Origin of the sequence: Pseudoflavonifractor sp. 524-17 (assembly GCF_009935845.1) — a bacterium.
Taxonomy (GTDB): domain Bacteria; phylum Bacillota; class Clostridia; order Oscillospirales; family Oscillospiraceae; genus Pseudoflavonifractor_A.
Map to the genome: position 1 here is coordinate 1 of NZ_QWEK01000032.1, position 48,080 is coordinate 48,080.

General features: G+C 57.0%; 42 protein-coding genes and 3 pseudogenes. 22 read left to right on the forward strand and 23 right to left on the reverse strand.

Annotated features, from left to right (window positions below; translation table 11 throughout):
* Positions 1-100: 100 nt before the first annotated feature.
* On the reverse strand, positions 101-496 hold the full coding sequence (locus tag D1159_RS12160) for a plasmid mobilization relaxosome protein MobC (RefSeq protein WP_161845935.1): 396 nt from the start codon (positions 494-496) through the stop codon (positions 101-103).
* On the opposite strand from D1159_RS12160, the gene D1159_RS12165 reads away from it, so the two are divergent.
* On the forward strand, positions 483-845 hold the full coding sequence (locus D1159_RS12165; protein ID WP_161845936.1) for a hypothetical protein: 363 nt from the start codon (positions 483-485) through the stop codon (positions 843-845). The two genes, D1159_RS12160 and D1159_RS12165, sit on opposite strands and share 14 nt — an antisense overlap.
* A 255-nt stretch (positions 846-1,100) precedes the next feature.
* Here D1159_RS12165 and D1159_RS12170 read toward each other — a convergent pair whose 3' ends face one another.
* Positions 1,101-1,724, reverse strand: a complete 624-nt coding sequence (locus D1159_RS12170) for a DUF3267 domain-containing protein (RefSeq protein WP_161845937.1) — start codon at positions 1,722-1,724, stop codon at positions 1,101-1,103.
* Between the two features lie 309 nt (positions 1,725-2,033).
* Between D1159_RS12170 and feoB the strand changes: the two genes are divergently transcribed.
* From feoB to D1159_RS12190, 4 genes are all read left to right on the forward strand, one after another.
* A complete protein-coding gene (gene feoB, locus D1159_RS12175; protein ID WP_161845938.1) occupies positions 2,034-4,484 on the forward strand; it encodes a ferrous iron transport protein B in 2,451 nt (816 codons plus the stop codon).
* Positions 4,485-4,512: 28 nt separating this feature from the next.
* Complete coding sequence (locus tag D1159_RS12180; RefSeq protein WP_161845939.1) at positions 4,513-4,698, forward strand: hypothetical protein; 186 nt, start codon at positions 4,513-4,515, stop codon at positions 4,696-4,698.
* 129 nt (positions 4,699-4,827) lie between these two features.
* On the forward strand, positions 4,828-5,220 hold the full coding sequence (locus tag D1159_RS12185; protein ID WP_161845940.1) for a cytidine deaminase: 393 nt from the start codon (positions 4,828-4,830) through the stop codon (positions 5,218-5,220).
* Positions 5,221-5,309: 89 nt separating this feature from the next.
* A complete protein-coding gene (locus D1159_RS12190) occupies positions 5,310-6,038 on the forward strand; it encodes an NAD-dependent protein deacylase (protein ID WP_161845941.1) in 729 nt (242 codons plus the stop codon).
* A gap of 60 nt (positions 6,039-6,098) precedes the next feature.
* Here the strand turns inward: D1159_RS12190 and D1159_RS12195 are convergent, their stop codons facing one another.
* Genes D1159_RS12195 through D1159_RS12215 form a run of 5 tightly spaced genes read right to left on the reverse strand, consistent with a single transcriptional unit; the run spans position 6,099 to position 11,397 of the window.
* On the reverse strand, positions 6,099-6,917 hold the full coding sequence (locus D1159_RS12195; RefSeq protein WP_161845942.1) for a hypothetical protein: 819 nt from the start codon (positions 6,915-6,917) through the stop codon (positions 6,099-6,101).
* Positions 6,918-6,942: 25 nt separating this feature from the next.
* On the reverse strand, positions 6,943-8,304 hold the full coding sequence (locus D1159_RS12200) for a hypothetical protein (RefSeq protein ID WP_161845943.1): 1,362 nt from the start codon (positions 8,302-8,304) through the stop codon (positions 6,943-6,945).
* Entirely contained in the window at positions 8,294-10,075 is a 1,782-nt protein-coding gene (locus D1159_RS12205) for an ATP-binding protein (RefSeq protein WP_161845944.1), read from the reverse strand. The genes D1159_RS12200 and D1159_RS12205 overlap by 11 nt, the downstream gene beginning before the upstream one ends.
* A gap of 22 nt (positions 10,076-10,097) precedes the next feature.
* Positions 10,098-10,811: a response regulator gene (locus D1159_RS12210; RefSeq protein ID WP_161845945.1), complete on the reverse strand. Its 714-nt coding sequence runs from the start codon at positions 10,809-10,811 to the stop codon at positions 10,098-10,100.
* A 49-nt stretch (positions 10,812-10,860) separates the two neighbouring features.
* A complete protein-coding gene (locus tag D1159_RS12215; RefSeq protein WP_161845946.1) occupies positions 10,861-11,397 on the reverse strand; it encodes an NUDIX hydrolase in 537 nt (178 codons plus the stop codon).
* Positions 11,398-11,605: 208 nt separating this feature from the next.
* On the opposite strand from D1159_RS12215, the gene D1159_RS12220 reads away from it, so the two are divergent.
* The 7 genes and pseudogenes from D1159_RS12220 (at position 11,606) to D1159_RS12260 (ending at position 16,352) form a co-directional block, all read left to right on the forward strand.
* Positions 11,606-12,163 carry an adaptor protein MecA gene (locus D1159_RS12220; protein ID WP_202621068.1) on the forward strand — a complete coding sequence of 186 codons (558 nt, stop codon included), beginning with the start codon at positions 11,606-11,608 and terminating at the stop codon, positions 12,161-12,163.
* A gap of 266 nt (positions 12,164-12,429) precedes the next feature.
* Entirely contained in the window at positions 12,430-13,251 is an 822-nt protein-coding gene (locus D1159_RS12225; protein ID WP_243152267.1) for a DDE-type integrase/transposase/recombinase, read from the forward strand.
* 329 nt (positions 13,252-13,580) lie between these two features.
* Positions 13,581-13,703 carry an ORF6N domain-containing protein gene (locus D1159_RS20055; protein WP_161845947.1) on the forward strand — a complete coding sequence of 41 codons (123 nt, stop codon included), beginning with the start codon at positions 13,581-13,583 and terminating at the stop codon, positions 13,701-13,703.
* A gap of 130 nt (positions 13,704-13,833) precedes the next feature.
* Positions 13,834-14,031: a hypothetical protein gene (locus D1159_RS12235; RefSeq protein WP_161845948.1), complete on the forward strand. Its 198-nt coding sequence runs from the start codon at positions 13,834-13,836 to the stop codon at positions 14,029-14,031.
* A 59-nt stretch (positions 14,032-14,090) separates the two neighbouring features.
* Positions 14,091-14,570, forward strand: a complete 480-nt coding sequence (locus tag D1159_RS12240; RefSeq protein ID WP_161845949.1) for a CHC2 zinc finger domain-containing protein — start codon at positions 14,091-14,093, stop codon at positions 14,568-14,570.
* 154 nt (positions 14,571-14,724) lie between these two features.
* Positions 14,725-15,862: pseudogene (locus D1159_RS19695) on the forward strand (YfjI family protein).
* Between the two features lie 58 nt (positions 15,863-15,920).
* Positions 15,921-16,352, forward strand: a complete 432-nt coding sequence (locus tag D1159_RS12260) for an HET domain-containing protein (protein WP_161845953.1) — start codon at positions 15,921-15,923, stop codon at positions 16,350-16,352.
* Positions 16,353-16,486: 134 nt separating this feature from the next.
* On the opposite strand, the gene D1159_RS12265 is transcribed toward D1159_RS12260, so the two are convergent.
* The 4 genes and pseudogenes from D1159_RS12265 to D1159_RS19705 form a co-directional block, all read right to left on the reverse strand.
* The gene (locus D1159_RS12265) at positions 16,487-17,323 is read right to left on the reverse strand and encodes a MerR family transcriptional regulator (protein WP_161845954.1); all 837 of its coding nucleotides are present in this window, start codon (positions 17,321-17,323) and stop codon (positions 16,487-16,489) included.
* A 233-nt stretch (positions 17,324-17,556) separates the two neighbouring features.
* A complete protein-coding gene (locus D1159_RS20225) occupies positions 17,557-17,721 on the reverse strand; it encodes a hypothetical protein (protein WP_347563686.1) in 165 nt (54 codons plus the stop codon).
* Between the two features lie 24 nt (positions 17,722-17,745).
* A pseudogene (locus D1159_RS20230) lies at positions 17,746-17,979 on the reverse strand (IS110 family transposase); the annotation flags it as partial.
* Positions 17,980-18,365: 386 nt separating this feature from the next.
* A pseudogene (locus D1159_RS19705) lies at positions 18,366-18,650 on the reverse strand (transposase); the annotation flags it as partial.
* On the opposite strand from D1159_RS19705, the gene D1159_RS12275 reads away from it, so the two are divergent.
* From D1159_RS12275 to D1159_RS12320, 10 genes are all read left to right on the forward strand, one after another.
* Positions 18,636-19,970 (forward strand): MATE family efflux transporter, encoded by a 1,335-nt coding sequence (locus D1159_RS12275; protein ID WP_347563687.1) that lies wholly within the window; start codon positions 18,636-18,638, stop codon positions 19,968-19,970. The pseudogene D1159_RS19705 and the gene D1159_RS12275 sit on opposite strands and share 15 nt — an antisense overlap.
* A 153-nt stretch (positions 19,971-20,123) precedes the next feature.
* A complete protein-coding gene (locus tag D1159_RS12280; protein ID WP_161845955.1) occupies positions 20,124-21,365 on the forward strand; it encodes a WYL domain-containing protein in 1,242 nt (413 codons plus the stop codon).
* A complete protein-coding gene (locus D1159_RS12285) occupies positions 21,362-21,799 on the forward strand; it encodes a DUF3788 domain-containing protein (RefSeq protein ID WP_161845956.1) in 438 nt (145 codons plus the stop codon). Before D1159_RS12280 ends, D1159_RS12285 begins: the two co-directional genes overlap by 4 nt.
* 82 nt (positions 21,800-21,881) lie before the next feature.
* Entirely contained in the window at positions 21,882-22,415 is a 534-nt protein-coding gene (locus tag D1159_RS12290) for a nitroreductase (protein WP_161845957.1), read from the forward strand.
* Positions 22,416-22,555: 140 nt separating this feature from the next.
* On the forward strand, positions 22,556-23,410 hold the full coding sequence (rsmA, locus tag D1159_RS12295; RefSeq protein WP_161845958.1) for a 16S rRNA (adenine(1518)-N(6)/adenine(1519)-N(6))-dimethyltransferase RsmA: 855 nt from the start codon (positions 22,556-22,558) through the stop codon (positions 23,408-23,410).
* 206 nt (positions 23,411-23,616) lie between these two features.
* Complete coding sequence (locus tag D1159_RS12300) at positions 23,617-24,096, forward strand: NAD(P)H-dependent oxidoreductase subunit E (protein ID WP_161845959.1); 480 nt, start codon at positions 23,617-23,619, stop codon at positions 24,094-24,096.
* On the forward strand, positions 24,093-25,967 hold the full coding sequence (locus D1159_RS12305) for an NADH-ubiquinone oxidoreductase-F iron-sulfur binding region domain-containing protein (protein WP_161845960.1): 1,875 nt from the start codon (positions 24,093-24,095) through the stop codon (positions 25,965-25,967). Before D1159_RS12300 ends, D1159_RS12305 begins: the two co-directional genes overlap by 4 nt.
* 21 nt (positions 25,968-25,988) lie before the next feature.
* On the forward strand, positions 25,989-28,688 hold the full coding sequence (gene fdhF, locus D1159_RS12310; protein WP_243152268.1) for a formate dehydrogenase subunit alpha: 2,700 nt from the start codon (positions 25,989-25,991) through the stop codon (positions 28,686-28,688).
* Positions 28,689-28,757: 69 nt separating this feature from the next.
* Positions 28,758-29,477, forward strand: coding sequence for a formate dehydrogenase accessory sulfurtransferase FdhD (locus tag D1159_RS12315; protein WP_161845962.1), 720 nt, complete (start codon positions 28,758-28,760; stop codon positions 29,475-29,477).
* A 56-nt stretch (positions 29,478-29,533) separates the two neighbouring features.
* Positions 29,534-30,274, forward strand: coding sequence for an N-acetylmuramoyl-L-alanine amidase (locus D1159_RS12320; RefSeq protein WP_161845963.1), 741 nt, complete (start codon positions 29,534-29,536; stop codon positions 30,272-30,274).
* 161 nt (positions 30,275-30,435) lie between these two features.
* On the opposite strand, the gene D1159_RS12325 is transcribed toward D1159_RS12320, so the two are convergent.
* From D1159_RS12325 to D1159_RS12380, 12 genes are all read right to left on the reverse strand, one after another.
* Complete coding sequence (locus D1159_RS12325; RefSeq protein WP_161845964.1) at positions 30,436-32,130, reverse strand: ABC transporter ATP-binding protein; 1,695 nt, start codon at positions 32,128-32,130, stop codon at positions 30,436-30,438.
* A 25-nt stretch (positions 32,131-32,155) separates the two neighbouring features.
* A complete protein-coding gene (locus tag D1159_RS12330; RefSeq protein WP_202621069.1) occupies positions 32,156-33,748 on the reverse strand; it encodes a lipopolysaccharide biosynthesis protein in 1,593 nt (530 codons plus the stop codon).
* A 15-nt stretch (positions 33,749-33,763) separates the two neighbouring features.
* The gene (locus D1159_RS12335; protein ID WP_161845965.1) at positions 33,764-35,074 is read right to left on the reverse strand and encodes a DUF4832 domain-containing protein; all 1,311 of its coding nucleotides are present in this window, start codon (positions 35,072-35,074) and stop codon (positions 33,764-33,766) included.
* Positions 35,075-35,142: 68 nt separating this feature from the next.
* Positions 35,143-37,449: a hypothetical protein gene (locus tag D1159_RS12340; protein WP_161845966.1), complete on the reverse strand. Its 2,307-nt coding sequence runs from the start codon at positions 37,447-37,449 to the stop codon at positions 35,143-35,145.
* A 25-nt stretch (positions 37,450-37,474) separates the two neighbouring features.
* Positions 37,475-38,239: a glycosyltransferase family 2 protein gene (locus tag D1159_RS12345; protein WP_161845967.1), complete on the reverse strand. Its 765-nt coding sequence runs from the start codon at positions 38,237-38,239 to the stop codon at positions 37,475-37,477.
* 20 nt (positions 38,240-38,259) lie between these two features.
* On the reverse strand, positions 38,260-39,456 hold the full coding sequence (locus D1159_RS12350; protein WP_161845968.1) for a glycosyltransferase: 1,197 nt from the start codon (positions 39,454-39,456) through the stop codon (positions 38,260-38,262).
* Positions 39,431-39,829, reverse strand: a complete 399-nt coding sequence (locus D1159_RS12355) for a hypothetical protein (protein WP_161845969.1) — start codon at positions 39,827-39,829, stop codon at positions 39,431-39,433. Before D1159_RS12355 ends, D1159_RS12350 begins: the two co-directional genes overlap by 26 nt.
* Positions 39,830-39,831: 2 nt before the next feature.
* Positions 39,832-41,295: an exopolysaccharide Pel transporter PelG gene (gene pelG, locus D1159_RS12360; protein ID WP_161845970.1), complete on the reverse strand. Its 1,464-nt coding sequence runs from the start codon at positions 41,293-41,295 to the stop codon at positions 39,832-39,834.
* Positions 41,296-41,399: 104 nt separating this feature from the next.
* Complete coding sequence (gene pelF / locus D1159_RS12365) at positions 41,400-42,842, reverse strand: GT4 family glycosyltransferase PelF (protein ID WP_161845971.1); 1,443 nt, start codon at positions 42,840-42,842, stop codon at positions 41,400-41,402.
* 40 nt (positions 42,843-42,882) lie between these two features.
* The gene (locus D1159_RS12370; RefSeq protein ID WP_161845972.1) at positions 42,883-44,694 is read right to left on the reverse strand and encodes a DUF2194 domain-containing protein; all 1,812 of its coding nucleotides are present in this window, start codon (positions 44,692-44,694) and stop codon (positions 42,883-42,885) included.
* A gap of 13 nt (positions 44,695-44,707) precedes the next feature.
* Positions 44,708-45,760, reverse strand: coding sequence for a hypothetical protein (locus D1159_RS12375; RefSeq protein WP_347563688.1), 1,053 nt, complete (start codon positions 45,758-45,760; stop codon positions 44,708-44,710).
* A complete protein-coding gene (locus tag D1159_RS12380; RefSeq protein ID WP_347563689.1) occupies positions 45,757-47,952 on the reverse strand; it encodes an NAD(P)-dependent oxidoreductase in 2,196 nt (731 codons plus the stop codon). The genes D1159_RS12375 and D1159_RS12380 overlap by 4 nt, the downstream gene beginning before the upstream one ends.
* Between the last annotated feature and the right edge of the window lie 128 nt (positions 47,953-48,080).

Genomic DNA, 48,080 nt, shown 5'->3' on the forward strand with positions numbered 1-48,080 from the left:
TTGTCCACTCCTTATTCTCTTGATTATATACCCAATCCTTGAGAATGGGGTGTCAACTTTTTTTATACCACATCATTCAGCCGCCCCATAGTCGGCATTTTTAGAGCTGATATGTTTGAATGTTGCCAACGGCTTCACCTACTTTCTGCAAGACTTCAAACTTCAAGGCGGCAAGCCCGGACAGGGCGGCTCGTACCTCTTGGGAAAGGGCGTTATAGGGTGTGCCGTACTCGTTCAGACAGCGGGCAATCTGATTCAAGTTGCCGCCGATTTTCCCGTACTCGGCGGTTAGCCTCCCAACGGCAGAGAGCAGTTCATCATTGACCGGGGAAACGGTGATAACCGAGCGTATGCTTGACTTGATTAAGGCTTGCCGGATAAACTCGGCTTGGCTCATTTTGCAGAGGGTGACACGCTCGGAAAACTCGGCGTATTCTTCCTCGGTCAAGCGTGTTTTGATTACCCGGTGGCGGTGGGGCGTGTTGTATTTTCTCATGGGCTTCAACTCCTTTCTTTTTATGCTTTGCCCTCTCACCAATAGGAGAAAAACAGGGGGCAAAACGGAAGTGTTTTTTGAAAAATCCGAAAATATTTTTTCGGAGATTTTTCAAGCGGCGCAAGCCGCAAAAAGGCGGGCTTGGGGTGGCAACCCCAACAAGATTCCCGCAGGACAAAATGAGCGATTAGCGAAATTTGGTACTGTGGTAGAATCTTGCTCTAAGAAAGTGGCGGCTTCCGCTGTGTGGGCTTCCCTCAATACCTTTAGTGCCGCAAGCGGGGATTTTGCCAAAGTAACAGCGATATTCTCCCCTTACTACCTACAACACCACGCAAAGCGAAAATGATGGTGATTTACGGAAATTTCCCTCTATTCCTTACAAAACCGCACAAGCCCGAATAGGCGGAAATTTTCAGAAATTTCTTTCTATCCCCTTTGCACGGCATAATACTGGCGATTTTTGAAAATGCCAAAAATGGGCGCAAAAAAACAGGAAACCTTTTCTTGATTTCCTGTCTTGGTGTGCCGTTCTGTATGTACGGTGGTTATTCAAATTTCTTTTGGCTTCTATCCTACAAGCAGAAATTTGTAGTATTCGTTCCTATTTCTCAAAAACTACAAAAGCACATTCGTAAGGATGGGCGCAATACAGACTTTCTCGCTTATCAGCTAATATACTTCTCAGTATAAGTTGAAAATCTCCGCCACCTGATAAAATCATGTATTCTGCCGCAAAAAATAGTAGTAACTGATTTGTCATCACCGCAGCCACTGCACCCCCACCTCCTAAAACCAATGTAGGCATAGCAGTTCCTAACAGATATTGCCACTTTTTCAACGGTTCGAAGCAAGTGCAATATGGAGATAAAGTACTCCAAACGATTCCGAAATCAATCGCATGAAAATGATTTTTTGCAAAAATCCCCCAGGTAATTCCATGTATCAGCTCATGCACGATGATCAGGCATAAAATAAGCAAAGGCAACGCCACAGCATATCCCCAGGAAATACCATCTAAATTAAAACCATTCACATTATTGTAGAGCCAAAATGTTAAAGCCATAAACGGAAACATGACTAAAAGAGCTAAATACTTTGCTTTTTGTGTATTGATAACCACATTCTTCATTTTATATCCTTTTTGTTGCATTTCAGAGCTTATTTTTTCAAAGCAATCTTTATGTTTCAATTCTTTTTCTGTTAATTTTCTTTTGTCCTTATCCATACTTAATTCCTCCAAATCCCGATTTTTCGTTCTGCTCTATTTGTTGCTCTATACAGCTCCTTAATAAATCTGAATTTGTAGATGAGTTCATCATAAAGCAGCACCCGCCGAAAAGCAATTTCTTTCCGGCGGGCGTCCGCTTCCTTATGGAAGTTGTCCCAACTTACGGGCCTCTTTTTCCGCCCAGCGGGAACTTTTCGGAACCCGTTTCCACTCCCTTGACAGTGCAGGGCGGGGAAGCGTATAATTGTTTCATACAGAAACAAATTTAAGTGAAATTTATCCAGTTTGGAGACAGGACGGCGGGAAATGAAGACAGACACCACACAGCGCAAGGGCACGCTGGAGGCCCTCTCTCCCGGCGAGAGCGGCGTCATTCTCCGGGTGGGGAATGAGCGCGGGCCGGTCAAGCGGCGGCTGGTGGACATGGGCCTCACCCCGGGGACCCAGATCACCGTGCGCAAAATCGCCCCCTTCGGCGACCCCATTGAGGTCAATATCCGGGGGTATGAGCTCTCCCTCCGGCGGGAGGACGCCCGGCAGATCACTCTGGCCACCGGGGAGGAGGCCCAGGCTGCCAGACTCATCCGCCAGAAGCGCTCCAGCATGGTTCAGCACATCCCCGACGAGGAGACCCTCCGCCGGATGAGCGCCGACCACGCCCACGAGGCGGCGGAGCACGGCGGTCCACCGGATTTCGCCAGCCACGACACCCGCACCATGAAGCTGGCCCTGGCCGGCAACCCCAACTGCGGCAAAACCACCCTGTTCAATTCCCTCACCGGCTCCAACCAGTATGTAGGCAACTGGCCCGGGGTCACCGTGGAGAAAAAGGAGGGCGCCGCCCAGGTGGACGGCCGGCCGGTGACCATTGTGGACCTGCCGGGCATCTACTCCCTGTCCCCCTACTCCATGGAGGAGATTGTGGCCCGCGACTTCATTGTGGGCCAGCGGCCCGACGCCATTATCAACATTGTAGACGCCACCAATCTGGAGCGCAACCTCTACCTCACCGCCCAGCTTCTGGAGCTGGAGCGGCCCATGGTGGTAGCCCTCAACTTTATGGACGAGGTGGAGAAGCACGGGGACCGCATTGACATACAGGCCCTCTCCCAGGCCCTGGGGGTACCGGTGATTCCCATCACCGCCCGCACCGGAAAGAATATCCAGTCCCTCCTTCAGGCCGCCCACCGGCAGATACACACCGGCGTCACCGTGGAGCCCGACGATCTCTACGACAGCTACACCCACCAGATCCACCACAAGATGGGGGAGCTGATTCACGACCGGGCCTACGCCGCCCACATCCCCGCCCACTGGGCGTCCATCAAGCTCATCGAGGGGGACCGGCTGGTGGAAGAGAGTCTGGCCCTGAGCGAGGAGGAGCGCCGGGGTGTGGAGGCCGTCTGCGCCCAGTACGAGGGGGCCTACGTCCTGGGGGACCGGGAGACCTTAATTGCGGACAGCCGGTACCAGTTTATCCAGAACGTGGTGGCCCTGGCCGTGCGCAGGGGACAGGACCGGGGGGCTTTGACCCCCTCGGACAAGATCGACGCTTTTGTCACCCACCGGGTTCTGGCCATCCCCCTCTTTCTGCTGATGATGCTGGCCATGTTTGCCCTCACCTTCGGCCCCGGCCAGGCCCTGTCCGATCTGGTGGAGGAGATCATTACCGGGCCGGTCACGGAGGGGATCCGGGCCGGCCTGGCCGCCGCCCAGGTGGCCCCCTGGGCGGAATCCCTCCTGCTGGACGGCATTGTCTCCGGCGTGGGCGGGGTGTTGGTCTTCCTGCCCCAGATCGCCCTGCTCTTCTTCTTCCTGTCCTTTCTGGAGGACTCCGGCTACATGGCCCGGGCCGCCTTTATCATGGATCGGCTGCTGCGGCGCTTCGGCCTGAGCGGCAAGGCTTTCATCCCCATGCTGATGGGATTTGGCTGCACCGTCCCCGCCGTTATGGGCGCCCGCACCATGGAGCACGAGAAGGACCGGCGTATGACCATTATGCTGGTGCCCTTTATGTCCTGCTCCGCCCGCCTGCCGGTATACGGACTGCTGGCCGGCGCCTTCTTCCCCCGGCACAGCGGATTGGTGGTCTTCTCCCTCTACGTCACCGGGCTGTGCTTCGCTATTCTGTCCGGCCTTGTGCTGAAAAAGACCCTTTTCAAGGGGGAGCCCGCCGCCTTCGTGCTGGAGCTGCCCCCCTACCGCCTGCCCACTCTGAAGAATATCGCCCTCCACGTGTGGGAAAAGGTACGGGGCTTCCTGGTCAAGGCAGGCACCCTGATTCTGGCCATGAGCGTGGTGCTCTGGTTCTTCCAGTCCTTTGGCTGGGACGGGGGATTCGTCATGGTGGACAACGCCGCCAATTCCTTCCTGGGGGCGGTGGGCAGCGCCATCGCCCCGGTGCTGCGCCCCCTGGGCTTCGGCACCTGGCAGGCTGCGGTCTCTCTCCTCACCGGTCTGGTCGCCAAGGAAGCGGTGGTCTCCTCCATGAGCCTCTTCTGCGGTTTCTCCGCCGGGGCAGGGGGCGCGGCGGTGGCCGCCGCCCTCAGCGGCACCTTTGCCTCCCCGGTGGCGGTCTACGCCTTCCTGGTCTTCGTGCTTCTCTATGTCCCCTGTGTGGCGGCGGTGTCCACCATCTATCGGGAGATGAACAGCCTGAGCTGGACCGTCCGCTCCATCCTATGGCAGATCGCCGCGGCCTATCTGGGCGCCTTTTTGGTCTATCAGATTGGCTCTCTGCTCTTCCCGCTGGCCTGAGTTTCGTTGCGAGGAGGTTTTATTTTATATGGTAAAATACATGATCTATCTGGCCCTGGCTCTTTTGATTTGCTGGTCCTTCTGGTCTGTGGGCCGGGCCATTGTCCGGCAGCTTCGGGGCGGCTGCGGCCGGGACAGCCACTGCGCCGCCTGCGGCGGCTGTTCCAACCGGGGCAGCGCCCATAAAACGCGCAGCCATACCTGTAGACACTGATTTCAGAACAGAACCGTGTCCCTTGGCGGCTCATATCGGGCAACCAGGTACCGGCGCTGAGGGCTCGGCCCTATGACCCGCGCTCAGCGCGATAAATCGTTGTCTTCCGGTAAGAAGGGGGAACGTCATATGGAACAGATCTGGAGGGAACTGTTTCAGGCTGCGAGAGCCGTACAACACGCAAGGAAACTGTCTGATTATGTAGACGCAGGAGGCGTGGCTGCCGCAATACTGTCGTCTTCAGGAAACATCTACACAGGCGTCTGCGTGGATACCTGCTCCACATTGGGAATCTGTGCGGAAAGAAGCGCGATTTTTAATATGATAACAAACGGCGAACAGGAGATCAAAAAGGTGCTCGCAATCATGCCGAGTGGAAAATCAGGCGCGCCATGCGGCGCCTGCCGGGAACTGATGGCGCAGCTTATGCCGGATAGTTACGGGGAAATTGAAGTGCTGATTGATTTTGATAACGAGGAGGTCGTTACGCTTGGTGAACTGACTCCCAGGTGGTGGATATAGGACAGCCATCAATCAAAGCGCGCCAAGCGCGGCCTTAACTCATCCCCCAATTATGGGAAGAGATGCAGCGATGCGAAGGAGGAACTGCCATGGAAGAATCGGTCAAACAGCTTCAGAAGTGGATTGACGAAAGCCAAAACATCGTCTTTTTCGGCGGCGCGGGGGTGTCCACCGAGAGCGGCATCCCCGACTTCCGCAGCGTAGACGGGCTCTATCACCAGAGCTACCGCTATCCGCCGGAGACCATCATCAGCCGCAGCTTTTTCGATCGGGATCCGGAGGAATTTTTCCGTTTCTACCGGGAGAAAATGCTCTGGCCTGACGCCAAGCCCAACCCCGCCCACCGGAAGCTGGCGGAGCTGGAGAGAACAGGGAAGCTCCGGGCTGTGGTCACCCAAAACATTGACGGCCTGCACCAGGCCGCGGGAAGCGTCCAGGTCTACGAGCTCCACGGCTCCGTCCACCGCAATTACTGCATGAACTGCCGCCAATCCTATGATCTGGACTTTATGATCCACAGCCAGGGGGTTCCCCGCTGCTCTGTCTGCGGCGGTGTGGTAAAGCCAGATGTGGTTCTTTATGAGGAGGCGTTGGACCAGAGTGTGATGAACAGCGCCCTTCGGGCCATTCAGGACGCCGGCCTGCTCATCATCGGCGGCACTTCCCTGGCGGTCTACCCCGCCGCGGGCCTCATCCAGTATTTCCGGGGGAATCGGCTGGCTTTGATCAACAAGACCCCCACCCCCTACGACCAGGCCGCCGGTCTGGTCGTCGCCGCCCCCATCGGCGCCCTCTTTGACCAGCTTCATATCTGCTGACCAGCTCAAAAACTTGCGGCGCGGAATTTTATTCCGCGCCGCAAGTTTTTTTCCCGTTATTTATGACAACAGACTGCCGTCCCTGCCGCTCAGCGTGTAGGAGCCTGTATCGGTCTCCACATACCACACCGGCTCCAGCATGAAAACCCGGCTGCCGGACAGGCGGTAGCCCGCTGTAATGGCGTTGATGCGGCTGAACATCCGACCGCTCTCGTTGCGCTGGCTGAGGAAGCGGATCAGCAGCGTGGGCACCGTGATCATCTCGCCCCGGCTGGTACTTCCTGTCCCCTGTACCCGCTGGCCCTCTATCCGGCGCAGCTCGTCCCCCTGGTAGATGAGGGCGGCCTGGCAGTTAAAGATAGTAATATCCCCCTGCCACAGCTGGCAGTAGACCAAAATCTGCTCTTCCCCCTCTTCCCGGCGCTCTATCAGCCGCCCCGCAAAGCCCAGCTTTTCCAGCACCTCTCTGCCGTGCTCCTCCAGACTCTCCCCCTGGACCGGCATGGCCCCGGGGGAAAGCTCCGCGGTAAAGCGCCCGCTGCCAAAGGAGTCCAGCTGGCCCTGGCCGCTGGAGTAGGTCACCCGGACGCCGCCGCTCTCGTCCTCCCGCTGGCAACGGCCCAGCAGCGCCTCCGCCTGGTCCGCTCCGGTGTGCATGTTCTCCTGGTCCAGCCGGACCGCCGGCAGGTCCATATCCGGAGGCAGATCCTCCCCCGCCAGGGTGACGCCGCTGCTGGCCAGGGTAATCTGCACCTCCCGCCGGGCAATCGCCTGGTAGGATCGATAGCGAACCTCCTGGGATACCACCATAATGAGCAAAATCCCGTTCAGCGACAGCAGGATCAGCAGGATGATGTTTTTGATTTTTGACCACTCCACCTTACATCAAGCCCCCTCTCCGCCGTCACCCGGCCACCCAGCCGGCCTTAACCTCGTTCCCCTCCTCCTCGTAGCACAGGGACAGCTCCATTCTGCCGTTGGGATTCAGGGCCCGCAGCGCTGCGGCGGCCTGGAGCTCCCGCAGGACCAAGGTGGTCTCTCCGGTCTCCTCATAGCACCGGAGTACCAGCTCATAGGCGGCGATCTGGCCCTCCTTCACCACGAAGCGGGCGGCATACCCCTTTTGCAGACGAACCGGGATGCCGTCGATACTGTACTGAAACAGGATCTCCCAGCCGGTCTCCTCCTCCAGGGGAAGAACCTGGTCCAGATAGAGCCGGCCGGCGCTCTCCACCGAGCCGCACCAGACGTCCACCCCTCTGGCGGCCAGCCGGCGGGCGGTCTCAATGGACTGGGTCAGGCTGGGCACTCCCTCCGGCGACTCGATGGGATAGCGGGCGGTTTTCCCGTTCTCCTCCGCCTCAAAGGTTACAGTTCCGTCTTGAGACAGCCGCAGGGTGTCCTCCTCCCGCACGACCCACTCTCCCGGCACCTGATAGTCGGTCCCCCGAAAGGACAGGGCCTTTTCCAGCGCCGCCCGGCTGCTGCTGTCCGCCATATTCAGCGGCGCGGTCCGCTGGCACCCCTTGGGCCGGACAGCCTCCTGGCCCACCATTACCTCGCCGTCCAGCGCCCTGTAATACTCCTCTTCCAGCTCATAGGCAAAGCGGACGCCGTTGTCCGCGTACTGGGCCAGGGCGCGGGCGAAATACCCCTCATAGGCCACCGAGGTGGCGCAGGCATAGTACAAACCGTCTTCCTCATTCTTATAGTAGAGGTCCGCGGCGGCGCCGTCCCCGCTGCGCACCAGCGCCAGGCAGCGGACCTGCCCGCTCAGATTGGGGTTGCCCTCTCCCTCCCCCATCCACTGGCACAGGGCGGACATGGGCACCTTCCCCAGCAGGTCCAGGTATATCCCAGGCCGCTGGAGAGCCTTGCGCCACTGGAGGTCACTCACCGCCTTGGGGGGCTGGGCGGTGGCCAGGGCCTCCTGGAAGAAGTCCCGGAAGGCGTTGAAATCCTGCTGCGTCTGAGCCGCGTCGTACTGCGCGCCGTAGCGTTTGACAGGCTCCCCCTCCAGGCAGACCGACAGCCGGGCCGGCTGCACCGCCTCCGCCACATCCACCCGGAGAATCCGATCCGCCTCGCCGCTGTCCTCCGGGCCGAACAGCTGGGCCAGCCAGCCGCTCTGGCTCAGGCCGGTGTAGAACTGGCTGCGCACGGTCAGATACACCGCCGAGCAGGCCAGCAGTACGATCAAAATATCCTTGAGCCACTCAACGGCCCGCCGCCGCCTGGTCTGCTTCTGCGGGTTCTCACTTGTCATGGTCCGGTCCCTCCACCAAAAACTCCATCCGCACGGTCAGACCGGGGCCGGGGCGGTCCACCAGGCGGATAACCCCCTTGTGCCGGTCCACGATCTCCTTTGCGATGGACAGTCCCAGCCCTGTGCCGCCGGACTCCCGGGAGCGGGCCTTGTCCACCCGGTAGAAGCGTTCAAAAATCCGGGGGCGGTCCTCCTGGGGGATGCCGATGCCGTTGTCTGACACCTCCATCCACACCCAGTCCTCCCTCCGTCCCCCCCGGATGAGGATCTTTCCGTTATCCGGGGTATACTTGATGGAGTTGGATACCACATTCATCATTACCTGAACCATCCGCTCCCGGTCGCCCACGATGTCAGGCAGATTTTCTTCCAGCAGAATGCGCATGTCATGGCCATGGCGCTGGGCCTCCAGCAGATTGGCGTGGTAGACCTCCTGCACCGCCCTGCCGAAGGGGAAGGGGGCCAGATTCAGCTCGCTGTACCCCGAGTCGAACCGGGACAGGGTGAGCAGATCCTGGACAATGTGGGTCATCCGGTCGCTCTCTCCCAAAATTACCTCCAGAAAGCTCTTCTCTTTGGCGGGGGGCAGCGCCCCCGCGCTGTCTACCAGCGTCTCGGCATAGCTGCGGATATTGGTCAGGGGGGTGCGCAGCTCGTGGGACACATTGGCCACAAACTCCCGGCGCATCTCCTCCGTTTTGTGCTGCTCCGTGACGTCGTGGATGACCACCAGTACGCCGCCCTGCCCCTCCCGGTAGAAGGGGGCCAGCAGCAGCTCCAGACTGCGGCCGTTCACCCACCGGGTCCCCTCCAGATAGCCCGGCTGCTCCACCGCCAGCACATCCTCCAGGGGGGCAATGTCCCCAAACAGGCTGGCGTAGCTACACGGACCGTCCACAGGAATGGCCTGGCCCAGCATGTCCGCCGCCGCCGGGTTGGCGTGAATTACCTCCCCCCGACGGGAGAAGGCCACCACCCCGTCGGTCATGTGGAGAAAGAGGGTGTTGAGCTTGTTTCGCTCGTTCTCCACCTCCGCCAGGGTCTCCTGAAGCTGCTGGGCCATGACGTTGAAGGTATTGGTCAGCACGCCAATCTCATCCCGGGAGGCCACCTCCAGCTTGTAGGAAAAATCTCCCTCGGCCACCCGCTCCGCCCCCTCGGTCAGGCGCTCGATGGGGATAATCATGGTCTTGGACAGAAGGAAGGACAGCAGTGTGGAAATCACCACGCCGAAGAACAGGGATTTTACAATCAGCTCAATCAGCTCCCCGTTCAGGGTGGAAATGGTCTCCCGGTTGTCCAGAATATAGATGATATACCGGCTGTCCCCCCGGGTGATGGGGAAAGCCACATCCATATAAGGGGCGGAGATGTCGCTCTCATACCCCTCCCGGCCATTGATGGCGGTATTCAGATTGGGGGTGTTCTCCAGTATCAGGTCTCCCCGGCTGTCCGAGGTCTCCAGGCAGGCCGCCCCCCGACCGTCCAGAATATAATAGTTGCGGCTGCGTCCGTCCACGCCCAGTACGCCGTTATAGGTCTCCAAAATCTGGGCCATCATCTCCGCGCCGTTCTCCTCCCCAGGGGCGGCATTGCTCAGGTCGCTGACAAAGGCGGCATCCTGGCTGAAGACCCGGTGCATCCGGTCGTAAAAATCGTGGATGTAGAAGCTCACCACCGAGTTGATGAGAAAGGCGCCCACCACCGCCATCAGTGACACAATCAGCAGTGTCATAATGAGCACCAGCTTCATATGAAGGCTGCGAAACATGGACTCCCCTCCTCACAGGCGCTTATGGCTCCCCGTGGAACAGATAGCCCAGCCCCCGCCGGGTGAGAATGAACTGGGGGGAAGCGGCGTCGTCCTCCACCTTCTCACGCAGGCGGCGGATGGCCACGTCCACCGCCCGCACGTCTCCCACATAGCCCTCGTAGTTCCACACGTGCTCCATCAGCGCCTCCCGGGAGAAGACCTTCCCCGGCTGGGCCGCCAGAAACTTCAGCAGCTCATACTCCCGCTGGGTCAGATCCAGGGGACGGCGGTCCTTGTAGGCCACCATCTGCTCTGCATTGATAGAGATGCGGCCGCCGGCAATCTGGGTGCCCTGCGCCGGCTCCTCCTCCACAGCGGCGCTGAGCACCTCGGTGCGGCGGATGTTCGCCTTCACCCGGGCCAGCAGCTCCCGCATGGAGAAGGGCTTTGTAATGTAGTCGTCCGCCCCCAGCTCCAGGCCCAGGACCTTGTCGGTCTCCTCCTCCCGGGCGGTGAGCATCAAAATGGGGATGGATCGGTTCTGCTTCCGGACGGCGGTACACACGTCAAAGCCGTTCATTTTGGGCAGCATCAGATCCAGCAGAATCAGGTCCGGGCTCTGCTCCAGCGCCAGCTGGAGCCCTGCCGCGCCGTCGTAGGCCTCCAGCGTCTCATAGCCCTCTTTGGCCAGATTGAAGCTCAGAATATCCACGATGTTCTTCTCGTCCTCTACAATCAGAACCCGTTTTTTCATGGTGTCCTCCTTTTTCGCCCTATCTCCCCGCCCCGCGTTCCGGGCGGCGCTACAGCCCCAGCAGTACTTTTGTCTTCAGCACGGCGGCCACAGTTTTTCCGTCCACAATCTCCCCGCTCATCACCTGCTCCACCAGCTGGTCAAAGGGGACCCGCCCGCCCTCTAAAAATTCGTCCTCATCCGGGTGGACCGCCCCTTGCTTCAGATCTCTGGCCAGGTACATATGCAGTACCTCGGTACAAAAGCCCGGGGAGACATAAATTTTACCCAGGTAGATCAGCTCGCCGGGGGTCTCTCCCACCTCTTCGTCCAGCTCCCGCAGGGCGGCCAGGCGGTGGTCCTCCCCGTACTCCAGCTTGCCTGCCGGCAGCTCGGTGACAATTTCCCCAAAGGGATAGCGGAACTGGCGCACCACGCTCACCGTCTGATCATCGTGCAGCGCCAGAATCGCCACGCCGCCGGGGTGTTCCACCACCTCCCGGGCAGCAACGTGTCCATTGGGCAGCTCCGCCTGGTCCAGGCGCACCGTTATAATCCGTCCCTTGAACTTTATCTGCGTTGAGACCATTTTTTCCGTCAGTTCCACGGCCCGATTCTCCTTCCCGGCCCCCGGGGGAGCCGTTCCTTTTTTCGCATACAGATATAGTCTATCACAAATCTCCCCAGGTTTCCACACCCTGGCCCCCTCTTTTCAGAAAAGGCAGCCGTCCCGGCCAAACATTACCGCTATCCCCCTTCCCATTCAGGCGGTATAATGGATTCATTCATATCTATCGGTAAACAGGAGGTATCCAATGACCATTCAGCCCATTGGTACGACCAGTATCGCCCTCTACCTAACTCCCGCCGATCTGCGGCAGCACGGCCTGTCCCCCGAAGATCTGCCGCTGGATCGGGCCTTGGAGCTCACCCGCTCAGCCTGCGGCGAGGCCGGTATCGAACTGGACGGCGTTCTGGAGATTGACGCCTACCCCGGCAGCTGCGGCGTACTGGTCTTCGCCCGGGTCCGCCCCCCCAGCCGGCGCTGGTTCTCCTTTTGCTCCTTTGAGGATCTGCTTGCCGCTGCCCACGCCCGGCCTGGCCCGCCGGAGGAGTCCGCCCTCTTCTGGTGGGAGGACGGCTGGTGGCTCTCCCTCTCCAGTGAGGCAGAGCAGTGGATCGGATTGCTGGGAGAATTTGGTTCTCCCGCACCCTCCGCTCCCTATCTGGACGCCAGAATCACCGAGTACGGCGCAGCCGTCCTCCCCAAAGACGCCCTCGCTCAGCTGGCCCGGCACTTCCCAGCCCAAACCCCGCCCCCGCCCAATCGGGACGCGTCTGTCTTCAGTCAGGCGGTTCTAGGGCCTGTTTGAAAATTGTCAACACGCCCAAACGGCGGCTCTTTTTCCGCCATACTTTGCCGATTTTCCTTGAAATACATCCAGTATTCCTGCGTCAAATCGGCTTTATCTGACGAAAAAATATCCCGCCGCTGAGCATATTGCCATTTTTCAAACAAGGCCTAATGTAGGAGTACAATAGATATCGGACAGCAGAAGAAAACAGCAGAAGGATGAGGCCGCATCGGTTAAAGTTGAGTTACCACACTTAATCCAACCGGGAGGAGGCCACATCCTTCATGAGCAAGAGTATAACACAGGACATGGCATACAGGCAATCCCTAATGAAATACGCGGAGAAATACGGCGTAAGCCGTGCCAGCCGGAAGTACAACAAGAGCTGGTCGTATATCTACTTTTGGCGGGCTCGCTGGGACGGAAGTATACAGTCTCTGGCCTGCCAGTCCCGGCGTCCTCACGGCCACCCCAAGCAGCATACCAAAGCGGAGTTGAAGCTGATCCGGGATATGCGCCACCGTAATCCGCAGCTCGGCCTGGTGGAGCTGTGGTACCGTCTGAAACAGCGCGGCTATACCCGTCGGCCTGAGAGCCTGTTTCGAGTTATGCGAAAACTGGGGATGTTCCCACAGGAGAAGAAGAAAAAGGCTTACACGCCAAAGTCTTACCAGCAGATGGCCCATCCAGGCGAGCGGATCCAGGTGGATGTGAAGACCGTCCCTCGCCGCTGCATCACTGACCCGGAACTGCGCCTGTTCCAATATACCGCCATAGATGAGTTCTCCAGGCTCCGCTTTCTCGCCGCCTATCCGGAGCAGTCCACCTATTCTTCTGCGGACTTCTTAGAGCGGTTGGTGAAGTGGTATGCCAGAAAGGGCATCCAGGTCGAATGTGTCCAAACCGACAACGGTTTCGAGTTTACCAACCGTTTTTCCAACAGCAAGCGGGATATCCTGACTCTTTTCGAAAAAACTGCTGCTGAACTGGGTATCCAGCACAAACTCATCCGTCCTTACATCCCCAGACACAATGGCAAGGTGGAACGCAGCCACAGGGAGGATTCAGAAACGTTTTTACTCTGTCCGCTCTTTCTTCTCCCTTGACGACTTTGAAAAACAGCTCTCTGCCCATAATCGCCGTTCCAACAACTTGCCGATGAGGCCGCTTTCCTGGCTTTCTCCTGTCGAGTTCATTGTCCAATATCTTTGACAAACTTACAGTTTTTCACCATGACAATTACAGAATCTGCGCTTTCATATTGTGCGTTTATAATCTTATACGACCAATGTACTCCGGATCGCAAACATTATCTGTGCATGAAAGAGGAAGATGAGAGCGTTGTGTCCTGTTGTACCCAATACTGGAGCAACTACCTATGGGGCCTCACGATGGGCACCATTGAGCTGCCCCGCATGGAAAGGAGAACCATAACATGAGCGAAATCGCCATCTACACCCAAGCCCAGTCGTTGGCGGTGAAGGAGTACCAGGGGGAGCGGGTTATTACCTTCAAGGATGTGGACATTCTCCACCAGCGCGTTGTCGTGAGCCATTGAGCCGGTTTTGCCAGTCGATGGCTTGCGCAACCACGCCGGTAAACGGTCCGGCGGAAGGGCAAAAAGGTGCCATTGTCAGGCGATAGTCTGACGGTGGTGCCTTTATTTTTTTGTAAAGGAGATTGTTAAAATGGCGAGGATCAGAACACTTCCCAAAGCAGCAGAGGAAATCAAGGCGAACGACACCAATACAGTTATTACCTATCAGCGGTTGCGCCGGTGGGTGCTGGATGGGAAAATCAAGCGCTTTGACGGCGGCAAATGCAGGTTGGTTGACCTGGACGAAGTGGAACGGATGGTGTCGGGTGCTGCCTATGCGGATCGCTGACCTCAAAAAGGCCCGCTCCGGTGTTGCAGCACCGGAACAGGCCGAGATGGGAGCGGGGCTTGACTGATGTTTTCCGGGCAGTCCGGGAGAGGGTTTCCGCCAAGGATGCGGCCCGCCATTATGGGCTGACCTTTGACCGCAAGGGCTGGGCCCTATGTCCCTTCCATCCGGACAAGCACCCGTCTATGTCCTTCCGGGCTGGCCGGTTCCGCTGCTGGGCGTGTAATGCGTCCGGGGATAGTATCGATTTCACCGGGCGGCTGCTGGGGTTGGAGCCTATGGCGGCGGTGGAACGGCTGAACGCTGACTTTGCCCTTGCCCTCCCCTTCCACCGGCAGCCAACGACGGCAGAGGTGCAAGCGGCAAAGCGCCGGATGGAGGTTGCCAAAGTGCACAAAGCGTTTGAGGAATGGCAGGAAGCCTTTATTCCCAAGCTGTGCGTAGCCTATCGCGTGGCGCACATCGCCTTACAGGGGATAGATACTCCGGATGATTTTGACCGGCTGACCGAGCGGGAGGCGCTGGCAACCTTGCTTTGAGCATTGGGCGGACACCCTGGCCGATGGGACACCAGAGGAACAAGCGCAAATTTACAAAGAGAGGGGGCAGATAGCCAGGTGGATAGAGAAAGTTTTGAACAGCTGATGGAGGCCGGGGATTTTGGCAATCCTGTCCATTCTGTCCCTGGGAATTTTGGCAACGGCGTTTCAATCCAAGTATGAGGTAGAGATTAACCCGGACTGGAGAGAGCCGCTTTGTCTGTACCCCGTGGCTGTGGCCCCGCCCGGAGAACGAAAGAGCGCGGTTATATCGGCCCTGTCAGGCCCGGTCTATGAGTATGAGGCGGAGCAGCGGGAATTTGAAGCTGCCGAGATCGCCTAAAATCAGACGGAGCGGGTGCTGCTGGAAAAGGCGCTCCAAGCCGCCCAAAACAGCGCGGCAAAGGGGAAAGGGAACTTTGAGGCTAAGCGGCAAGAGGCCCTTGACCTGTCGGCCCGGCTTGCCAACTTCAAGGAATTGCACCCCTTCCGCCTTATGGCAGACGATACCACCCCGGAGAAGCTGGTGGACATGATGGAGATGCAGGGCGGCAGCATCACCGTGGCAAGTGCGGAGGGCGGCGTATTTGACAGCATAGCGGGACGGTATGACCGGGCGGCGAACTTTGACATTTACCTAAAGGGACACGCCGGGGACACCATATCCGTTGACCGTATCGGAAGGAAATCGAATTACATAGCCAAGCCCCGCCTGACCATGATACTGGCCATTCAGCCCTCCGTCCTTCATGGCCTGATAGATAACGCCACTTTCCGGGGGCGGGGACTGTGCGGGCGGTTCCTCTATGCTATGTGCAAGTCGTATGTCCGGCAGCACAAGGGCGGAATACCGGCAGTTTGTCCGGCGCATTTTGGCAGATCAGGGGGGTGGTGTTGTCCACCTCTCCCCGGAGGCTAACACTATTCGGGAGGACTACCAGGCGTATATCGAAAAGAAGCTGGGCGGAGAATGGGAGCATATGCGGGACTGGGGCGGCAAGCTGGTGGGCGCTATGGTGAGGATCGCCGCCCTCCTTCATCTGTCCAGCTTTCCGGCCAATGAGCCGATCAGCGCGGAGACGATTGCGGCCAGTGGCGAGGCGGGGATCAGCAAGCGTGACCTGTTCCGGCTTGTTCGAGGGAAATTCAAAAAGGCGGAAGGCATAGAGGCCCCGCTACGCGTCCTGGCGGAGTACAGTTATATCCGTATCGAGGACGTGGAGCGGGATGGAGCCGGGAGAAAGGCCAGCCCAAAAATAAAAGTAAACCCGTTGACCTGTGGACACAATTAGTCCCGCTCGCGGTATTCTGTCCATTTAGTCCATTCTGTCCACACGAAAGGAGTCTTGCATGGACGATATTTTTTCAGACGCCGAGCGGGCTATGGCCGCGCTATGTGAGCCGCTGGGGGACTATGCGCCCCGGCGCAGGCGGCGGATTGCTGACTATAAAGACAGCGCGGGGCGTGACCTCCACCAAGACCTTGTTACATGGCATGACCGGCAGGCAGCGGATGAAGCCCTGGTACGATCCATCCGGGAGGCCCTGGCCGGGAACGGGTGCAGGCTGACCGCCCTGGCGGAGTGCATGGAGGACGGAACAGGGAGGGCGCTGTATTTGGCCCCCGGCTACCTGGAAGAATTTGCGGCGGAAATGGGGTTGACCATGCCGGAGAACATAGCCGCCGCATTGGCCGCCGCCGGGGTTCATCCTGTGAACTGGGAGGAATTAACGTATGGGGCTAAATCACAACGCAAGGGCAGAGCCGCCGAGAAGCAGTAACTACGGGGGATAGTTTATGTATTGTGTAGTGTGATACTGGTTTGATACGATTCATTTCAAACCAGTATCACAAGAATGATTGCAACAGGCAAGCAAACCGCCCTGCTGAACGACAAATTCAGCAGGGCGGTTTTTTATTGCCGCGGCAAAACAATTGATGTTACCGGTATTTCAATCTGTACGAGCGCATCTTCAGTCCGGTCAATTACATTTTCATTGATAATGACTTCATAAGAAAACCCAGATAACGCAAGACCGCGCGCTTGAACGTAATCAAATATCTTTTGGTAGCACGGCGCAGAACTTTCCGCCGCGTCTCTATAAAATGCCCGCACATAATCCCCGGCGGGCTGTATGTACAGCCCATCTTTTTTTATAGGAAACGGTATTTCAATAAAAAGTTTGGAATACTCCTCGAAATTTCCGCTTTGCAGGCTTTCTACGGCAATCATTGCCCCATAAGAGGCGTCATGCAGACGGCGAAGCTGATATTTTTTCGTTTCAGCGGTGATCATCTCTACCTGCTTATCAAACGTAGTGTCCTGACTGATGTTTACGGTCACTAAGCTGCGCTCCTTTTTCCGCACAATGCTGATTTCCGATAAGTCCATCGTCAATAATGTCTGCATATTCTGGCGATGGTACGATAGTGTTTTCCGTAGCGCTCTCAGATGTGCCATATTACGGTCTAAATCATCAATTTTCTCCTGCAAAAGCTGCTTCATGCTGGCGGCGGAACGGTTTTTCATAAATGCCTGTATTTCATCAATCGGCACATCCAACTCCCGCAGCAGCAGGATCGTTTCCAGAATGGCGCTCTGATAATAGCTGTAATATCTGTATCCGTTTTCGGGATGGATAAACGCCGGATGAAACAGGCCGATTTCATCGTACCACATCAGAGTTTTCTTATTGATGCTATGCAGGGCCGCAAATTGGCCGATTGTGAGCAATTTTCTCTTTTTCTCCATTTTTTAAAATACCCCTTGACTGTACAGTTACTGTACAGATTATGATAACTCATATACCGAAGAAAAACAAGTAAAAAGTCTAATGGTATGAAGTCAAGTGAGTGATGCAGAAAATTTTGCTGTAAAATCGGATAAAAAGAGCCAAGCAGGTATAAAAAAGGCAACACCAATCCGAGCCCCGTCCCTGCGGATTTTTGAAACAGGGCCTGTTCGTCAGAGCGGTGAGCGATAGCTCAACCCTCCAGCGGGATATACAGGCGGTTGTCCATCAGCAGTCGATAGGCCAACCGGATCAGTTTTCTGGCAGTTAAAGCGAGTGCGCGTTTATGCTGGAACTGGTTGGCCTCTTTGAACTTGAGGTCATAGTAGCGCCGGAACTCGTAGCCGCATCTTCTCACAGAGTTGGCGGCTTCCAGCAGGTAGTAACGGAGATAGCGGTTGCCGGACTTGGTGAGCTTGGTGTGCTGGGCCTCGAAGTCGCCGGACTGGTGCTGTGTCCAGACAAGGCCGGCGTATTTGGCAACGGACGCCTGGGAGTTAAAGCGGTGGATGTCACCGATCTCAGCAATGATACCAGCGGAGTAAACCTTACCAATGCCGGGGATGGAGGTAAGTGTGTTGGGGATGATCTGGATGTGTTGGGGATGATCTGGAATTGCTGTTCAATAGCCTTGTCCAAAACTTTGATTTGCCCGTCCAGTGCCCGCATGGTGGCGATGGCCACGGACATGGCCTGATTCACAGAATCATTCACAGTCTTTGGTAAACGGTAGGAACCTCTGGCAGCGGACTGCACCGCTTTGGCTGTGCCCTCCGGGTCGGCAAAGCGGCCCCTGCCGGATTTGGCAATGAAAGCGGTCAGTTCATCCAGATCAGCATAGGCCAGGTCGTCCACCGTTTCAAACCGTTCCATGAGGGCGATAGTGGCGGCGCTGGAGTTGGCGATATCCTTGTTTTGGGCCATACCGGAGCACTTGAGGAACAGGTAATTGGCAAAGTGCTGCTTTTCCCGCGTCAGATTCTGCACAACGTCAAATCTGGCCCTGGTAAGGGTTTGCAGGGATTCATAGCGGTAATCGTCCATGTAGACCTCCTTGCCGATCCTGCCAAAGCGGAGATGGTCGGCGATGACAAAAGCGTCCACCCAGTCATTCTTGGGCAGATCTGGATAAGAGTCCTTGAACTTCTTGACCTGCTTGGGGTTGAGTACATGGATTTTTCTCTGATACCTCCCCAGCCGTCCATCTTCCCGGAGGGCGCAGACCAGGCCGTCCCCGTAGATGTCTGCAAATCTTATTATACGAGGAGAGCGATGATGGAAAATCAAAATACTTACAACAAGCCGGTCACATTGAGGAGCATCCTCAAATTCGCAGTTCCTACCATTGCAATGTCTGTCTTTATGTCCTTTTACACCATGGTTGACGGTCTGTTCGTGTCTAACCTGATTGGTACGAGCGCGCTGTCTGCAATCAACCTCACGGCCCCGGTGATTCAATTGGTAACAGCCATTTCCACCATGCTGGCAGCCGGCGGGAGTGCAGTCATTATGAAAAAGATGGGTGAGCAAAAGCCAAAAGAGGCCAAGGAAGATTTTACGTTCCTGATTTTGGTGAACGTGGTCGTTGGCCTGGTCATGACTATGCTTGGATACTCCCTGATGGAAACCATCTTTGGGCGCATGGGGCTGTCCTCAGAAGTTGCGGGCTACTGCACCTCATATCTCAGCCGCTATCTTCTCTTTACGATCCCGATCCTGCTGATGAACAATTTCACGCTCTATATGATCGCCTCTGAAAAAGCAACGCTGTCTCTGACTTGTTCCGTGTCAGGTGGTGTGCTGAACATTGTGCTCGACTATGTATTTATCGGCCTTCTGGATATGGAAATCAGCGGTGCGGCCATTGCCACCGGCCTGGGCTATTCTGTGACCGCCGTTGCTGGTCTGTTTGTGTTCAGCCGCAAAAAGAGCCTTCTGCACTTCACAAAGCCCGCTTTTCGCTTCAAGGTTCTCGCAAGCGCAGTGACAAACGGATGCTCTGAAATGGCCACCGCTCTGGTCACAGGCATCATTACGATGATGTTCAACTGGACGATGCTCCACTATGCCGGGGAAGACGGCGTTGCCGCCGTGACCATCATCATGTATGTCCTGATGTTTGCAAGTTCCCTTTACACGGGGTATTCCTATGGCGTCGCTCCCATGCTCAGTTACTATTACGGTGAGAAGAATCAGGAAAAGCTAAAGAAACTGGTTTCCACCAGCCTAAAAGTAATTGCCGTCATTTCCCTTGTAACGGTTGCAGCGTCCTTTGCCGCAACAAAGCCTTTGGTGTCCGTTTTTGCCCGACCGGATAATCCGGTTTATGATCTGGCCGTCACCGGAAATCGAATCTGCACCCTGGCGCTGTTCTTTATTGGCTTTAATATCTTTGCCAGCGGGATGTTTACCGCATTGTCTAACGGCATCATCTCCGCGATTCTCGCTTTCTCGCGCTCTTTCGTGTTTATGCTGATTACCATGCTGATCCTGCCTGTGATTTTAGGGGTAAATGGTATCTGGCTGGCTACGCCAGTAGCAGAACTTATGGCCCTGGCCCTATCCGCATTGATGTTCGTGAAATATCGAAAACGGTATCAATATTAGGGGGGCGCCGTTTTGAACGCAGCGAGCAGCGGCTGAGTAGAAGAAAGTGTACGGCTGCATTCTCACGCCTATCGCCCCTCTCTATTTACTCCGTACTTTTCCCGTGGTATAGTTGCCTTATGGAATCTGAGTTTTGACACAGAGGTGGGGCCTATGTCAGCCGGGCGTTTATTTGGGATATACTACTATCTGCTGGACCGCCGGCAGGCTACCGCGCCGGAGCTGGCCCGGCGGTTTGAGGTATCGGTGCGCACCATTTACCGGGACATTGACGCCCTCTCGGCGGCGGGCCTTCCAGTCTACGCCACCCCCGGCAGCGGCGGCGGCATTGCCCTGCTGGATCGCTGTATTCTGGACCGGGCCGCCTTCAGCGATGAAGAACAGGCACAGCTGCTCACCGCCCTGCAAAGCCTGCCGGAGACAGTGCGCAGCGGCGCACAGGGTACTTTGGAAAAGCTCTCCGCCCTCTTCCGGCAGCGGCCGCCGGACTGGCTCCAGGTGGATCTGTCCCACTGGGGTACCTCCGGGCCGGACCATGATAAATTCCAGCAGCTCCGGCGGGCGGTTCTGGAGCGGCGGGTGATTGCCTTTTCCTATGTCAGCACCGCCGGCCGCTGTGAGGCGCGCACCGTCCTCCCCGCCCGGCTGGTCTTCAAGGGCCAGTCCTGGTATCTCCAGGGCTTCTGCCGCATTCGCGGGGCCTACCGCACCTTTAAGATCAGCCGGATGCTCCACCTTACCGTGGAGGAGGAGCACTTTGACCAGACGCTGGCGCCGCCCCCCATTGACGGCAATCCAGGCTCCCTCCCCTTCTCAATTACCGTTGTCCTCTCCTTCGCCCCCCGGATGGCCTATCGGGTCTACGACGAATTTGACGACAGCTGCATCACCCTTCAGGAGGATGGCAGCTTTCTGGTCCAGGTCACCCTGCCGGAAGATCAATGGCTGTACGGCTACCTGCTCTCCTTCGGCGCGGCGGTGGAGGTCCTGTCCCCGCCGGATCTGCGCCGCCGGCTAGGTCTGCTGGCCAGAGAAATTTGGCGGGGATGCGCTGGCCCTGACAGCAGTTGTCAGGTTTGCTGTGATAAGATAGGCTCATCCAATCCAAAGGAGGTATCTTTTATGCAGTTCAATCCCAACGACTTCTGTCAATCCTGTGGTATGCCCATCACCGATCCCGCCCTCCACGGCAGTGAGGCCGACGGCTCCGCCAGCCCTCACTACTGCAAGTACTGCTACCAGAACGGCGCGTTTACCGGCGACATGACCATGGAGGAGATGATCGACTTCTGCATGCCTATCATGGTCCGGGAGCACCCGGAACTCACCGCCGAGCAGGTCAGGGCCCAGATGGGCCAGTTCTTCCCCATGCTGCTGCGCTGGAGAACAAAATGACAGACTCAACCCTTCTCACCGCCCCGGAAACTCCCGCTCTGGAGGATATCCGCGCCCTGGTAGCCCTTCCTCTTTGGGACGAGCTGTGCGGGTTTCTTCACACTACCTGGCACGCCGCTCCTAAGCTGGAGTTCAGCAAGTGCTCCCTGGCCTTTGGCTGGAATGTAAAATACCGCAAAGGAGGCCGGGCCCTGTGTACCCTCTACCCCGCTCCGGGCGCCTTTACCTGCATGGTCTCCATCGGCCAGCGGGAGACCAGCCATGCCGAGCTCCTCCTCCCCCGCTGCACCCCGTATGTCCAGGCCCTCTACACCAGCAGCCGCCCCAGCCGTATGGGCCGCTGGCTGATGATCGGCGTCACCAGTGCCGCGATTTTAGAGGATGTAAAGCAGCTCCTCCTCCTGCGCTGTCCTCCAGCCCGGAAACAGCCTTGACTTTTCCCGGCGGCCGGTCTAACATGGAGGTATCTTTAGAAGCTGTGCCAATCGCCTCATTTTTGATTAGGAGGTCGCTGCGATGGACTTGCAGACCTGTATTCACACCCGGCGGAGCATCCGCACCTTTACTTCTGACCCAGTCAGCCGGGACACGCTGGAAGAGGCCGTCTCTCTGGCCGCCTGGGCGCCGTCCTGGAAGAACACCCAGATCAGCCGCTATCTCGCCATTCAGGACCCGGAGGCCCTGCATACAATCTGTGAACAGTACGCCCCCTTTAACGCCCGTGTCATCGGCGGCTGCCACACTTTAGTGGCCCAGACCTTTGTGAAAAACCGCTCCGGCTTCGAGCGGGACGGTTCCTTTTCCACCGACCGGGAGCGGGGTTGGCAGTACTATGACTGCGGTATCGCCGCCCAGACCTTCTGCCTGGCCGCCCATGCCCTGGGACTAGGCACCGTCATTCTGGGCATTTTTGACCGAAAGGGTCTGGAACAGTACTTAAATCTTCCGGAGGACCAGGAGCTTATGGCCCTCATCGCCGTGGGTTACCCCGCCGGCACCCCTGCTCCCCCCAAGCGCAAAGACGTGGAGACTTTGCTCTCCTTCCGCTGAGCAAAAATTCTTCTCAGTCAGCCTAGGTCCGCTCCCAAAAGGGGCGGGCCTTTTTCGTGACAAATCCCGCTTCAGGTGGTATAATTGGTGCCGGTCCTTCTCTTGATTCGACACAGACCGGACATCAAAAGGCGGTAATTATGGATTTATGTAATATCAATGAGATCAAAAAGCTCCTGGCCCGACATGGATTCCACTTTTCCAAAGCTCTCGGGCAGAATTTTCTCATCGCGTCCTGGGTGCCGGAAGCCATTGCCCAGGCCTCCGGCGCAGGGCCGGGGTGCGGCGTGATTGAGGTGGGTCCCGGCATCGGCCCCCTCACTGTGCAGCTAGCCCAGCGGGCGGACCGGGTGGCGGCGGTGGAGTTGGACCGCGCCCTCTTCCCCATCCTGGCGGAGACCCTGGCCGGCTGTCCCAATGTGGAGATCGTCCCCGGCGACGTGATGAAGCTGGATCTGGCGGCGCTGGCGGCAGAAAAGCTGCCCAACCTCACCCCCATAGTGTGCGCTAACCTGCCCTATCAGATCACCACGCCAGCGATCACCGCCTTTCTGGAGGCAGGGATTTTCTCCGCCGTCACGGTCATGATTCAGCGGGAGGTGGCCCTGCGGATCTGCGCCCAGCCCGGCACCGCCGATTACGGCGCCTTTTCCGTCTTCTGCCAGTACCATGCCCGCACCGGCCTTCTCTTCGATGTGCCGGCGGAGTGCTTCCTCCCCGCGCCCAAGGTCACCTCCGCCGTGGTGCGCCTCGTCCCAAGGGACACCCCAGCCCAAACGCTTGTGGAGGACAAGGTCTTCTTCCGGCTGGTAAAGGCCGCCTTTGCCCAGCGGCGCAAAACCCTGCTCAACGCCCTCTCTGCCGCCTATCCCCTGCCCAAGGAGCAGCTGCGGGCCGCTCTGTCCGCCTGCGGCCTGCCGGAGAATATCCGTGGAGAGCGGCTGGGCATACCTGAATTTGCCGCGCTGGCCAAAATTTTGGACGCCGCTTCCTGAACGGTCTGGATTTCAGACCACCCTTCACCGGCCTGCGGGGCAAAAATCGCCCCAACGGCCGGTTTTTTCTCCTTTATATAGAAACTGAACTTTTTATACTAAACTGCATAGGCTAAATTTTAGTTGCCAAGCCGCCGCAAATGTTGTATTCTAGACAGAGAATTTGTTCCCCACAGCTATGCACCAGGAGACAAGGAGGAGTGCCCATGTTAGATCAGTCTTATTTTTCCAAAGCGGACGGGCTCATCGCCCGCTACGGCAAAAAAAGCAGCGCCATCATACCTGTCCTGGAGGACATTCAGGAGGAATATCGCTATATCCCCCGGGAACTGCTCACCTATGTGGCCGATATGCTCGGCGTCAAGGAGTCCAAGGCCTACAGCATCGCCACCTTCTACAAGAATTTTTCCTTTGAGCCCAAGGGGAAATACGTCATCAAGGTCTGTGACGGCACTGCCTGCCACGTCCGCCACTCGGCCCCCATTCTGGCCGCCATGCAGAAGGAGCTGGGACTGAGCGAGAAAAAGCACACCACCGACGACATGCTGTTCACGGTAGAGACCGTCTCCTGTCTGGGCGCCTGCGGTCTAGCCCCTACCCTTACCGTCAACGACGAGGTCCACCCCAAGATGGATCCGGAAAAAGCCGTGGCGCTGCTGCGGGAATTGAGAGGTGCCGGCGTATGAGTATGACAAACCGAGACGCCCTTCTGGCCCGGCGGGAATCCGCCCAGGAGGCACTGAGCCGCTTTGACTGCCGCATTCTGGTCTGCGCCGGCACCGGCTGCCTGGCCTCCGGCTCTCAGGCCGTCTACGAGACCATGCAGCGGCTGTGCGCCGATCTCCCCAACGTGGCGGTGGAGTGCAGCGGACACGTCTCCCATATCGGGGTGGCCAATACCGGCTGTCAGGGCATCTGTGAGCTGGGCCCCCTGGTTCGCATTGAGCCCTATCACTATCAGTACATCAAGGTCAGGCCGGAAGACTGCCAGGAAATTTTTGAAAAAACTGTCCTCAAGGGTGAGCCGGTGGAGCGGCTGTTTTATGAAAATCAGAACGGAAAACCCTGCCAGCGTCCCGAGGATATTCCCTTCATGGCCGGCCAGACCCGTGTAGTGCTGGAGCACTGCGGCGGTATTGACGCAGTCTCTCTGGACGAGTATATCGCCGTGGGTGGGTACGATGCCCTGTCCAAAGCGCTGTTTGACCTCACCCCCGCCCAGATCATTGACGAGATTGACCGCTCCGGCCTGCGGGGCCGCGGCGGCGGCGGCTTCCCCGCGGGAACTAAGTGGAAGCAGGTAGCCGCCCATACCGAGGCCGCTGTCAAGTACGTAGTGTGCAACGGCGACGAGGGCGATCCCGGCGCCTTTATGGACGGTTCCCTGATGGAAGGCGACCCCTACAAGCTCATTGAGGGTCTCACTATCGCCGGCTATGCTGTGGGTTCCACAGAGGGATACATTTACGTCCGCGCCGAGTACCCCAACTCGGTCTCCCGGCTCAACTACGCCATTGAGCAGGCGGAGCAGGCCGGCCTGCTGGGCGACAATATCATGGGCAGCGGCGTGTCCTTCCACCTCCACGTCAACCGGGGGGCCGGCGCCTTTGTCTGCGGCGAGGGCAGCGCCCTCACCGCCTCTATTGAGGGCAGCCGGGGAATGCCCCGCACCAAGCCCCCCCGCACTGTAGACCACGGCCTCTGGAACGCCCCCACGCTGCTTAACAACGTGGAGACCTACGCCAACGTACCCAACATCGTTCTGCGGGGGGCGGACTGGTTCCGCACCATCGGCTCGGACAACAGCCCCGGCACCAAGACCTTCTCCATCACCGGCGCCATCGCCAACACCGGCCTGATTGAGGTCCCCATGGGCACCACCCTGCGGGAGATCATCTACGACATCGGCGGCGGCATCAAGGGCGGCGGCGAGTTCAAGGCAGTCCAGATCGGCGGCCCCTCCGGCGGCTGTCTCACCAGAGAGCATCTGGACGTGCCCCTGGACTTTGACTCGGTGAAGAACTACGACGCCATTGTGGGTTCCGGCGGCCTGGTGGTCATGGACGAGAACACCTGCATGGTAGAGGTAGCCCGCTTCTTCATGAGCTTCACCCAGCGGGAGAGCTGCGGCAAGTGTTCCCCCTGCCGCATCGGCACCAAGCGGATGCTGGAGATTCTGGAGCGGATTGTGGCCGGCAAGGGCACTTTGGAGGATCTGGACAAACTGGAGGAAATCGCTCAGTTTGTGCGGAAAAACTCCCTGTGCGGCCTGGGCAAGAGCGCCCCCCTTCCCGTAATCAGTACCCTCAAACGCTTCCGTGAGGAGTACGGGGAACACATCTCGCACCACAAGTGCGCCGCCCACGTGTGCCAGGCTATGAAGGTCTACACCATTGACCCGGACAAGTGCATCGGCTGCACCAAGTGCGCCCGAAACTGTCCTGTCTCCGCCATTTCCGGCGCGGCGAAACAGCCCCATACCATTGACGCCGCCAAGTGTATTCGGTGCGGCGCCTGCCAGGCGGGCTGCCCGGTCAACGCCATTTCCGCGGATTAAGAGGAGGGAGTTACCATGAGTTTGATCCATGTCACAATCGACGGCATCCCGGTGGAGGTGGAAAAGGGCGCCACCATTTTGGAGGCCGCCGGGCTGGCGGGGGTGAATATTCCCACGCTGTGCCACATCAAGAGCTTGATGCCTGACGGCTCCTGCCGCATCTGCACCGTGGAGATCGAAAACCGGGGCCGGACCAGACTGGACACCGCCTGCTCCGCCCACTGCGCTGAGGGGGACCAGATTCAAACCCGCTCTGAGGCGGTCGTCAGCGCCCGCCGGGGTATTTTGGATATGCTGCTGTCCAACCACCCCACCAACTGCTTCTCCTGCCCCTCCAACGGCAGCTGCAAGCTCCAGGATTTGTGCTATGAGTATGGGGTAAAGGAGACTTCCTGCCCCGGTGAAATGTCCCAGCTGCCGGTGGACGACTCCAACCCCTTTTTTACCTATGACCCCAACCTGTGCATTCTGTGCCATCGCTGTGTCAACACCTGTCACAAGATTGTAGGCTGCGGCGCCATTGACACTATGGAGCGGGGCTTTGACTCGGTAATCAGCCCCCCCTTCGGCCTGCCTTGGCGGGAGAGTTCTTGTGAATCCTGCGGCAACTGTGTGGCCGCCTGCCCCACCGGCGCCCTTACCTCCAAGCGCAGATGGAACTACCGCCCCTGGCAGGTGGAAAAAAAGGTGCTCACCACCTGTCCCCACTGCGCTGTGGGCTGCCAGTACTACCTGCTGGTCAACGGGGAGGGCAGGATCGTGGACACTGAGGCCTATCACGGCCCGTCCAACCGGGGCCTGCTGTGCGTCAAGGGCCGGTCCGGCTCCTTTGACTTCGTCCAATCCCCGGAGCGGCTGAAATATCCCCTGATCAAAAACAAACAGACCGGCAAGTTTGAGCGGGCCACCTGGGATGAGGCCCTGGATCTCGTCGCCTCTAAATTTATGGAGCTGAAAAAGCAGTACGGCCCTGATTCTCTGGCCGGGTTCGCCTGCTCCCGCTCTCCCAACGAGGACTGCTATATGCTCCAGAAGATGGTGCGCACCTGCTTTAGCACCAACAACACCGACAACTGCGCCCGGGTCTGCCACTCCGCTTCTGTTGCCGGCCTGGCCATGACCTTGGGTTCCGGCGCCATGACCAATCCCATCGCCGACATCACTCAAAGGCCCGATGTCATCATGCTGGTGGGCTCCAACCCGGAGGAGGCCCACCCTGTGGTGGGAATGCAGATCCGCCAGGCGGTTCAGCGGGGGTGTAAGCTCATTGTGGTGGACCCCCGAGATATCGGCTTGGCCAAACAGGCCGACATCCACCTCAAGCTCAGGCCCGGCACCAACGTAGCCTTTGCCAACGGCATCATGAATGTAATCCTCTCCGAGGGACTGGAGGATAAGGACTTCATCGCCCAGCGCACTGAGGGCTTTGAGCAGCTGCGGGACATTGTGAAGGAGTACACCCCCGAGCGGGTGGCGGAGATCTGCCATATCGACGCGGAGGACCTCCGGGCCGCGGCGCTACTGTACGCCAGGGCAGACAGAGCCCCCATCATCTACTGCCTGGGGGTCACTGAGCATTCTACCGGCACCGAGGGCGTCATGTCCATGTCCAATATGGCCATGCTGGTGGGCAAGCTGGGCCGGGAGGGCTGCGGCGTCAACCCCCTGCGGGGCCAAAACAATGTCCAGGGCGCCTGCGATATGGGCTGTATGCCTGGGGACTATCCCGGCTATCAGAAGGTTGACAAGCCCGAGGTTTGGGAAAAATTTGAGAAGGCCTGGGGTGTGCCCCTGAGTCACAAGCCCGGTCTCCACGCCACTGACGTCTTCCCCGCCGCCATTGAGGGCAAAATCAAGGGCCTGTTCATTTTCGGTGAGGATCCGGTTGTCACCGATCCCGATACCAGCCATGTAATCAAGGCCCTGGAGAGCCTGGATTTCTTCGTCCTTCAGGAGCTTTTCATGACTGAAACCGCTCAATACGCCGACGTTATCCTCCCCGGCGCCAGCTACGCGGAAAAGGAGGGCGTGTTCTCCAACACAGAGCGCCGCCAGTGCCGGGTGCGCAAGGCAGTAAACAGCCCCGGCGAGGCCCGGCTGGACACCGACATCTTCATCGATCTGATGAACCGGATGGGCTACCCCCAGCCCCACCTCACCGCCGCGGAGATCTATGACGAGATTGCCTCTGTCACCCCCAGCTTCGGCGGTATGAGCCACGCCCGGCTGGACGCAGGGGAGTACCTCCAGTGGCCCTGCCCCTCTAAGGACCACCCCGGCACCCCCATCCTTCACGTGGGCAAGTTCTCTCGTGGTCTGGGCTGGTTCTATCCTGCGGAGTATGTCCCCTCTGCTGAGCTCCCCGACAGCGAATATCCCTTCATTCTCAGCACGGGGCGCATTCTCTACCACTACAACACCCGCGCCATGACCGGCAAAACTCAGGGACTGATGGAAATCGAGGGCTCCTCTTTTATCGAGGTCAATGAGAAGGACGCCGTCCGCCTGGGCATCGCCAACGGCGACAAGGTCAAGGTGTCCTCCCGCCGGGGCAGCATTACCTCGGTGGCCCGGGTGGGCGCCAAGGTGTCCCCCGGCGAGACCTGGATGCCCTTCCATTTCCCCGACGGCAACCCCAATTGGATCACTAACGCTGCCTTGGACAAGTACGCCCGTATTCCGGAGTACAAAGTCTGCGCTATCCGGCTGGAGAAGGCCTGAGCATAACTACAGCCGCGGGAGCCAAAAGAAGCTCCTGCGGCCTATTTTTTGGATTGAGAGTAACGGTCTATGAGTGAATTTCTCCTGTCTCAATGGCTGCCTGTCACCCGGGCGGAGGGAGACGCCGCCGTCCCCGGCCAGGACGAGGTGGTGGTGGAGCACACCCTCCAGGTGGAGGTAAACGGCGTGCCCTCCTTCTCCCTGTCCTGCTCGCCGGAGTACCTGGAGGAGCTGGTGGCAGGCAATCTATACAGCCGGGGCCTGATCTCCGCTTCGGAGCAGATTTGCGCCCTCTCTCCCGCGCCGGACTGGAGCCGGGTTTCGGTTTCCCTCTCCCCCGCCTGTCCCCAGACGCCGCAGGAGGAACCGCCCCTTACCCTGCCGGCCTCCACAGCCTACTGGCTGATGAGCCAAAACCTCACTGCCTCCGCCCTCTTTCAGCGCACCGGCGGAGTCCACTGCGTCTCCCTCTACTGGCCCGACCACCCCCTCCTCTCCCGGCAGGATCTGGCCCGGCATAATGCGGTGGACAAGGTCATCGGTCACGCTTTGCTCCACGCTCTCCCCCTCAGCCAGGCTGTGCTGGCGGTCAGCGGCCGGCTGTCCGCCGATATGATGGACAAGGCCGCCCGGGCACGCATTCCCATTGTGCTGTCCAAGGGCGCTCCCACCAGCCGGGCTATTCAGATTGCCCAGACGCACCACATCACCCTCACCGGCTTCATCCGGGGGGAACGCATGAACCTCTATACCTGGCCAGAGCGCATCCGCACTGTGCAACACAGCTGAGCCCCTGCACCCTGCCTCCTTTTCCTCATATAATGGGAAAAAGGAGGTAATTTCTTATGCCCATTTTGTACCTTTCCCCCTCAACCCAGGAAAATAATCTGTATGTCAACAGCGGTACAGAAGAAGAGTGGATGAACCGCCTCGCCGATCGGATGGAGCCCTATCTCTCCGCCAGCGGCATCCGCTTTGACCGCAACACACCGGAGATGACCGCCGCTTCTTCCATCCGGGCCTCCAATGATGGAAACTACGATCTCCATCTCGCCCTCCACTCCAACGCCGCCCCAGACAGCCGCTATGGAGAGCTGCGGGGCATCCTGGTCTTCTACTTTCCCGGCAGCACCGAGGGGCAGACCGCCGCCAATCTGGTTGCGGAAAATCTGAAAACTGTCTATCCCCTGCCAAACCTGGTCCAGGCTCGATCCACCACCGCCATTGGAGAGGTTCGCCGGGTCCAGGCCCCCTCTGTCTTCCTGGAGCTGGGCTACCACGACAACCCCGACGATGCCGCCTGGATCAAGAGCAACCTAGACCCCATCGCCCGCAGCATTGTGATGGCCCTGACAGAGTACTTCTCCCTTCCCTTTCTGGAGCCCTCTCCCGCCCGGCCTGCGGTTGTGGACGTAAACTGGGGCTACCTTAATATTCGCGACCGTCCTGACCCCACCGCTCAGATTCTGGCCCACGCCTACGACGGCGCCCCCTTGTCCATCCTGGGCCAGTGGAAAAACTGGTATGTGGTCCAGTTTGACGGACTCACCGGCTGGGCCAGCGCGGACTTTATTACATTGATCTAAAAAGGGGCACCAATCGCCCCAGTGTCCATCCCTGCGAGCCAAAATCGCCCCTGGCTGTGCAAAATCTTTGGAATATCAAAGTATTCCTGCTTCAGCGGCGGTTTTGGCTCGCAGATCTGTATACTTCAGCGATTGGTACCCCTTCATGGCAGACAACTTTTCTACTGTACTCTTACTAATTTTCGGTTTTCCAGACGGTAGACATACTCACATTCGTTGGCCAGATTAAGGTGATGCGTCACCAGCAGAAGCGTCTTGTCCCCTTGTATCTTTCGAATGGAATCCAATACCGCATTTTCCGTATCCGTATCCAGCGCCGCGGTGGCCTCATCCATAATCAAAATCTCAAACTGCTTGTATAACGCCCTGGCCAGTGCAATACGCTGGCGCTGGCCACCGGAAATTGCGGTACCATTCCGGCCAATCAGTGTATCCAGCCCATCTGGCATTTTTTGGACATCCTCCCAAATCTGCGCGCACTTCAGGCACTCAATCAGCCGCGCCTCATCCTCATCCACCATAAAGGCTACATTGCTGCGGATGGTATCATCATTTAAGTAGACAGTCTGGGGAATATAACTGACCACATTTCCAATATCCGCCCGGCACAGACCCTGAGCGTCTTTTCCTTCTACAACGTCAAGATCGTCATACCAGATATGTCCTGACTGCGGATGCAGCAGCCCCAAAATCAAATCTAAAAATGTGGTCTTTCCCTCCCCGGAGGGCCCCACAATGGCGACTGAGCGGCCAGCCGGAATCTCAATCGAGGCGTTTTCAAAAATCTGTTTTCCATTTGGATAGTGAAAGCTCAGATTTTCTACACGAATACCACAGTTCAATGTGACCCGTTTCTCCCGTAAGTTTGCTCTTTCCGCCTGAAGCCGCCGTATGGCGTCATACCGATCCATCGACTCCTTGAGCGCCTTATAATATTCAGACGCATATTGCAGTTCCGTCAATGCCGACGAAATTCGATTGGAAACTGGAAGCAGCCGGCTCAAAAGCGTAATATAAACCACCGCTCCAGGCAGAACCTGGGCTAAATCCACCCCAACCGCCAAAACGACTGCCAGCAGCAGCAGCAATACCACCTGCATGAGGTTTTGGATCACAACATTCTGTGCTCCCTTGAGCAACGTGAAATCCTTCTGTGCCTTGGCGCATTCCTCACTAACTCTGCGATACTTTTCCAGCAGCTTTCCCTTCCGGGAATCAACTTTGAGCTCCTTATAGGACCCATAAGCCACGGATACCAGTCCGGTGGCCCTGATTTCCAGCCTTCGTTTTTTTTCGCCGCAGCGAACCGCATAAACATAGCCAAACAAATAGAATGCCGCCGTTGACAGTGCGATAGCCAGGCAGCTGACAATGCCAATTCCCTGCGCGATATAGATCAGCATCACGGAGTACGCCCCGGCAACCAGCAGGTCAACCGCCAAATCCACATACAAGAAAAGCATACCGGCACAGGCGGCAGGGTCAGTCCGCACACTGCTAATGGCCTGCGCAATACTCTTTTCATTGTGATCCTGCAGCTCTTCTTCCTCATACAGCGCGTAAATTTTTAAGGACCATTTGTGGGCAACATCTACCCTCAACCCGGCGGAGCAGCGTACTTTCAGCAGGTTGAAGACGCCCGCCAGCAAAAGGACGCCGGCAAGCAGCGCAATCTGAACAATCATCTGGTTTGAGAGATTTGACTGAAAAAGCTGCTGAATCACCGGTATAATCCGAGATACGCCAAACAGGTCCACCGCCGGACTGAGCAGACTCAACAGCACAAACAGCACAAAATATTTTCTCTGTGGTTTTTCCAAAAGCTGAATCAGCTTGAAGAATGTTTGCATCGGCATTCTCCTCTCCTATCTGGCTGTTGTCCTAATTTTTTTCTGAGCGTTCAGACTTATTGTCTCCCCTCTTCCGCTTGACCAGAGAGCTCGCCAGCCAGACCATACTTTTAAATTCCTGCCGCCGGACATGGGCGAGCAGAAACACGCCGTTGGTTGTCAGCACACAGATCACAAACCGCAGAATCAAAACGCCGGCCATCCCTCCCGTAACCAAGCCGCAGACGGTATCCACCAGCCACCAGGTGAGCGTAATGACCGCCAGATACACGGCGTATTTCCGGATAAATGGCCCCAGAGGTTTTTTCAGGCAGTGGCGGAAAAACAGGTAAGGCTCCATCCATACCGGCACCAGAAGCATACTCAAAACCGTCCCCATAAAGATGCCGTTCACCCCATAACGCACTCCCAGGAGGATAGAGATGACCAGATTCAGCACAGCCTCTGCCAGCGCCTTGTACCGGTCCAGCCAGAACATCCCCAGCGCGTACCAGAATGTGGTCACTGTCTTCCTCATCCCCTGCAAAAACAGCAGGACGCACAGAAGCAGCACAGTGGAGCGGCCAAACAGATAGTGCGTCCCAAAGCTGAGTGCAATAAATGGGCAGAGCAGCTCATACAGACAGATTGCCGCCAGGCTGTAGATCCACTGACCGGTAAAAAAGGCCGTGTAGAACACCGGCTCCAGCTCATCCCGATCCTCTGTGGTCCCCAAATTGCCGACGCTGGCAGCGATTCCCTGGAAAATCCGGTCCAGTACCTGCCGGACTGAGCTGATGATTAGATAGTAGTTGGAGTAAATCGCCACATTGACAATCCCCGTAAGGCGGGAGAGCAGCAGGTTATCTGTATTATTGATAACCACAGCCCCAAGGCGGTGCAGGGCCAAGGCCCGGATATTCCGGCTGATCTCCTGCTTCTCCTCCCGCGGCAGCTCGTTGTCATTCTTCTCCCGCAGGTAGGGGTACATACGCTCCGCCTGACGGCAAATATACACATTACATAGTATGGTGCCTATAATAATCACCAAAAGATATGCGATATAATTCTTTGTAATAAGCAAAACCGCCATCTGAATACAGACTCTTATCACAAAAAACGTGGTTGACCAAAGAGAGACAATATACTCCCGCTGGTAGGCTGTAATTACACTCCATTTGTAGGTCAGCAAATAGGATACCACTGAATTTCCCAAATACAGCAGATAAATTAGCTTGAGGTGCTCAATGGCGGACAAGTCGCCTGCCAGATGGTGGAGGAAGGGCAGCATTCCCAAGCCGATCACAGCCACAAAAGCCGCCACCCCCAGATACAGCCGCTTATACAGCTTCATCACAGCCTGTATTTTGGGAATGTCATTTTGGGCGGCAGGACGATACAGGGCGTAATTCATAGCCGAGGCAATTCCCAGCTCTGACAGAGCGAGTATGCCCAGAATGTCTGTAAACAGCCCATTGATACCGGCATAGCTCTGGCTCAGCGTATGGGTGAACACAACCCGGCCGGCATAGGCCACCACAACGGAGATTCCTTGGGTGACCATTGCCACAGTGGCATTAATAGCGGAATATTCCGCCCGGCTTCTCTCCTGAGTGTCTTTTTTCGCTCCCCGCTTTCCGATCATTCCGCGCCTCCCCCATCAGTGGAGTATCTGAATCTCCCCCAGAACATAGCCGTTGAGATCCCTGTCCTGCGTGTTGGCCAGCAGGATATTCTCCCCAGAGGCAGGGTCTTTTAGGTCAAGACAGAGCTGATAAGAACCCTTCGGCAGTCCCTCAACAGAGACGGCCGCCCGGATTTCCGAGGTCTTTTCCGTATCCCGCCCGCCGGTGAGCGTCCGCAGGCTATGCTCTGCCGGGTACTGCCCTATCAGGCGGCCCTCCCCGTCCCGCAGGGTGAGAATTACCTCCGGCTCCGCATACAGCGGGGCAAACCCCGCATTTTGGACGATAACCTTCACATTTACCTGCCGCCGCAGCAGATCCTTCCGCAGCGCCGCCTCACGGATAAACAGCCGGTAGCCCAGACGCCGCTCGACATAGGACAGGCCGTCCATCTCATGGAAGCAGCCCTCCTCGCTCACCCTGGCGTCCGCCCATTTTTTCAGTACCCCGGCGTCATAATCCTGATTCAAATAGGTAACCCGCATCTGCTCCAGGTCCTGTACCGCGTTCTCAAAGTCGTTATATGGATTTTCCACTACCACCTCGCCGCCGTTGGGAACACTGCGGCACAGGATCTCCTGAAACGCCAGCTCCTGGACCCGGGTCCGGCGCTGATCTGCCTGGGCCGCCATGTCATAGGTACCCAAATCGCCCTCACTGCCCATGATTCCATCGTTAAACAGCCCCAGCCGTACCGCCAGACGGAGGTCAGCCCCGTCCCCGGTAATCAGCCGCCACTGGGCCGGTGTACGCACGGACAGCCAAGCCCCGGTGGCCCCGGCCAGCGTCTGGGCCAGAAGGCGCAGCTCAGCGGCGGACTCATAGTCTGTATTGTGCATCTCCCCCCAGTCCCCCACAAAAAGGCCCTGCAAGGTGAATATCTTCTCCTCATACCGGCGGAGGAGCTCCCCCACCTGCTCCATATGGCGGAGAATCACCTCCAGACGTTCCGGCTCTGTCTGCCGGTTTTTTCCCTCGCAGTCGTAGAGAAAGCGCACTATCAGCTGTTTGTCCCCTGCGCATAGAGCGCGCAGCAGGGCGTCAAGATTTTGCAGTCCGGCAGGACTGATTTCCCCCTCCCGGTACTCCATCAGGTTGATCTCCACCAGCGCCAGGGTGGTGTCTGTGTCCCAGCTGTAAAACTTCCCCACCAGAGCGGGATAGTCCATCTCCTCATCGGTGATCTGAAACCCGTAAATCCGGTAAAACCCTCGGTTCGGGTTCGCCAGCGGCCGGTTGGATTCCTCAAAATCCCCCGCCCGCACTTCCACGCTCCGCAACTCCATCCACCCCCCACAGACAACCAGGAACAGCAGCAGGCCCACAACGGCAGCAATGCAGCTACGTATCCGCATCAATCTTTTCCATGAAGGGCCAGATTAAAGGGAGAATGCGGGTTTTGGTGGAAGTAGTAGCAAACAAAACTGTCATCCTCATAGTATACGCTCATTTCATTGGGGTAAAGCTCTATGAACCGCTGGCACCAGTAATAGGCTTTCGATTCAATAATGGTACGGCTTTCCCAGTTCGTATAGCATTGAAATGGAACAGGAAGATCCATCAATTCTTTCTCCGCTTCCTCTTTGGAAATCTCAGAGGATTTGACATTTGGTGCTTGGCTCCCCCATTCTCCCGCGTGTTTTTCCAAAGCTAACCAGGATGGACCCGTAAAAAAGTATCTTTGTGCATACTCCAACGGTCTTTTCTCTACAAAAATGAATACATACTCCGAAGGAAGGAAGTATCTCTCCTCAGCAGTCTGTCGAATAAAAATTAGCAGCTCTTCATGCCACCCGTTTTCAATTCCCTGATAAAGACTATCTGTTGGTGATACCACAGTATACGAAAAATCGGGATAGGTGTTGATAATACTCTCCATAACCTCTACCGCGATACGATAGCGACTCAGTTCATAGTACAGATACCCATGATAATTTTTCTCACTGGATGCCCATACACAAATGGCTAAGAGAGCAAAAACGGAAATCCCGCGAAGTACAACAGTTTTCAACCAGACCGCCAAAAGGATGAATACAAAATCTAACGGAATTGCCGCCACCGCAAAAAACAAAATTCTCTGGGTACTGGCTATACGCACACCGGAAATTAACTCTGGAATACCTAAGTACGGCGCAATGTATACTAGCATTAAAATGAAAAACATTATCACCAAAAGGAAATATCCATCAAGCCAGTTTAGATTAATCCCCTCTTTTCCTGTCCAGTCTGCTATTGTACCTTTTAGTAGATGTATAATAAATTTCAGCAATAGGCAGACCAACAAAATAACCGGGAGTAGAATAACGTAAAACGTAGTCCGTTCTGTTCCGATTACTTCCGCATATCCTCGACATAATATTTGAAATCCCTTGCCCAATGCGGTACCTATCTTATTTCCAGATGGTAAGGGATGTTCACCCTGTTGGGACTGTCCTACATGTTCCGTCTCCTGCCAAATCTGACGTGACTCCTCGCCAGTTCCCTGAATTACATTCAGGGCCCAGCCCATTGAACCCTGAAATTTGATACCAGACGCCAGCGCTCCCATCATAGGAGTTACCGCAATCAGCACTCCGCATAATACGGCTAATGCCAAAGACAAAAACCGTTTCTTAGAAAATACTCTCCGTAAGTAAAATATAGATACCCCAAGGCACATAAAAAAGGCCGTAATTGTTGGATAAAAATGGGAGGCAATTGTTGCCGCTAACGCCATCATAAAGAGAAACAGATTTGGTTCCAGAAAGAAACCAGCCAACCGCCCACTTCCAAACGGTTTTTGAACTTCCCTTGCCCTTAAATAGCGAATGAAGTACATAACACAAAGCATCTGCGGCGCAAAGCCAAACTCCTGGGGGAGGGTAAATTGTAGACGTGCCATGCCAGTAACTTCTACCCCACCTATGGCAACAAGTAGTATAAAAGCAGCCAGCATCAAAATAGGTGTATACCGCCAGCCAAAAAGTTCCCGGCACAAACAGTAGGAGGCAATCAAAAAAACTACCCCCTGTATGCTTCCAAAGAATAGCACCAGACTAAATATCTGTACACCCAATACGGTATTGATGGTATAGAGCAAACAGTGCATAGCTTCTGGATAAATTCCTCCAGAAAACGGTTGCCCTTCCATAAGCCCATAGCACCAAGAATGATGAACGTACTGATCTCCAAAACCATAACAGCAGGTCTGAAACGCTCCCCAGGAGAGGTAAATCAGGGCGTATACCGCAACGCCCCCCAGCAGCAGGTATTCCATCAGATGGGGCCGTATTGAGCGCCACAGCCGCCGCGCACGGTCCGCCGCGGCCCAAGCCAGCCGCTTGAACAGCAGCTTGAACCGAAACACCAACAGCCTGTCGGCAAAGGACACCGCCTTTTCCTCTGTCACACCCAGCCGCCGGTACAGCAGGATGAGCGGGACTCCCCAGAACACGGTGCGCACAACCCATTGGTTCAAAATGTGAAGCAAGCCCAGTCCCAGCACCACGGTATTAATCAACACTGTCTGTACTGTGACGCAGAAACTGAACTGATAGAGCATGGACTTCCCGCTCAAATGACGGTTAAACACAAGCCGGGGCCACAGAAATTCCACCACTAAATAGCCCAGCAATACCTTGATGAATTCTAAAATCCAGTATGGCGTGTTTGTAATATCCAAGCGATCACCCTCTTCCCCGGTATTATCAAACCTGCCTGTCTCTTGTTCCGATCTTCAAAAACTTGATGCGGAACGCAATGGCCAGTGTACTCAGCAGCATCCGGATCATGTACCACAAAGGCCGCAGCCCGGAGTGAATGCTCTTCCCCGCTGTGCGGGGGTGCATCACGGCGGGCGCCTCCACCACCCGGAACCCCAGCAGCAGCATCTGCATCAGCATGTTGGCGTCCGGGTACTTTGTGTCGAAATTATTATATTGGGCAAAACAGGAAAACGCCCTTCTGTTCAGGCCCTGCAGGCCGGTGGTGGGGTCGGTAATCACCTGTCCCGTCATCAGCCGGATGAGGATCCGGAACATTTTATGGGCCAGCCGCTTGGCCGGAGACAGCGTAAAGTCCCTGGCACCCGCCCAATACCGGGTGCCCAGCACAAGGTCCGGGCGAACGCCTTCCCTGTCCTGTTCCACAAGCCGGTCGTAGATGACTGGGATATTGCAGGGATCATGCTGTCCGTCCGAGTCCATTTGGATCACATACTGATAGCCCGCCCAGACCGCATATTTATATCCCACCTGCACCGCGCCCCCATAGCCCAGGCAAAACACATTATTTATCGAATGGTAGCCCCGCTCTGTGATAATCCGGGCCGTGGCGTCTTCTGAGGCGTCGTTGATAATAAGCACATCCGCCATCTGGGGAATGCCCTCCACCTCCATTTGGTCCAATAGGCGGGGAAGGTTTGCCTCCTCATTGTGGGCAGGCATGATAATCAGAAGCTCCCGCTTCTCCATAGGCTGGGCCCTTCTTCCGTTCAAAATTCCAGCAGCTTTACAATTTCCTTTTGGGTGGCGGTCTGTTTTGCCATGGCGGCCCGGCCAAGACGCTTACGCCGGGTATCGTCGCTGAGCAGAACCCCAATCGACTGAGCAATGGCGCCCGGCTCCAGGGAGCACAGCAGTCCGTCCTGATTCTGGACAATCTGAATACGGTTGCCGCTGACGTCGGAGGCCACGATGGGACAGCCCAAGGTCTGTGCCTCCTGAATGGCAATGCTCCGCCCCTCAAACCGGGTGGCATGGATGTAGATATCTGCCTGCGCGTAATATGGGTAGGGGTTTTCTACCGCCCCCAGGAGCACAAAATCCTTCTCAAGCCCCAGGGCGGCGATCTTCCGCTCCAGCTTTCCCCGCAGGTCCCCCTCCCCCAGCACATACCACCGGGCCTGATAGCCGGCGTCCTTGAGCAGCTTCATGGCGTCAATGGCAATCTCAAACGCTTTCTGATAGGTGAGCCGCCCCACACTGAGCAGGCGCATCCCGCTGTAGCCGTCGGCAAAGCCCCCCGGCTCCTGCGCCCGGTGGCGGATTTTCTCCTGGTTGACCAGATTGGGCAGCTCCTGCACCCTGTCCCGGCACTCGGGATATACTCGCAGAAAGGGTTCCCTTATTTCCTCAGACACCAAAAAAATTTTCTGGAACTGTGCCCAGCAGTTCTGATCCATTGCCCGGGTGTATCCGCTTTTCTCATAGTCGATGTGGACCACGGCCAGCTTCTTCTTTGCCCGTACGTAATCCGCCACAAAGTAAGCCGCGCCGCCCTCAATCCAGGCCACCGCCGTGTCGTATTCCCGCTCGGGCCGGACCGCCCCGTCGGACACCACCCGCCACAGCAGCTTATCCAGCCGCAGACGGCGGCGGCGGAGCATCGGCGGCAGGGCCCGCAGAACGCTGCCCAGCTTGCCTGCCCAGTTCCCGTTCCGAAAGAAGCTGGAGGCCACCGCAGCGGCCAGCATCCGCCGTCCGGCGGCGTCCTGTACCGACCCGCTGTCCACTCCGCCGTTCAGCAGCCGCACATGTTCCGGCACCTGTGCCATCAGCTCTCCCCGGCCCAGCAGGACATAGAGGTCAATGGTGCAGGTCCCGCTGTCCAAAGTGTCCAGCAGCTCCAGAAGGGCCCGTTCCGCCCCGCCCACCCCCAGGGTGTTAATGACAAACAGTATGTTCTTCATGGCCCTCCCCTATCTCAGCGGGGTCTGTGTCCTCCCACCCCTTCTGCTGCCTGTGCTCCGCCAGCAGAAGAGACACCATCATGGCCAATTCCTGATTTTCCGTTATCAGTTTTGAGAGCATCAGACAAATCCGAAACGCCCCCACCAGGCCGGCCGCTCCCACGCAGAGCAACGCAATCCCTGTCCACATGGAAATGAGATCAATCCATCGGGACAGCACCGGAACCGCTCCTACCGTTACAATCGCCAGACCCAGCAGACACCAGACCGCCGCCAGATCTGACGTCATCTTTTTCCCGGCATGGAACCGGAAGCTGGCGGCCATCAGCAGCAGCCCGCTCCCTACGATCACCCCTCTTATCATAACTGTCATCTCTATGCCGTCCCCTCTCTCTTCTCCGCTCTCTGCTGATACACCTGAGTTGGGAGACGCTTCCCCCGGCCCCGTTTTACCAGCCTGCCCTGGCAGAATACCTGTCTGTCCATGTGCCGTTCTGTCCAGCGCAGCCGGAAATATCCCACTGTCCAGCCTGTAAAGGAACCCGCCACCACGCCGATCCCATACCAGATTTCCGGCAGGTGTGTCGCCGCCAGACTGCCCAGGAATGTAACCAGACAGAAGCTCACCGCAGTGAATATGGCCCCCCACATATCTTTAAAGTAGTACAAAAACAGAATTTCCGCGTACATTTGGAACAGAATGAAGTATCCCGCCGCCAAGCAGGGGTAGATCCGCATGATCATCCCCGCAAACCCGAAGCGAGGCAGCACCACCACAAAGAGCAGATACACCACCACGGAGATGATGAACTGAAGCCGCGCCAAATCCATCAGCTGGTTGGCAATCTCCCGGAACATTTTGCGCTTGGCGTTGCGAATATCCGACAACCGGCCGCCGATCACCGCCTCAGAATAGGCCTTATAGCGGTCATGGAAGAACATCTCCACCCGGGCGATAAAGATAACCGTGGCGGAAATATTGGTGAACATGGCCAGACAGGACGCCATGTCATAGGGCTGGTTGCAGACAAAGGACCTGGCCACTACCATGCGCATCTCCGTAGTCCAAAATACAAAGTTGTGGATGTACAGCCCCAGAGTATAGAAGAGATAGACCGCCACCAGATGCCAGTACCGTCTGAAATACCCCAGCACCGGCCAGAACCGGTTGCTGTTTTCCACGAAATACCGCCGGACGGAGCCGTACTCCAGCACCGCAATCACAAAAAAGCCAATCGTCATGGAGAACAACATGCTCTCCGTAATGCCCCAGCCCACCCAGAAATGGAGTATCAGAGCGAGCACAAAGCAAACCGTCATACCCACAAGGAAGAACAGCGATATCCTTCCATAATCTTTGCAGATAGACAGGTAGAGCATGGAGTAGAAGACCAGCACCAGGCAGATAAATCCACAGAAGCCGGTGAACACATAGGCCACCGGCACTTCCCCCACAAAGTGCTCCCACAGGCAGAAGGGAATGCCCAGCAGGCAGCTGAAAAAAATGTTCAGCAGCAGCCCCACATAGAAGCAGGGCAAAATATCCTGATAGCGCTCCTCAAAGATGGCGTCCTGCATATACTTGGACAGCACGGAGTTAAAGGGCGCGGCGGAGAGCAGAGCAAAGATGAAAATATATAAAACTGTGCAGGAGAACAGCTCCCTGGTGTAGTAATCCAGGGTATCAAACCCCAAAATCCACTCCATCAACAGCAAGACGCCAATCACCAATACCATGGGCGCCACTGTTAGACAGGAGCCGTAGGCCACACCCGCCAGTCCTGCCGTAAGGGATCTTTTCTGAAAAAACTTGTTCAGTCTGACGCCAATGCCAGCCATCTTTTCCGCCTCCTTTCTCATTCCCGGCCAGTAGTCCCGTTTGCCGCCTCTCAAAAGCTGTCTTCGGCAAAGCCGTTAAGAACCACGGCGGTTGGTACAGCTTCTCAGCTTACGCCCGCTGTCTGCCGGTTCCTGTCTCTCTCCTTCTGGAAAAAGTCCTTGTAAATGCGCTGATAGGTCTCGTACATCTGTTCACTCCGATACTTGGCGGACACCCGCTGGTATCCGGCCTCCCCCATTTTCCGGCGGTCCTCCGGGCGGTGGGCCAGGTAGAGGATCGCCTGGGAGATCTCCTCCAGATTCATGATATGGGTGACAATACCTGCCGCACCAAAGCCATCCCCTTCTCCCATAATCAGCCCGCGGCAGTTTCCCACATCTGTGGCAATGACTGGCCGGTGGGCGGCAAAGCTCTCCAGAATGGTCAGGGGCTGGCCCTCACTGATGCTGGTGAGGATGGTCATATCCATTCTCCCCAGGTATTCCTTAACATTGATTCGCCCGGTAAACACCACGTCGTCCTGAAGGCCCATGTCCTCTACCAGCTCAAAGCAGTCCTGGGCGTACTGATCGCCCTCCTCCCAGGGTCCCATAATCCACAGCTTCAGCGCAGGCTCCCGCTCTTTAGCAAAGCCAAAGGCCTGGATCATAGATTTTACGTCCTTAATGGGGGTGAGCCGCAGCACCGCTCCCACATTGATCCAGCCCTCGTCTTCCTCCGTCCTGCCTGGGATATCCTGAAAATCCTCCACCCGAATGCCGTTAGGGGTAACTAAGGTCTTCTCCTCCGGGCAGTCTAACTCTATTTGGAGAAGCCGGGCCTCCTCGTACAGGCTGGTCACCAGATCCGCCCGGTCATACGCCAGCCGGGACATCTTTCGGAACTGGTGGATCCACACATTTTTATACAATCCCTGCACCCACTTTGCCTTGACCAGCTCCTCCTCCCGTTCCCGGGTATAGATGCCATGCTCAGAAATCATAAGCGGACAGCCGTACAAATATTTGGCCACGCTGCCCAGCACCCCGGCATAGCCGGTGGACAGGCAGTGATACAGGTCAGCCTCGGGCAGCTTCATCTTCAGCGTGAAAAACAGGGGCAGGTAGATGGATCGCATCATCCAAAGAAAGTCAGAAAACACCACCTGGCTGTAATTGAGCTGATAAAATTCCTCCACAGCGTGGAGAAAGTCCTCCCCCATGAGCAAACTGTTCAGAGAAGGGCGCTTTTTCTGAAAAAAGTTGATGAGCGTCTCCCAGTCTATCCGCTGATCCAGCAGCAGGCTGCGCAGGGCGTTATACTCCGTGCGCTTGATCCGCCCCCTCCGCCGCCTGCCCCAGTCGGTATCCTGAAGATACAGCTCATGTACCTCGGTCACATTGTCCGGCAGGGTATACACAAATTTTCCCCGCTGAGAGTGATCCGGTATAATCGTCACAATCATGAACTCGTGCTCCGAAAAGGACTGGATGATGCTATGCACCCAGCTGGACACGCCGCCCACGGCATAGGGGTAGCACCCCTCTACTACGATACAAATGCGCATAGATCCCTCTCCCCCTGCTGGTCTGTTGGAACATTTCCGGTCAGTCCGGATACTCCGCACCCAGCGTCACTGTCACACTACGCTCCTGGGTTTCGAGCAAATAGACGCCTTTCTCCACCTGACGGGGGCTTCCACCCTCCACATTGACAACCGTTCTGCCTGGAACGCGCAGGAGAAACCACGCCGGCCCGCTGCCGCTGTGCTGGATAGATACCTGAGTTCCTTCATAGCTGTAAGCATAATCCAGCGCGAGAAAGTCCCGGATACGCCCATCACACTCAGAAACCGTAGTGGCGTCGAAGGCTTCGAACTTTTTCCAACCGCCAGGTACATTAGAAGTCAGCCGCTGGGACAGTACGTCCCAGGTGTCGTCCTTGCTGCTGGGATACACCGGCCGGGCGGCGTCCACCATTACACTGGTGTACCCCAGCGCCGTCTCCAAGCTCCGCACCCGGAAATCCGCCATAAAGGTGTGTTGAAATCCGTCGGTAACGGCCATCTGCCGGGTGACCTGCTCCGCCTGGTAGCCCACCACCTGGCTGCTGCCATCGTAGGGCACCGCCACTGTGCGCATCATGAACAGATCGCCCCAGCCCAAGACTTCCGACAGCTCCTGCTCCGTCAGATCCCCGCCGTAGAGAGAGGTAAACGGGTACTCCAGCCCGGCAAAGTTCATGAACTCAAAATCCGCCGCCAGACGGCTGGTAACAGGGGTATCGGACACGCTGCCGGCGGACAGCCCCGGCTCTGCCCCCAGCTCATTGAGCAGCTTCATGTAATAGACAAAACGTCTCTCGTCCGGCCGGCGGTCGTCGTCATAGTCAAACTGTACGGACATCATACAGGACAGGCCCAAATTTCCCCGGTGATAGATTGCGGTGAGATCCGGCCACAGTACATCCTGATACAGTCCGCGCATGGACATACTATAATACCGCTGCAGGGCGGCGCCGTTCTCCGAAGCCAGGCCCGGATAATTGGCAACCACCAGATTTTGGGCATTTATCACTGGATAGACGCTGCAGCTATTGGTCTCCGACGCCATGGCGGACAGAATCCCCAGCCCAGCGGCGTCCTCCATATACCTGCCGTTCACCGCGAACACATAAGCGCCGCCCAAGCTCCGCCGCCAGATCACGGCAGGGTGATTCTCGACCTTTTCCTCCCCGGTGGGGAGCCCCTTCATGTACACCTTTGTACCGTAGTCCAGGATATACCAAGGCATTTCCAGCTCCAGATCCTGGCGCCACTCATTTTTCTCCTGATCCGTGCTCCGGTAGATGATCTCCCCGCCCAAAAGAAAGCCCTCATATAGATGAAGGCCCTCCACCACGGTACGCTGGGCGCGGACCTCATAGATTCCCAACAGCTCCCGCAGAGCCTGATTTTCCTGGATGACAGAGGGCCCCGGCAAAGTTGCCAGCACCAGATTCGCCCCAGCCCCGGCCCAGTCCAGCAGTGTCTGGCATGTGCTGTCATTCCAATTCATCCCGGCACCGTCCAGCACCATCAGCTCTGGGACTTCCGCGCCTGGCGCATACTGCGCCAAATGCGTACTGGTGTGAAAGCCTCTCTTTGTGTAGGCCGCCCAGCTGGCCGCAACCTGTCCGGCGGCGCTGTCCGCACTGCCGACAAACATCACCCCCGGCCGTGTGGTCCCCCAGGGTGTCTCTCCACTCAGATTGTCCGGCGTGAATACACTGCTTTTGGACGCCAGGCTTGACAAATCCACTGCGTTTTCGTTGTCCCCATAGTCGTTCCACAGTTCCAGCGCTACATTGGTGAACTGGAACATAAATAATACGACAAACATAATCACCGCGATTGAGAAGAAGTTCCGGCGCGATACCATTTGTCTCCTCCCGCTACGCCCCTGCCGCCTGTGTCTCCTGCTTCGGGGCGCTCTCTATCTGAATTCTTTGATCTCCAAATACCTTGATCAGCTCCAGCGTCTCCTGGTCAATGACGACCTTGGACTGCTTCAAGGCGGACATGGTGGTAAAAAACGCCTCCCGATCCTTCGTTGAAAAGTACAGCTTCAGCCTGCACGTATAGGCCGCCAGACAGTCCGGATACTGTTCTACCAGACGCCGGCACCACTGCTCCGCGCTGTCAAATTCCCCTGCCTCCATAAGACGCAGGCAGACGCTCTCATAGTGGGCCACGGTGAGCTGGGCGGCATCCTTGCCAAAAAGGGACTCCGCCGCTGATGCCATCACCCGAACCTGTTTTTTCTGCTCCAGTCCCACAAACGCCCCTTGCTTGAGGAAGCCGTCCATATAGGAGAGCAGCTCCAGCTCTGCAGCCGTCTGCTCTTCCTCCTCTTCCGCCATTGTCCGGCATAGCCGCCGCACTCTGTCGCGGAACTCATCCAGCTCTCCGCTGAGGACCGACGCGGCGTAGTGGGCGGTTTCCGGATCCTCGCTGTTCAGCGCCAGCAGAATAACCCCCAGCGCCGAGCGCACATCCCCGCGGATGGTATTCATCATGACCATACGCAGATCCTTTCCCTTGTTCAGAAACAGGGCCTCCTCCAGGGGGATCATGTCCCGCTCCCGTTCCTCGTCGGCCTTCAGATGGGTTTTCACCCGCTCCTTGCTGAACACCACATCCTCCAGGTGGGGCTGCATCCACAGCGGCAGACGGAACAACACATAGGACAACACAAAGAACAGCGGCCCCACCACCGGGCACAGCACCATTATCAAAAAGCGCACCAGATAGGTCCGGCGGTTGTCATGGCGCACCTCCACCTTGGCCTTGCGCTCCTTCCTGGTCCGCAGGGGGGAGACGATCAGCGCCCCCACCAGCAGGTAGAGCACTGCCACCACCAGATTCACCAGCCACACAAGGACAAACATCCGCTCTTCCCATGTCAGGTTTGTCAGCCTTGCGGCTATCAAATCTATCAAGTTCACAGTGCTACCTCCTTGAGCAGGCTGCTGTTGTACCCGGCAGCCCGGAAGCGCTCCATCACAAGGCCAGCGTTTTCTTCGTTGGTATTGGACAGGAGTATATACACCGTGTCTCCCCCGTCGGACCCCATATAGTCCGACTGGCGGATCCCCTCGCTCAGGGCGGACACTACGGCAGACCGGCTTTTGCCGGACACCGGAATCTCCAGCAGGGCGCATTCAGTCAGTCCCTGATCCCGTGCCCGCAGGAACGCCCCTGCCAGCTGACGGAAGGCATCCCCGGCCATCAGCCGGGTCCCATCCACATACCGCTGGCTGCTCAGCGCATCCAGATACCGGGTAGCCCGCACCACTGCAGATTGGACCATCTGTCCAATTACCGCCAGCCGGTTGGCCTCCGCCATAGTCATGCGCTGCCAGGGAATGCCCCAGAGCATGAAAATCAGCTGCATTTCCTCCCCGCTGTAGACCGCGCTGGCCATCAGCGGAAGCTTCTCCTGCATGGTCTTGTTGATAAACACCCGCCGCTCCTTCAGCTCACGATACATCTCGGTCATGGCGGAGTATTTAATGGAGTTCCCCAGGCTCCTGGCCTCCCGAGAGATCGAGGAGAACAGACGGGCATAGTCCCGGTTGGCCACGGTATAGATAGCCGCTCCCCCACACTCCATCAGCTGAGCCAGCGTCTGCACCGCGGTAAAGAGGACCTCCTCCGGGGCCTGCCGCTCCAGAATGGAGGTAATATCATAGATCTTACCCAGGCTGTCTTTTTGGTTTACCAGCTGAACCTCAAAGTTCTCCTTCATCCGTACATTGCTGTCGTTGATCTCGGTAAGATCCTCCAGCCGGTTCTCCAGGTATGCGATCTCATCCTGGCTCTCCTGCTTTATGGTGTGGAGCTGATCTTTTATGTAACCCACTACCATACCCACAATAAAAATCTGAGCCATCCATACATAGAGGTTAAAATCCAGCAGCACCTCAAATCCGCTGCGGTAGTACATCTGCTGTAAACAGTACCCTGCCGATGCCAGCAGACCCGACAATACCGCCTGCCGCTGCCCCAGCGTCACCGCGAACAGCAACACATACAGCAGGAAAAAATCCACCCGGTCGAAAAAGCCATTGCCTGCGGTATAGTGGTTCAGAAAGAACACCCCGACAAAGCACAGAATATTCTCCACATAGGGGACCAGCGCGGCCAGTATAACCCGGACCCGGTGAAGCAGCCGGGCCGCCCAGCTGCCCCCGGCATCCTCTGCCTGGATAAAGGACTCCCGGTGGCGCTTCATAAACTGGGCCACCTGCTTGACGCCCTCGGGATAGTGCGTGAAAATTTTCTGTCCCAATTTCTCCGCGAAAGCGGACCCGTCCAGAACCACCCGGTGGACCTCGCCCACCGACTCCTCCACGACCTCGACTCCCTTGCCCATGGCATCCTGGATCAGCTCAGCCAGCTCCACACCGTTGATCTCCTCCATGGCAGAGATATGGTAGACCGGCTGGGCCAGCTCCGGAGCGGCAATTGCCTTGTAAGACAGCTCCGCCGCATCCTTGACAAAGAGCATAGAGAACACGTCCCGGTCGCTGGCGAAGATTTTCCCGCTCTTCAGCGCCTGCATACACATAACACCGCAGGGATCCGCCTCCGGGCGCCCTTTCTCCGGCACGCAATACAGGTGATCCAGCCGCAGGATCCGGATGTCCAGCCCCTGGTTCTGACGGTAGTTGGCACAGATCTCCTCACCCTGGGCGATGGCCATGCTCCGCAGATTCTTGGGGGCCGGTTTCCAGGACTCCGGCAGGTTTTGAGGAAAGGAGCCGGAAAACACCTCCTGCGAGGAAAAATAAATGAACCTCCCCCTCCCCAGCATGGAGTAGGCGGTCAAAATGTTGATAAGGGCCGCCGTATAGCGTACCGACTCCTGCCGGGCTTTCTGCCAGTTGAAGTGACTGTCCCAGGCGCCGGCAAATATGGTGATATCTGGCTTAATACTGTCGTAAATATCCTTTACACTGTCGTTATCATAAGAGAAGTTATATTTTTCAAACACACGTTGCCGCAGATGCCTGCTTTCCCTCTGTCCGGTGAGCAGATAGACCCTGTCGCCGTTTTTGTTCAGCCTGTCTATCAAAGCCTCTACCAGCCGGCCGTTTCCTATCAATAAAACCTCCATATCCTCCCACTTTCTCACCTGCCGCCCTGCGGTTGGTGTCCTTAATGAAGCTGTTCAGGGACAAATCCATTTACGCCTTAAAATCAGGCGACTTCCCTGTCAGTCTCCACAACGTTGTTACCGCTGTGGACAGAATATGTGTTTTG

Excerpts from the sequence above, each read along its gene's own strand:
- pelF (WP_161845971.1), bottom strand. The coding sequence starts at position 42,842 with ATGCGCATTTGTATCGTAGTAGAGGGGTGCTACCCCTATGCCGTGGGC.
- D1159_RS12210 (WP_161845945.1), bottom strand. The coding sequence starts at position 10,811 with ATGAAAAAACGGGTTCTGATTGTAGAGGACGAGAAGAACATCGTGGAT.
- D1159_RS12355 (WP_161845969.1), bottom strand. The coding sequence starts at position 39,829 with ATGACAGTTATGATAAGAGGGGTGATCGTAGGGAGCGGGCTGCTGCTG.
- D1159_RS12345 (WP_161845967.1), bottom strand. The coding sequence starts at position 38,239 with ATGGAGAAGCGGGAGCTTCTGATTATCATGCCTGCCCACAATGAGGAG.
- D1159_RS12370 (WP_161845972.1), bottom strand. The coding sequence starts at position 44,694 with ATGGTATCGCGCCGGAACTTCTTCTCAATCGCGGTGATTATGTTTGTC.
- D1159_RS12160 (WP_161845935.1), bottom strand. The coding sequence starts at position 496 with ATGAGAAAATACAACACGCCCCACCGCCACCGGGTAATCAAAACACGC.
- D1159_RS12220 (WP_202621068.1), top strand. The coding sequence starts at position 11,606 with ATGACCATTCAGCCCATTGGTACGACCAGTATCGCCCTCTACCTAACT.
- rsmA (WP_161845958.1), top strand. The coding sequence starts at position 22,556 with ATGGATTTATGTAATATCAATGAGATCAAAAAGCTCCTGGCCCGACAT.
- D1159_RS12225 (WP_243152267.1), top strand. The coding sequence starts at position 12,430 with ATGAGCAAGAGTATAACACAGGACATGGCATACAGGCAATCCCTAATG.
- D1159_RS12265 (WP_161845954.1), bottom strand. The coding sequence starts at position 17,323 with ATGGAGAAAAAGAGAAAATTGCTCACAATCGGCCAATTTGCGGCCCTG.
- D1159_RS12190 (WP_161845941.1), top strand. The coding sequence starts at position 5,310 with ATGGAAGAATCGGTCAAACAGCTTCAGAAGTGGATTGACGAAAGCCAA.
- D1159_RS12315 (WP_161845962.1), top strand. The coding sequence starts at position 28,758 with ATGAGTGAATTTCTCCTGTCTCAATGGCTGCCTGTCACCCGGGCGGAG.
- D1159_RS12205 (WP_161845944.1), bottom strand. The coding sequence starts at position 10,075 with ATGTTTCGCAGCCTTCATATGAAGCTGGTGCTCATTATGACACTGCTG.
- D1159_RS12260 (WP_161845953.1), top strand. The coding sequence starts at position 15,921 with ATGGACGATATTTTTTCAGACGCCGAGCGGGCTATGGCCGCGCTATGT.
- D1159_RS12305 (WP_161845960.1), top strand. The coding sequence starts at position 24,093 with ATGAGTATGACAAACCGAGACGCCCTTCTGGCCCGGCGGGAATCCGCC.
- D1159_RS12275 (WP_347563687.1), top strand. The coding sequence starts at position 18,636 with ATGATGGAAAATCAAAATACTTACAACAAGCCGGTCACATTGAGGAGC.
- D1159_RS12180 (WP_161845939.1), top strand. The coding sequence starts at position 4,513 with ATGGTAAAATACATGATCTATCTGGCCCTGGCTCTTTTGATTTGCTGG.
- D1159_RS12320 (WP_161845963.1), top strand. The coding sequence starts at position 29,534 with ATGCCCATTTTGTACCTTTCCCCCTCAACCCAGGAAAATAATCTGTAT.
- D1159_RS12335 (WP_161845965.1), bottom strand. The coding sequence starts at position 35,074 with ATGGAGTTGCGGAGCGTGGAAGTGCGGGCGGGGGATTTTGAGGAATCC.
- feoB (WP_161845938.1), top strand. The coding sequence starts at position 2,034 with ATGAAGACAGACACCACACAGCGCAAGGGCACGCTGGAGGCCCTCTCT.
- D1159_RS20055 (WP_161845947.1), top strand. The coding sequence starts at position 13,581 with ATGAGCGAAATCGCCATCTACACCCAAGCCCAGTCGTTGGCGGTGAAG.
- D1159_RS12185 (WP_161845940.1), top strand. The coding sequence starts at position 4,828 with ATGGAACAGATCTGGAGGGAACTGTTTCAGGCTGCGAGAGCCGTACAA.
- D1159_RS12280 (WP_161845955.1), top strand. The coding sequence starts at position 20,124 with ATGTCAGCCGGGCGTTTATTTGGGATATACTACTATCTGCTGGACCGC.
- D1159_RS12285 (WP_161845956.1), top strand. The coding sequence starts at position 21,362 with ATGACAGACTCAACCCTTCTCACCGCCCCGGAAACTCCCGCTCTGGAG.
- D1159_RS12170 (WP_161845937.1), bottom strand. The coding sequence starts at position 1,724 with ATGGATAAGGACAAAAGAAAATTAACAGAAAAAGAATTGAAACATAAA.
- D1159_RS12290 (WP_161845957.1), top strand. The coding sequence starts at position 21,882 with ATGGACTTGCAGACCTGTATTCACACCCGGCGGAGCATCCGCACCTTT.
- D1159_RS12325 (WP_161845964.1), bottom strand. The coding sequence starts at position 32,130 with ATGCCGATGCAAACATTCTTCAAGCTGATTCAGCTTTTGGAAAAACCA.
- D1159_RS12200 (WP_161845943.1), bottom strand. The coding sequence starts at position 8,304 with ATGACAAGTGAGAACCCGCAGAAGCAGACCAGGCGGCGGCGGGCCGTT.
- pelG (WP_161845970.1), bottom strand. The coding sequence starts at position 41,295 with ATGGCTGGCATTGGCGTCAGACTGAACAAGTTTTTTCAGAAAAGATCC.
- D1159_RS12235 (WP_161845948.1), top strand. The coding sequence starts at position 13,834 with ATGGCGAGGATCAGAACACTTCCCAAAGCAGCAGAGGAAATCAAGGCG.
- D1159_RS12330 (WP_202621069.1), bottom strand. The coding sequence starts at position 33,748 with ATGATCGGAAAGCGGGGAGCGAAAAAAGACACTCAGGAGAGAAGCCGG.
- D1159_RS12300 (WP_161845959.1), top strand. The coding sequence starts at position 23,617 with ATGTTAGATCAGTCTTATTTTTCCAAAGCGGACGGGCTCATCGCCCGC.
- D1159_RS12350 (WP_161845968.1), bottom strand. The coding sequence starts at position 39,456 with ATGAAGAACATACTGTTTGTCATTAACACCCTGGGGGTGGGCGGGGCG.